Below are 57,671 nucleotides of genomic sequence, written 5' to 3' on the forward strand. Positions count from 1 at the left end.
ACAAAAGCAGCCACAAAAACAATAACTGCCGGCAAGAAAACTACAGCAAAAAAGAAGAAATAAAAGACATAACATTATAATACGCAGAACCTGATTTTTTACAGTAACTGCGAGATAATTCTTGCCGTAATTTCACCACTATAGCCAGTAACGTATACAGGCACACATGGGCAGGAAGTTAATAACCTTTACAAAAGGATGTAAAGAAACAGAGAAACATTCAATCGCCAAATATCACTCAAACTTCAGTGGGATATACAAAAAACAACCCGAAGAAAACTTGAAATACTTGAAGGTGCTGAAATTCTGATGGAAGAATTTCTCAAACCCATGAGTATTGGTCAATACAGGTTGGCTAAAGATATTAATGTACCAGCACGCAGAATCAATGAGATTGTTCAGGGAAAACGTTCTATAGCTCCAGATACAGCTTAAAGACTATCAATGTTTTTTGGCCTCTCAGAAAGGTTTTGGATAAATCTTCAGGCAAGATACGACCTTGAAGTAGAAAAAGATAAATTAAAAAATCGACTTGATAAAGATGTTTATGTTCTATTACGGAATAGATCCTTTTATCAAGGAATTTACTGCAGGTCTAACACTGCCATCAGGATTAAAAAGTGCCATATTTTTCCAAACGATATTATTCAACATTGGTCCCCAGTAAAATGCACCTGCAACTTCCGGAGCAGCTTTTGCCCAGTCTAATAAGTCATTAACAAATAATTCCTGATTATTAAGATTGAAGGAATAACCATTGGCCGGAACATTAAAAAAAGGCCCCGGAGGTTCATAAACATGAAGCCAGGGAGAATCAGCAGGAAATGGGGCCATTGCATATGACCACTCTGAAATAATAAAAGGTTTTCCGTGATTGGCATATAACATTTCAACTCTATTTTTAAATTTACTAAAAGATTCCGAACCAAACTGAAGTGGATAAAAAGAAGTAGAGATATAGTCAACAGGAACATTAAATACATCAATCATGTAGTAAAAAAAAGTTGAAGCATCTAATGGAAGTGTTGTCATATCAAACAATTTTTCACCTTCAACAGTATCATCTGGATCGTCAATAGATAAGATATAATTTTCGTATGGAGCATCAGGAGCATGTAATAAAAATTTTGAATTACTACCCATTTCTTTCCTTATTACACTATAAGACTCTTTTAAGATTCTAGACATTCTTTTGAATTTACGAATATTAATACTCATATCATCATTTATATTTTTTTCACCTGCAAGGCAATACATTACTTCATTTCCAACGGCATACATATCAAAAGAAAGTGAATTCGCTTTAAAGGTTAGCATAAGACCACTTACATATTTCTTTATGGCTCTTAATTTTTCATTGAAAGTCGGTTTATCGAAAATAGAGGGAATGGGTTTTTCACAGCAAATATTATCAGAAAATTTTTCAGAAAGAAAAACTACCAATAATGTATGCATACCAGCCAGTTTCGCAGCCTTCGCATTATCAATAGCATTTTGAAGGTTGCCTGAACTTTCATCTCCCACCCATACCCGGATGCGAGCAGCATTGACACCTTTTGATGCAAAATATTTATAGGGAAGATCATCAGGTTGAATCATGTTATTATTTTGGTCTCTAAATATAAGACTTGAGTCTGCACTATAACGATTGATATAATCATTTTCATCTATACCGTTAAGAAAAGGAAGCGCATTACCGGCAGATATTGAGTTGGTTTGAATGCTACAACACGAAATAAGAAAAATTATCAATAGATTTATCTTTATATAGATCTTTTTCATTTTTTCTCCATTTAATACGAAAAAAATAATATTATGTTTTTAGACTTTAGCTGTCGTTTTCCGTTACATCGTCTAAAATGATAAAGAGCTTGTCTTCGCAAAGATCAAGCCAAAATTATTATGAATGTATTTACCATTTCAGATAATGATATAAGTCGTTAATTTCAAACTATTTAAATGTTCTGCTGTTAAATTAATCGTATTCGAAATGTTTATACCTTTTAATTTAATCAAGAAGCATTTTCCAAAAAAATACTATTGAGTATTATTTTGATACAATATCAATACTGAGCGAGTGTGAAACACTGTAATATCTATTCTATTGAGCCTGATGCATAAACCATGGAAACAGGACAGCAAAATTGAGGTGGTACACTATTTTTGCTTAATAACATAGCTCACTAACCAGAAGTTCAAGGGGTGATTTCTCGTGTTACTTTTTCGTATGACCTGATAAGTTTTGATTTCGGAAATTCGAATGAGGTGGGCTATGGATAGTTATTTGAAAACGGAAAGGTATTTGAGGTAAAAGATGTTAAAACATTTGCTTAAAAAATATGGATTAATCTATGCAACATTGTTCTCCACCGGAATATCGATTTTCGTTTCGGTCATTATTACAGCATCGCTTATGAGTTTGTTCAAAATGCCAAATATGGATTTTTCTATAATTATTGCTATTATTTGCCCATTGGTTATTGCACCACCTGTTTCATACTTTTGGCTTCGATTATTAGGACAGGCTATTATTACTCAGCATAAACTTCAAAAATCAAATCAAAGACTTAAACTGATACTTAAAGAAGTGAAAGAGTTGAGCGGACTGTTACCTATATGTGCTTCATGTAAGAAAATCAGAGACGATAAAGGGTATTGGAATCAGATAGAATCTTATATAAAAAAACACTCGAAAGCAGAATTCAGTCACAGCGTTTGCCCAGAGTGTGTAAAAGAGCTATATCCGGAAATCTAGTAAAAATCAGAAAAAATCGAGGAGAACATATCTGGTATCATTTGCATGAATACACCATTTACGCTATTGCCGAGTGGATGCGAAAAGAAAAATAGTGGGTGAACTCCAGGGGTAACGGAATCTTCGTGTCTTTAGCCTATTCTTTGTAAATTGTCTTAATGAAAACAAATCTCCCCCTGCTTACATGTAATTTCATTACTCTACTCCATTCCCTGTTGTCGCGGGAATTACAAATTCCTCTTTAATAATGTTACCGTCTCTTATCTCCCATATGGTTTCACGCTTTGTACATTTTGCTCTTAATGAAATGTCACTTTCCAGTATTTGAGTTGGCAGTTTCAAGTCTATCGCCTGGATCGGACACGCCTTTACACATGCCCCGCACGTCCAACAGTCTCCCTGGGACCTGATCTCGGCCTTATGCCTATCATTTCTGAACAGTAAATCACCAGGGCAGATCCTTTCGCAAAGAGTTTCTTCGGCCTGGCCGCATCCATTACACACATTTTCATTTATAAATATACTCATTTTATTCTAAATATTACAGAGAGTTTCGTTTAATGCTCTTTTGATAATTTTCACCTTGTCATTTACCGGATCAAAAACGGAATTAACAAATCCCAGCCAGTTGATATCATCCCTTTCAGGATAATCCAAGCGAGTTTGAAAAATCGGCCAACGCGTCTCTTGCCTATAGATAAGATGTTCTATCAATACTTTTGCGACATCAAACTTATCAATCAGTTCCATACACGAAACAACTCCGTGATTATCCTCTGCACGAAGATTACGCAATTTATCCTCTAGTCCCTTAAGTTTATCTCTGGCAATAATCAGCTTAGTTTCTGTCAATTCATAATGCGCAGTTACGCCACCGGCATATTCGTCCATTATCTCATGAAAACTTATTTCCAATTCTTCATGAGATAATTCTTTGCTCCCATTCAAACAACATAAAATTCTCCCTTTCTCATTATTTACTGCATCTTCGTTTATATGCAGTAATTCAACATTTGTGATTTCTTCAATAGCTGTCTTTACTGCTATCTTTGCCTCAACCCAGGCACCGCTTACATATTTCTTGGGAGCGCCTCCAGCAACATCTCCCGCAGCATACAGACCATCTATAGTTGTTCTTCTTTCTATGTCAATCCAATAACCGGCCTGACAATGCCCCCCAATTACAACTGGCTCCATACCACTTATTTCCACAGGTCGTTTACTGGGACCGTATCCATCATTCGCCCATAAAAGGACGATTGCGGGATTCATGTTTAAATAAGACATCTTTAGCTTTTCTTCCGCCTCAACACTTAGGCCTCCGGTGTCCAGGTAGCATGGGCCCTTACCGGCCTTCTCTTCCTGTAAAGTTCCTAATAAGCGATAGATAGAGAGACATTTCTCTCCTCCAAGATGTTTATATCGATCTTCCAGATATTCTTCTCCCAGAGCATTCCTATGCATTATATCTGATCCCTGGGCTATTGTCCCTGTCGGGGCATTTACTCCTTTAACTCTCAAGGGGACAAATCGATTTTCAAAGCTTGTCATCTCCGCACCAATACGAATACCCATCGCATAACCTGTTCCCACGTTCCAGGGACAATACCAGGTCGTGTTACGCGCATCGCCTTTTTTTATTGGCTTGTAAATTCCCGAAGCACCACCGGTAGTTACAATTACCGCCCTGGCATGAACGACATAAAGTTTGCCGTCACGATTGCTAAATCCATATGCACCTTTTACCCGTTCGCCATCAAAAATAAAATTTGTCGCAGCGACCCTGTTTAATACACCCACTTTCGCGCGATAAACGGCTGCCGCAAGAATAGGCTTCAGTCTCTCACCAAAAATTCTTATACTCCTCCTGCCCCTGGTCACATAATCACCATTTTGATCTTTTTCAATTGGAAGACCCAGGTCTTCAACCTGTTTAACCGATTCATTAAGACCCTCCGCAATTGAATAGACCAGGTCTTCTCGAATAACACCGCAAAATTCATCACTTATATACTTAGTAAATTTCTCGGGTGTCTGACCATTATTCAGATAAGCATTTATCGCATTAAGCCCCATTGCAAGACAACCACTCCTTTCAATGTGTGCTTTTTCCATAATAATGCATCTAATATTCGGATCGGTCTTTTTAGCCTCAATTGCCGCCATACACCCGGCGGCGCCTCCTCCGATAATCAAAATATCAGTATCCAGATTTACTGTTGAGATATCTGTCATATGTTTATGTTATTCATCTATAATTTTTATTTCACACGTTACTTTCTCTTTCAGCTCTGCTACTGCAGATCCGAAGAAAAATCTTGATAAATGAGATCTTTTTCTCCTCGTAACTATTATCATGTTCACCTGTTCTTTCTCAGCAACAGATAACGCAACATCAACAAAAGTACCGCTTTTAATAATTGATTTGTAATTAATACCTTTGTTTCGAGCTGCCTCTTCAACCTCTAAAATCTTCTCTTTTCCCAGAACAGAGTATTCATCCAAAACCGCATTATAAAGATTTTTGGTTGTTTTTCCCCCTATCCATCCCTCCTCAGTCAAACTATCAAATATTTTCTGCGGTACCTCATAATCTACAATAAAAAGATTAATCAGTTTAGCGTTTTCTTTGCTCGCAATTTCAACTGCCTCTTCAACGCTCTTATCTGATTTCCTTGTAGTTGACAGTATTAATAATATTTTATCCATAATTCACAAACCTCTGGAATTCTTCTGAAAGGAGGACACCGCTTTCGCATGGTTTCCGTTTCACAACTCGAGGCCCAGGATAGGCCAGTAATAATATGCGAAAATATTGAAAAAAATCCATGAAGCAATTTTGAGTACCAATCCTCCTTTAAACGCATTGCCTGGTGTAATAAAGCCTGATGAATACGCAATGGCAACTGCTGGAGTGCCCATTGGTAGAATAAATGCCAGACCAGATGGAACAGTCACGGCCAATGTAGTAATTACTGGATCTATTGAAAAATCTATCGCTATCCCAATGGTTATTGGCATTAAAAGCGCAACTACCGCCGTATTGCTAATAGCTTCAGTTAAAAAAATTGCAAAAAGGGATATCACCATAATCAAAACAAACGGTGACTTGATTGTCTCTATATTGGATATATCTACCAACCAACCGGTAGCGCCGGTCTTACCCATCGCAGAACCAAGACAGATCGCACCCCCATACATAAGTATCAGTCCCCAATTTACATCTTCTTCTACATCCTTCCATCGCAATAATTTGAAAACAAAGGCAATCACAACAGAAGCTAAAGCAATATTAGCAAGCCCGAATTTTTCTCCAAAACATATCCACGAAAAAATTGTTGCAATCATTAGTATTCCGATAGACCGTTCTTCTTGTTTCATTTTCCCTATGCACGCAGTTCTGTTAACCAATAACATCCGTGCCCTTTTTACATCCTTTATCTCCGCAGGAAAGAGAAAAACTAATAACCAATATGTAATGGCCAGCATTGTTATAACCATTGGCAGTGTTGCAAGCGCCCATTTGACAAAACCTATTGATTCACCTGTTGTATCCCGAAGTATTCCTATGGCTAATGGGGCCCTCGCGCCACCTAAAAATGTAGCCACTCCTCCAATAACACATCCCCACGCCGTACCCAAAAACAGAGACCTGCCATAACTGCTTTCAATCGGCCTTAACTCCAGACTCAAAGCAATGGATGTAATAATAGGAAACATCATTGCTGCAACGGCATGCCCTGACATCCAAAATGAAGAAAACGCGGACAGTACAATAACTCCCAGAAGTAATATTTTAGGCGAATGGCCAAACCATTTCAGAAATATCAGCGCTATTCTATTACTTAAACCTGTCCTGGTAACGGAAGATGCAAGAATAAATGCTCCCAGGATAAAAAAAACAGCCTGATTACCAAACAAAGCATAAGTTTTTTCTGCCGGCAAAATTCCCAGCAATGGAAAAAGAATTATTGCAAGAAGACTTGTTATCATTAATGGTATTACCTGGCTAATCCAGAAAATAACACAGAGTACAAATATCGCCAATGCCTTTTTTCCATTACTTGTAAGCCCTTCCGGATTGGGCATATAGACTATCAAACCAAATAGTAACGTGGCAACCGATAAGATAATAAATCTATAGTTTTTTTTTGTATGAACAGAATCCATTTGTATTCCTGCGAATATATTACTTTGTTTAAAACTTAGTCAAGAATTGTAGAAAAAATTTTTATTTATATATGGTACATTGCTCCCGCTTTTTGTTCTCTTTCCTGAGTAACAAGATCTTTGATTGTTGTATTTTCTATACTTGCCAACATCGCATCATACATCTTTTTCCATAAATCCTTTAATACACATGCGTCTGCAATTGAACAACTTGCAGAAAGGGATGATATTCTTTCATTTACACAATCTATTGGAGCCAGGGAACCTTCAAATAGCTCTATTACTTCTCTGATACATATTTCACCCGGATCTCTGGCAAGGCAATGTCCTCCTTTTGCCCCTCTGACGCTGACGATTATGCCCCCATTTTTCAATGTTAACAGTATTCGTTCAACAAACGACTCCGGTATTGCTCTGACACTTGCTATATTCCTGCTTAAAACAAATCCTTTTCCATATCTTTGTCCTAACTCCAGGAGCGCAAGTATCGCGTATTCTGTTTTGCTGGATAGTTTCATATATGAAGCAATTTAAGTATATATAAATATTAACGTTAAGGGTTTTCCTCACATGCCTGGCAGGGGTTGCTCCTCTATCAGAATAACACTCTTGTATATCATTCTTGACTAAACCTGCAACAAAGTCAAATTGTATTGTTTAAAAAAAATATGTCAAACTAATTCTTTTAGAGTAATTATGGTCTTGAAGAAAAAATTTTTTACCATTCCATTAATTCCCCAACAATCTCTTCAACAAGGTCTTTAATCGTTACTATGCCAATCGGTTTTTTACTTTTATCAACAACTACGGCCATTCGTTGTTTTGTATTCTGCATTCTAACAAGTGCATCGTCAATCAGTGTTTCTGCGCTAATATGTTCAGCGTCTTTCAAAAACTCGTATATCTTTGAGTCTTCTGTGCAGACACTCAGAAAATCAAATAAATTTATTATTCCAATAATATTACTTTTGGGCCCTTTGTAAACAGGTATCCTTGAAAACCTTACGTTTGTTGCCAGAATTTTCATCTGTTCAAAGTTTACGTCAGATGAAACGACAGTTGCTTTACTTAAGGGTATCATAATTTTCCTTACCGGAATGCTTCCCATTTTCATAATATTTCTGGTCATCATATCCTGATAACCAGAAATAACTCCTTCTTTAGCTCCTTCTCTTATAAAAAAGCCTAATCTATATGGTGTAAAGATAGCCGTTCTTTTGCTTACATTCTTTAAAAATAATTGAGGAATTCTGTTTGCCCATTTTAAGATATAGACCAGTGGAGAAAAAATATATGAAAAAAACCTTATACCAGTTGATGCAGGGTAAAGGAATTTATCCGCATTTCTCTGGCAAATATCTTTTGGTAATACTTCCGCGAAAATCAGTATAATAGGAGCTAAAACCAGAGTAGCTACAAGTTCCGGGTTGGCGTGAAAATCTTTTTTAGAAATGATATTGGTAAATATTGCGGATGCCAGATAATTTACAATATTGTTACCAATCAATATTGTACATATTAATGCTTGTGGATCATTTAATAATTTTTTGATTGTTTTAGCACTTCCGATCCCTTTTTCTACGTTATATTGCAACCTGACATGATTGATACAATAAACGGCTATCTCAATTCCGGAAAAATATGCAGAAAATAAAATGAAGATAATTAACAGGTAATATTCAGTCATCTCCGTCCTCGTTCGACTCGTCTTTTATCTTCATTTCTTGTAGTATAGAAGTAATACGCCTCTTTCTAACCCCATCTACGGTAAAGACGAAATCTTCATATTTAACGGTATCTCCTTTTTTGGGAATGTGTTCGAGTAGAGCAATAACAAGTCCGCCAACTGTATCAACACCCATTGGTTCTACTTCTACACCAAAAGTATCGGACCAGTCACGTAAGCTGAGATTACCGGAAATGAGATATCTATTTTCACCAATTTTATTAATTGTTTCTCTTGGTTTTTCGTGTTCGTCCTGTATTTCACCAACAATTTCTTCAATAATATCTTCAAGCGTAATCAGTCCTGCCGTTCCTCCATGTTCATCAACGACAATGGCCATCTGGCTACCTTCACGCCTGAATTGACGCAATAAACCCTCAATACTCTTTGGTTCCGGAACAAACTGAACGGGTTTTATAATATCTCTCAATTTCACTTCTGGGTTAAGGAAAATGTCTTTTGCATGGACGATTCCCAGGATGTTATCCGGCGTTTCTTCATAAACTGGAAATTTAGTCTCTTTTGTCTCCCGAGCAAGCTCGATAAGCCCATTTACCGGATCTGCAATGTCGTATAGATTCATGTCTACCCGTGGAAGCATGATCTCTTTTATCTGAGCCCTTTTAAAATCCAGAATTCCATGTATCATAGAACGCTCTTCCCGATCTACAATACCCTCTTTTTCGCTAAACTCTACAAGCATCTTCAGCTCATCTATTGTAACACATTTTTCACCACCATTACCTTTATCAAAGAATTTACTAATTGAACTAGTAATTGAATTCAAAACAACGCGAAATGGTAAGAAAAATCTGTCAAAAAAATAGATTGGCATTGCTGCCCATTTTGAATACTGATCGGGAATTTTAACTGCTATGTTTTTAGGAATTACTTCTCCCATAATAATTATCGTAAGAAAACTGATAACACATACGGTTCCTGCTACCCAGATACCGCCAATCGGTCTATCAGCAGCTATTTTGTGCGCTATTCCATAGGAAGCACAATAAAAACCAATATTTGCCAACATATTTCCAAGCAAGATTGTTGTCAGTAGGTTCTTTGGTGTTTTAAGAAGTGTGTGTACCAGGCTTTCAGACTTACTATTGCTTTTGCCAAATCTGTTAACTTCTTCTCTGGTTAATGAAAAAAAGGCAGTCTCTGTAGCAGAAAAAAAGGCGGATAAGCAGAGCAGGAACAACATGAATAAGGCTTGTGGTAGGTAATTCAATAATAACGTATATAAATTATCGTCTTCCAAATATGTCACCCGTTATGGGAAATGGATGGCGTTACTTAATAAACAGTACAAAATCAAAAAATAAATTTAGAACGTCTAAATAACCGATAACGCCTGAAATATACGTAAAATTATAACCATTAACTCATAAAATTGTCAATTACAAAACATTATGGATAAATTACAAATTGACAGTTACTCGTCAATATAATAAAATGTACTATTATACTTAAACTATTTGATATTCATGAAAGAGAAATAATCAATATGACGGTATCAAACATTATAAAAAAAATCAAACCATCTGTGACATTAGCGCTAAACAGTAAAGTAAAACAACTAAAATCAGAGGGTGTAAACGTGATTGGTTTTGGCGCGGGAGAACCTGACTTCGATACACCGGAAGAGATTAAAAATTCTGCTATTGAATCGCTTAAAAGTGGTTTCACGAAGTATACACCTACTTCAGGAATTCCGGAATTAAAAGAAGCAATATGTGATAAACTTTCAAGAGAAAATAATATAAACTACTCACCTCAACAGATACTTGTTTCATGCGGTGCAAAGCAGGTAATTTTCAATTGTCTTCAAGCTATATGTAACGAAGGAGATGAAGTTTTAATTCCTTCGCCATATTGGCTTAGCTATCCGGAACAAGTTACCTTTGCAAGAGGAAAATCCGTATTTATTGAATCTTCCGATGAAAATTATTTTAAGATTACAAAAGACAATATTGAGCGCAACATAACAGAAAAAACAAAAGTACTTATAATAAATAGTCCTAACAATCCTACAGGTAGTCTTTACAAAGAAAATGAGTTATATGAGATTGTCCAGGCCGCAGTGAATGCAGGTTTATATGTTATATCAGATGAAATTTACGAAAAAATTATATATGACGGGGAAAAACATGTCAGCCCGGCTTCATTCGGTAAAGAATTTTTTGAAAAATTGATCACTGTTAATGGCTTCTCAAAAGCATTCTCAATGACTGGATGGCGAATTGGCTATGCCGCTGGACCCATAGATATCATAAACGGAGCAACACTCGTGCAGGATCATTCGACCTCTGGTCCAAATTCTTTTACACAGAAAGCTGCGATTACTGCGCTTCAAGGGGATGAAAACACTATTGTAGATATGGTAAAAGAGTTTGACAAGAGAAGAAAATATATTGTAGAACGACTTAATAATATTAACGGAATAACCTGCATGTTACCTAAAGGTGCATTTTATGCATTTCCAAATATATCCGGTCTATATAATCGTGATATCTGCGGCAAAAAAGCAAACAACTCCGTTGACATGTCAAATCTAATCTTGGAAAAAGCTAAAGTGGCATTTGTTCCCGGTCTATGTTTTGGTTCTGATATTCATCTAAGAATATCATATGCAACATCTATGGAAAATATCAAGGAGGGTATGGATCGTTTTGAAAAACTCCTGAATGAAGGTGTTACATACGGCTGTTAATATTGTATTTTTAACCCAGCAATAATTTTTACGACATCTGCGATGTCGTAAAATGTTAATTATCAATCAGATAAATATATGATAAAGTTGAGTATTTAATTGGCAGACCAGTATATCATTGAGAGGCCAGCACAGATGTGTGACTATGCCGGTGGGAGTATTCCCATTATTTTGTAAAATATAAAAAAACATCTTGACATCCTCTTTCTTTTCAGCGATACTGCTTTTATGAATTATCCAGGAGGCAAAGGAGGAGTATTCCAAAAGTTAATCAATCTTATGCCACCCCATGATGTCTACATAGAGACACATTTGGGCGGTGGCGCAGTTATGCGGAACAAACGTCCTGCCAGAAGTAATATTGGGATAGAATTAGACCAGGATGTTGTTGAAATGTGGACGAATGTTAAACCACCAGGTTTTGAATTGGTCCATGATGACGCAATTAATTATCTGAATGATTATCCTTTCACTGGCAACGAGCTGATATATTGCGACCCACCGTACCTTCGCGAGACAAGAAGGAAGAGTGGTCGGCTCTATAAATATGAATATAGCCATAAAGACCACACGGTACTTTTGGAATTATTGAAATCACTTCCCTGCATGGTGATGATATCCGGTTATGAGTCGCTTTTATACAGAGAGTCTTTGAAGGGATGGCATACACATAGTTATCAGGCGGCCTGTCACCATGGTGTGGCGACAGAGTGGCTATGGATGAACTATAATATTCCGGTGGAACTACATGAATATCGTTATCTTGGCAATAACTTTCGTGAACGAGAACGGATAAAGAGAAAAACACAAAGGTGGACGGCGAGACTTCAATCAATGCCAATATTAGAGCGCCAGGCGTTACTCTCTGCGATGGATATAGTCAGGGAACAATAGAAATATTTTAAGAGGAGATATTTTTGGGTTTTGCGGCGAGAAAAGCAGAGTCATCAGAGAACTGGAGAACTTTATTTTATGACTTTTTGGACAAGCGACTTGACAAGATTGAGCGAGAGTACCCAATGGAAGATTTAGGAGAAATCTCAAAAGCTGTTTTTCAGGAAAGATCCGAAATATTGGGTCAGATGATCCTTGGATTGATAAAGAGGAAGTTCGGTCATTTATTGAATCAGCAAAATTGTGACTGCCCCGATTGCGGCAAAAGCATGCAAAGGCACGACAAATTATCCAGGACAATCCAGACCCTTGCGGGTCAATTTGAATTGGAGAGACCTTATTTTTATTGCAGAGCGTGCAGTTTTGGAAATTATCCATTAGATGAAGCCCTTGGGTTGTCTCGATCCTCGAAACAGTATGATATACAGGATGTTGAAGCCTGGTTGTCTAGCGAAACCGCTTATGAGACGGCCAGCGAGACCTACGAGAGGATAACTGGTGTAAAGCTAAGCGAACATCATATGCATGAGGCCACGAATACCATAGGTCAGGAAGTGGGGATTTTAGATATCTGTCCGTCTAAAGAAGAGATTCACAAAAAGATAGAAAACATCTCAAAGAATAAGTTTCGTCGTCCCATTATGATGCTCGCCCTGGATGGAGCCCACGGCCCGATGCGTCCAGAGCCCAGCCCTCACCGCCGCAAAGAGAAAAGAGGAAAAGGAGAATGGAAAGAGATTAAAGGTTTTAGGCTTTATCTCATCGATGGTACAAGCATTAATCATTTAATCAGCTGGCATCAGGTCTGCGAAGATCACGAATTAGCTCAAGATCTAGTGAAGATCAAGGAGGCAGGTCTTATCCCCGAAGCGGAGATACGCTTGGGAATCATAGGAGACGGAGCTCACTGGATTTGGAACCGTTGCAAAGAGATATTTCCCTCAGCAAAAGAAATCCTCGACTACTACCATTGCTCAGAGTATGTACATGGTGTGGGTAACGCACATTATGGAAAAGAGACAAGAGAGTCTCGCCAGTGGTGCGAGGCGACTTTGACAAGAATACATTTTGGCGACCACGAAGATGTGCTTGGCGGTCTTGGAAAGATGAAAGCGCAAACTCAAGAGGTTCAGGATAAAATTGATAAGTTTTATACCTACCTTACAAATCATTGCGAAAAGATGCATTACGATACCACCAAGCGAGGAGGGTATCACATTGGTAGCGGTGCGATTGAAAGCGCTAATAAATTCATTAGCCATACAAGGCTTAAACGATCAGGAGCTTGGTGGTATGCCCAAAATGCTAATAACATGCTCAAGATCAGATGTGCGAAATATAACGGTACGTACGATAAAATTATCGAAAAATACAAAAAAGACGACCAAGAAAGAATTAAAAACAAAAAATCTAGGAAAAGTCTCCGACTCGTTAAATAAATTTACAAAAAAATGGGAATACTCCCATGCCGGTCTCCCAACTAGATCAGGTATTCATTACTTTTTCAGTATTTCTACTTTCCACTCCTCTGGTCCTGATAAAATATATTCCCATTCCATTTGACCTGTTCGCTCAGCATCCAACTGATATTTTAGAGGTTTCGGATCGTGATCGTTTATTAATATCATTTTATCTCCCGGTTGAAGAGAATCAAAAGTATCAAAGATCTTCGGGTGTCTTTCACGAGGTGGAATATTTTGTACGTCCAATGTAATAACTTTGCCTTCACTCATTATATCTAAATCCTTTCTTTATTCTTTAATTTATCGTATATTATATAATCTATAAGATTGTAGAGACTACCCTTTAGGTATAGCTGTTACTAAAGCGGTCATTTTTGTTTTTGCTTTAAGTAAACGTTTCTCGTCACTTTCAAACAGGATAAGCGTTCCTTCTTCTACACCCTGCTCTCCTCCTCCAGTAATAACAGAACCATTACCTGTATTGATTACTACTACTACCTTCTGGCCGATAGTATCTTCTAATGCTGTTTGGCCTTCCTCAAGACATATGAGGTTAACACACGCTTTTTGCGAATCGTATAAATTTTTAGATACTACATTATTATCAGAAAAACTTGCTAATTCCTCTAAGTTAAATTCACCCATCATATTCCTTTCAGCTGATATGAACTGCAATCGCAACTAATCTTTCTATACTCCTGATCCCTCTTTCAGAACCTTCAGGAACCACTACAACTTTGCCCTTTGCCAAACTTATTTCTTCCCCGTCCAGAAACATAATCCCCTTTCCTTCCAGTACATAAAAAACACCTGTACCACTTGGGTGTGCCGGTATTTCCTGGCCAGGCTCCAAGCATATCATTGGGACCTTTGCATCAGGGGAAGCACACAAAATCTGCGGACGAAATTGCTCGCTGAATTGCACTTTTTCCCTTAATTTTATTAAATCCAAACTATTCCTTTCAATAATTTTTTTTTATACAAATTCTCTATTTTAAAATGGAGAAAACCATTCACTCGGTATATCAGAAATTTCAAAAGAATAACACTTCGACTTCGCTCAGTGTGACGTCACACTGAGCGAAGTCGAAGTGTTATTCTTTTGTCACATAGCAACCTAACTAATTTTTGTTAAGATGCGGATTCAACTCCCTTAAAGGCTGCTTCAATTAATTCATTAACAAACATTTCAACGTTTGTATTGTGCATCATGCATGCCAGATTTATATCTTCGGTACCAAATGCAGGACAATCAAAGCAACTTTTACCGAAATGTTTTGAAAACACCTCTTTCGTTGCAGGATATTTTTCTGTCACCTCACCGGTTGTCATCTCTTTGGTTATATCAGGTTTTTTCGTCATAATCTTTCCATTAAATGGAGTACAAGCCTAACTATCAGAGAACTGGAATATACCATATTGTTAGTAAGCAGGTCAATGATTTAAAATTAACAACATGAAACATTAAATTTCAAGTCCTGAGTTACTTCTTGATATTTAAGAAAGGTGAAGGTATAATTTAAAGTATCTCTAAAATTGTTTTTTACCCAGACCAAAAACAAATTCAAGCGTGGTAAAAAAAATCAGCAGAATACAAAAAAGATGGATAATGTCTGGTTTATACCGCTACAATTTTCAGTAACAATTCCCATATTTGCACTTACCGGTCTGGAAATAAATATGTTCTATTAGCTCTTAAACAACAGGTATTGCATACATACAAGCTGTTAACGTAATGAATATTTAAAAAACATGAACCACTATCTATCTGCCAGCGAAAAGAAAACATGGACACTTATCCAGGATAAAATTAAGGAAAAAGTTACTCAACAACAATTTACTACTTGGTTTTCAAATCTTAACCTAATCAAACTTGATGCATATGAAATATCTATTCTTGCTCCAAATTCCCTCTGTAAAGAGTGGATAGAGAACAACTACATGGATGCTGTCACATCATCTTTAGCAGAAAACCATATATTTAATCGTGAAGTACGATTCATTGTTGAAGATAATGGCTCATCAGAACCCAAACTTCATGTTCACAACCATCATTCTTCGCCTGGCGCGCATAACTCTACCCACATAAACAAAAATTACAATTTCGATAATTTTCTGGTAGGACCATGCAATCGACTGGCACATGCGGCAGCTCTTGCTGTATCAGAGTCTCCTGGCACTGCATACAATCCTTTGTTTATCCACGGTTCTGTTGGTTTGGGCAAGACACATTTGCTTCACGCAATATTATTACAGTCACAGGAAAAAGGACACAAAGCACTATATTTACCATGCGAAAGTTTTGTAAATCACTATATATCTACTATAAAAACCGGTGATTGGGACAGTTTTAGAAATAAATATAGACAAATTGATGTTCTATTAATAGATGATGTACATTTTCTGGCAAACTCTCAGAGTTCCAGAGAAGAATTTTTCCATACATTCAACGCTCTTTACACACGTCAAAAACAGATAGTATTGTCCAGTGATTGCCCTCCGGAAGAGATACCGACAATAGAAGAACGTCTTATTTCCAGGTTCAGATGGGGGTTGATAACCAGGGTAGATCCTCCCGGCTTTGAAACCAGCGTTGCTATAATTCAAAAAAAAACCGCTTTGCTGAATATGGAAATCTCTTACGATGTAGCTCGATATTTAGCGGATAACGTTGTCTCTAGTATAAGAGAAATTGAGGGTACTATTACAAATATTCATAAATATGCGAAAATGAATGAAAGCAAGATAGACTTGAGCCTTGTAAAACAGATAATAAAAGGTTTCTCAAAACAGAGGCATGATATAGGTATCGAAAAAATACTAAACACCGTTACAAAACATTACGGTCTCCAACTTTCTCAGCTTCATTCTAAAAGAAAACTTAAATCAATTACATTACCAAGGCAGATTGCAATGCATTTGGCAAGAAAATTTACCAGCTTATCATTAGGGGAAATAGGTGGCTATATGGGTGGTCGCGATCATACAACGGTTATGCATGCAGATGATAAAATAAAAAAACTCAAGATTATCGATCGAAATATATCTTCAACATTAAGAAAGTTAGAAAATTCTCTTATTAAACAACAAGAGTACTGATTAATTGTTCATATGTTGTAAGCAAAATTCTCAATATTAAGAACCAACAAAACCAGATACGTGAAAAGTAATAGTTTTGTGTACCAATTAACGAATATTCTGACAAGTAACTTACATGAAGTTTTATAAATGTATACCATTAATAATCAAATCAAAATCTTTGTAACTTTATTTTTTATAGCTTGTTATAGAATTATTAATAATATTTTTTCTTTTAACTGTGACTGTTAATAGTAATAAGTATAATAGTTTTTAAATATAATATAATATATTATATAAAACATAGAAACATTGTGCATTAAAACCATTTAAGCTTAATAAAATATAATGAAGATAATATGTAGTAAAGAATTTATAAGAAAAGGGTTTCATGCAGTAGAAAATGTTATATCCGGTTCAAATATAAACCCAATGTTACAAAATGTTAGAATTATTGCTAATAATAACACCTTAGAATTATCAACAACAGACATGGAAGTCAGTGTCAGTTATTTAATTGATTCTGTTGAAGTGATAACACCTGGTAAAATGATTGGACCAGAAATACAGATTTCTTCAATTGTTAAAGAATGGACAGAAGAAACTATAGAAATAACTGAAGAAGACAAAAAATGTGTAATAAAAGGAAAGGATAATTTTTTTAAGATTTTCTGTTCAGACCCGGAAGGTTTTCCAACAATTCCCAAATTTATTGAAGAAGAATATATAGAGATAGATAAAAATGTTCTCCTGGATATGATAAAAAAAACAGCATTTATTATTTTAGGGGATAGAACAAAACATGGAACAAGCGGAATTTTTCTAGACATAAGTGATAATCAAATAAAAATGGTTACAAATGATGGAAGAAGGCTTAGTGAGGTAAAGAAGAAAATAAATAATCCTCATAGTATTTCAAAAAACTGCATAATACCAATAAAGGGTATATTACAAATGCAGAGAATTGCAGGAGAACAGGAAGAGGATTTAATAAAATTAAGAATAGAAGAAAAACGCATATTTATAAAAACAAAACACTCAACATTATGCTCTCAGCTGTTGGAAGGACAATATCCAAAGTATGAGGAAGTAATCCCAACTAATCTTGACAAAAAAATATACATGGATAGAAACCAATTTTCATCGGCTATTCGTAGAGTGTCTATTATGACAACTGAAGAGTATAAATTACTGAGATTTAAATTTTCAGGTGAAATACTTGAAATAAGATGTTTGTCACCGGATGTAGGAGAGTCTAAGACTGAAATTCCAATAGAATATTCAGGAGAAGATATGGAGATAGGTTTGAATCCAGAGTTTTTATTAGATTATCTTAAAAATGTAGATTGTGACAGGATTTTGTTAGAGTTAAAAGACCAGGGAACAGCCGGGAAGTTAAAGGTTGGAACTGGATGTATTTATGTAGTAATGCCTATGAGCCTCGGAGAAGAATAGTAAATATTATGAAACAGTTCAGAAGAAACAACACAGAAGCGAAGAAGCTGGGTGATATATTGAGTAACTCAGTAACGTTGGTAAAAAGAGCAGGAAAGCAAAATAAAAACCTGAGAGAAAAATGGAAAATTGTGGCTGGTGAATTAATATCAGGTCACACGGAAGTAAGCGTGGTTAAGAGCGGAGTTCTTTACGTAGAGGTTGATTCAGCAACATGGCTCCATCATTTATCTTCATTCAAAAAAGAAGAGTTGTTAACATCAATACAGAAAGAATTTAAAATAGGATATATATCAGATATAAAATTTAGAGTAGGAAATTTTTAATAAGAAGGAATTTGAGGTTTAAGTGGAATGAGTGAAATAGAAAAATATGATGCAACTTCTATAAAGGTTTTAGAAGGAATAGAAGCCGTAAGAAAAAGACCAGCTATGTACATAGGAGATATAAGCGAGAAGGGTTTGCACCATTTGATAGAGGAGGTGGTTTGCAACAGCGTAGACGAAGCCATGGGAGGGTTCTGTGATAATATTACGGTAAAGTTGAATATTGATGGAAGTGTCATGGTTCTGGATGATGGAAGAGGTATTCCCGTGGATGAACATCAGGAAATGAAGAAGCCGGCGTTGGAGGTGGTGATGACGACTTTACATGCCGGTGGAAAGTTTGAGGGTAAAAGCTATAAAGTATCCGGCGGATTACATGGAGTTGGGATATCAGTAGTAAACGCGCTGAGTGAGTGGCTGGAGGTAGAAGTACGGAGAAATGGGCATATGTATGTACAACGATATGAGCGTGGAGAGACAAAAACGGCACTCGAGGAGAGAGGAGCTACAAAGAAAAAAGGAACAAAGATTATTTTTAAACCAGACAGCTCTATATTTGAAACAGTAGAAATTAGTTACGATATTGTCAAAAAAAGAATTAGAGAACTCGCCTTTCTTAATAAAGGACTTTGTATTACCATTATAGATGAAAGAACAGATACGGAAGAGATATTTAAGTATGATGGTGGAATCAAGATATTTATAGAGGAAATGAACAAAGGGAAAGATCTGATCCACAAAGATGTGATACATTTTGAAGGTAAAGAAAAGGACATAGCAGTGGAGTGTGCAATGCAATATAACGATGGTTACAGTGAGAGCGTATTCTCTTTTGCTAATAATATAAATACAATTGAGGGCGGAACACATTTAAGTGGTTTCAGGACAGCATTGACAAGAACATTAAATATGTACGCAAAAAATGCAAAGTTATTGAAGGACGGCAAGGCGCCAACAGGTGATGATTACCGGGAGGGTCTTACTGCCATTATAAGCGTAAAAGTTCCGGAACCACAGTTTGAAGGACAGACAAAGACAAAGCTGGGAAACAGAGATGTCCAGGGATTGGTAGAGGCATTGGCAAATGAGCATTTGAGTACATATTGCGAGGAGAATCCTAAATCTGCAAGGATCATAGTAGGCAAAGTATTGGAAGCTTCAAGAGCAAGGGAGGCTGCCAGAAAGGCGAGAGAGTTAACAAGAAGAAAGGGAGCGCTTTCCGGGTCGGATTTGCCGGGAAAACTTGCGGATTGTTCCAGTGATGATGTAGAGTCTACAGAATTATTTATAGTAGAGGGTATATCCGCGGGTGGAACGGCAAAGCAAGGTAGAGATAGAAGAAATCAGGCAATATTACCGCTTAAAGGGGTGATCCTGAATGTTGAAAAAGCAAGAGTGGAAAAGATGCTGAACAATGAGGAGATTAGAACTCTTATAAGTGCTATTGGGACGGGCATAGGTATCGATGAATTTGACCCAGAAAAACTAAGGTATGGGAAAATTGTCATAATGACGGATGCGGACGTAGATGGTGCGCATATTCGAACATTGTTATTAACATTTTTCTTTAGACAAATGCCAGAGTTAATAGATAGAGGAAATATTTTTATAGCGCAACCACCACTATACAAGATAAAAAGGAAAAAAAGGCAGGAGTATGTATATGGAGATAAAGAGTTGCAAGATTCTTTGATAAACATTGGTATCGATGAAGCGGTTGTTGAGACATGTGATAAAGAATCAATAAAACTATCCGGTGATAAACTGAAAAAATTCCTTGGCCTTTTAGAAAAAATGGAAGAGTATAACTGGCACTTTATTAAAAAGAAACAACAGAGTAAAAAGAGCCTCTCTTTCAGGGAATATCTGGAAAAAAATGAAAACGGTAATTTTCCGAAGTATAGGGTCGCGTACAATGGACACGAAAAATATATTTTCTCTGATGATGAGTTGAATCGTTTAGTAAAGGAGCTGCAGGAACAGAAAGGTGACGATGTTGAAGTAAAGAGTGTTGATGAAGAAAATGATACAAACGGTAAAGATTCAATAGAAGTACAGGAGTATCATGAAAGTGGAGAAATTGCGAATACCGTAAAAATGATAGAGAAAGAGGGATTTAAAGCAGAAGACTTTTTTAAAGGACTGGAAGAAAATGCACCACCGCGAGCAAAGTTGGTTTATGACGATATAGCGTCGGATATCTACTCACTGGGAGAGCTCCTGCCAAACATAAAAGAGTTGGGGAAAAAGGGTCTTGATATTCAGAGATACAAGGGTCTTGGAGAGATGAATGCAGAGGAGCTGGCGTTAACCACAATGAACTCTTCATCAAGGACCTTATTGAGAGTGAAGATAGAAGACGCGATAAAGGCGGATGAAACATTCACTATATTGTCCGGAAAGGACGTTAAACAGAGACGGGAATATATTGAGACACATGCATTGGATGTTAAAAACCTGGATATTTAACAGGTAAATAACACAAAGATTATAAATTGTTATTATTTATCCCACTCTCCTGTAAATACAATTTCCGCAGGACCAGTCATGTAGGTTTTATTATCATCTGTCCATTCCACCATTAATTTTCCTCCTGGAAGCAGTGTGTTTACTACTCTTTCTGTAAGGTTGTTCAGGACACACGCGACACCTGTAGCGACTGCCCCAGTGCCGCACGCAAGTGTTTCTCCGGAGCCTCTTTCCCAGGTGCGCATTTTAACCTTATCAGCAGAAATCAGTTGTACAAAATGGGCATTAATTCTTTCCGGAAAAAGTTCATGGTTTTCAATAGCTTTACCTGTAACTTCTAAATCTATTGAATCAACGTTATCAACAAAGGTAATGCAGTGAGGATTACCCATGGAAACACATGTAATTTGTAAAACAGCATTATTAACCTGAAGCGGTTCATTTATAACCTGTGTATTGTCACCGAGCATCGGTATCTCATTTCTAAGTAATTTTGGGGCTCCCATTTCTACTCTAACCTGTGTAACTTCGTCATTGTCGATTGTAAGTTTTATTGTCTTCAACCCAGCAGACGTTTCAATTGTCATTCGATCACTTTTCTTTAATCCGTATTCATACATATATTTTGCCACGCACCTGATACCGTTACCGCACATCTGTGCTTCGCTACCATCCGCATTAAAAATACGCATCCTGGCGTCTGCTACTTGTGATGGCACTATCAGTATCAATCCATCACTACCGATACCAAAGTGTCTGTTGCTTACTGCGATTGACAGTTCTGCCGGATTGTCTATCTTTTCTTCAAAACAGTTGACATATACATAATCATTCCCTATTCCCTGCATTTTAGTAAATTTCAATTAGTATCTCCCTCATAATCGGTTGATCACAGTTTGCATATTTCAATTAATTATTTTACTGATTTTAGCAAAGCAGTTTTTTTTGTCAACTTATAGTAATACAAAGTAAAAAGTGCCTACCCGTCTGCCAATCAGTTCTTGCAGGGAGTTTGAAATGAACTAACGATGTAGAATTGTTTTTTTGAGGTAGTACAGTGACCGCCTGGCCACCTGCCTGTTGGGCGAATGTTACTGTTTTAAAACTCATCATACGTATGGATGCACTCCATATTTTTTATGCTTGCACTGTTTTAATAACGTAGTAGAATTACACCAAATAATTTAATTATATAGTTTTTTTGCTGAGAAAGCGACTTAACTTGAAATACAAATCAGTCAGGATAAAAATATGCGTACAATGATTACAGGTGGAGCTGGGTTCCTTGGCTCACATCTATGCGATTATCTGCTTGAAAAAGGACACGATGTAATATGTATTGATAATTTATTAACCGGCTCAGCTCAAAATATTGAACACTGTATTGGTAATCCGAACTTTAAATTTATTAAACATAATGTGAGTGAATATATTTATGTTGGAGGTGAGATAGACAACGTCCTGCATTTTGCGTCACCTGCTAGCCCTTTAGATTACTTAAAATTGCCGATACAGACCCTAAAGGTCGGTTCATTAGGAACGTTGAATGCTATTGGAGTTGCAAAACTTAAAAAAGCAAAATTTTTTCTAGCGTCTACGTCGGAAGTCTACGGTGATCCACTTGTTCATCCACAAAAGGAGGATTACTGGGGAAATGTAAATCCGGTTGGTCCAAGAGGAGTGTATGATGAAGCAAAGAGATTTGCAGAGGCTATGGTTATGGCATATCACAGGAGCCACGGAGTAGATACGAGGATTGTGAGAATATTTAACACTTATGGTCCCAGGATGAGGGTGAATGATGGAAGGGCGCTGCCCGCATTTATTTCACAGGCAATTAACGGAGAAGATTTAACGGTCTTTGGTGATGGATCACAGACACGAAGTTTTTGTTATGTCTCAGATTTAGTAGAAGGAATTTACAGATTGTTGATTACAGATATTAATGAACCGGTAAATATTGGAAACCCAACAGAGATAACTTTATTAGATTTTGCAAAAGAGATAATAAGTATGACAGGGAGTAAAAGTGAAATCACCTTCAAACCACTGCCTATCGATGATCCAAAGTGCAGGCAACCTGATATTACTAAAGCGAAGACACTTTTGAATTGGGAACCAAAGGTTTCTCGCAGCGAAGGATTGAAAAAAACCATAGACTATTTCCAGAGTGTCTTAAAAAAATAATTCATTCCTTTACATTAAGATAAGGATTTCGAGGATGGTTTGACATATTTCTGGGAATCATGAAGAAAACATAGTACTTTTAAGACACATGATTTAGACGTGCGATTTCATTTGACAGGAATGGAAGATAAAAAAAATAGATGATACTGGCTGAATGGTCTATCGTTACCAAATACATCAGACTGCTAAAAGCATGCGGGAATCCATTTTGTATATGAAAATAGTTTGTGTAAACTTGATAGTTATCATATTTAATACATGTTGCCTCAGCGAATTAGTAAGTGCAGGATATAGTCATAGCATAAACAGATCTGCCAGTAGTATTCAACAGTGAACAGCAAAAAACTTTGATCTCGTCACTTTATACAAACCAATATATCCTGAAATACCTGATTTGCTTAGTAAGGTTACTGCTCTTTATCCAGCTCGAAAGCGTTATGCACTGCATTTAAGGCTTTCTCTGCCTGGTCTTCTTCTATAACACAAGATATTTTAATCTCTGAAGTACTGATCATTTGTATGTTTATTTTTTCATCAGACAGCGTCTTGAACATTTTTTCTGCTATTCCACAGTGAGATCTCATTCCTATTCCCACAACTGAGAGTTTTGCTATTTTGTCATCAGCAACGATCTCTTTTGCTTTGATTTCTCCCTTTATTCTTTCTGTTGTCTTCAAGGCAAGTGGCAGGTCTTCTTTGCTTACAGTAAACGTTAAATCTGTTAATCCATGAGCGCTGGCATTCTGAATAATCATATCAACATTTATTTTTTCTTTTGCCAGTTCGTGAAAGATATTGGCTGCCTGTCCAGGTTCATCAGACACGCCGATTATAGTTATTTTTGCATCATTTTTTGATACGGTTGCTCCACTGACAACGATATTCTCCATTTCTTTTACCTCTTTGCATATAAGGGTTCCTGTGCCGTTATTAAAACTGGGTCTTACCCGTATCGGGACATTATATTTTTTAGCAAACTCAATCGATCGTACATGTAGAACTTGTGCACCCATGCTTGTCAGTTCCAGTATTTCATCATAAGATATTTTATTCAGCCTTCTTGCGTTGGGAACGGTTCTTGGGTCTGCTGTGCATATTCCATCAACGTCGGTATATATATCACACATGTCCGCGTTGAGTAAAGCGGCCAGTGCCACAGCGCTGGTATCAGAGCCTCCACGTCCCAGAGTCGTTATATTGTCATTTTCGTCTACTCCCTGATATCCGGCTACCACTACTATTTTATTTTCAGATAATTCTTCTTTTATTCGATCATCTTTTATATTAACGATTCTTGCTTTTGTGTGAAAACTGTCGGTTGTTATTCCAATCTGTCTTCCTGAAAAGGAGACTGCTGGCACACCTAAGGAATGGATTGCCATTGCCATAAGAGCACTTGACATCTGCTCACCCGTGGAAAGTAGCGAATCCAGTTCGCGTGTAGAAGGTTCTTTATTAATTTCATAAGCCTGCTTTAGTAATTCATCTGTCATTTTTCCCTGTGCGGAGACAACAACGACAATATTGCTGCCGGCAGCGTGTGCCTCAACGGCTCGTTTTGCCGCAGCTTTCATGCGTGCGGCATCTGCTACAGAAGTTCCACCAAATTTTTGGACAATTAATTGCATTGTTTATATAATCCTACTCCAGATTAGCGTGTCTTTTCATCATTTCAACTTCTTCTCTGTTCAGTAATCGTACGAGTGATAAAATAACAGCGTCAAGGTATACAAGACATGCCTGCTCAAATAGTGTACTGCGAAATTGTGCTGTTAGTTGAGATTGTATAACCTGGTCGGAATCACTTGCCGGTATTTCTATTGTCAGGTCTGCATACTTAGATAATTCAGAGTCAGGATGTGCTGTAATTACGACAACCAGTGCGTTCAGTCGTTTTGCAAGACCCGCAATATGACAGGTAATAGAGGTTGTACCGGAACTGCTACATGCAATAAGCATATCACCTTCATCAATATTTGGAGTTGTTGTCTCACCAACTACATGGCATGAGAACTCTATGTGAGTAAGACGCATTGCAAATGTTCTGGCAACGAGCCCCGAACGACCTTGACCGGTTACAAATATATTTTTAGAAGAATCTATGGCAGCGATAAACTTTTTAAATTCATCTTCTTTAATTCCGTCCAGAACATAGTCTATCTCATTAATTATAGTCTTTGTTGTGGATTTAATACTCGATTCGATGTTATCAGGGTCTGTTATCTTCATAATAGTTTAAGACAAATTCTATCAATTAAATATAAAAATTTCAAGAAGTAGGTGTGTGGAATATACAAAAAAAGAGTTTCTCTCCGTTTTTAATTAACGGTGATAAATTTTTTGTTGCTATGAATAGTATTAATTGTTAGTATTCGACTGCTTTAATACTAATAAAAATCCCTTAACTTTTGGATACTTTTTATGGAATTCGCTTTTATTGGTCAAATTATAGGACTTTACAAGTTGGTACTTATCGTAAGGATAGCTTTGTCGTGGATTCCTCACAATCCACATAACCCGGCAATAACATTTCTTTATAAAATAACAGAGCCGGTACTAGAACCTGTCAGGCGTGTTATTCCCGCTATTGGAGGAATAGACATCTCTCCTATTATTGTGTTTATCGGCCTCAGTTTTATTAAAGGGATTTTCACTTAATCACAAAAAGATAGTAATTCTTGATGGGATGGTACATTTCTCTCTACTACTACACTCCTAAATTTCATAGTTTTTTTGTTTAACCTGAGCGAATATAACTATTTACACAAAACAAAATTGTTGTAAAATTATATGCAAACAGGGCGCAAATCATTTTATCTAATAAATATTTCTGAATAGCAGAAAAAGGTAAGGTGTTAATTATATTGATGGTGAACAGAGTAATCGTTGTTGTTCTTGATAGTGTTGGAATCGGCCAATTGCCGGATGCTCATAAATTTGGGGATGTCGGTAGCAACACACTGGTAAATACCGCCAAAGCAGTTGGAAGACTGAATATCCCTAATATGGAACGCCTGGGCATTGGTAAGATTGAAGATATTGCTGGTGTTTCAAAGGACGTTAATGAGATGGCTTTTTACGGCAAGATGGGTGAGGCATCAGTAGCCAAAGATACAACGTCCGGTCACTGGGAGATTATGGGTGTTATAACAGACAGACCTTTTCCAACCTACCCCAGTGGATTTCCGGAAGAGGTGATTGAACAATTTTCCAAATCTATTGGCCGATCTATATTGGGTAATAAAACGGCATCGGGAACAGAAATAATAGAGGAGTTGGGCGCTGAACATATTGAAACAGGTTTTCCAATTGTATATACATCTGCTGATAGTGTTTTCCAGATAGCTGCGTGCGAGGATATCATATCGGTAGAATCTTTATATGAAATATGTAATTGTGCTCGAGACATACTAAAAGGTGAGCATAATATCGGTCGGGTTATTGCCAGGCCATTTATAGAAGAAAACGGAACTTATACACGGACAGAGAGGCGCAGAGACTTTTCATTGCCGCCTTCAGAAGATACGGTGTTGGATAAGGTCGCAATAAGCGGGTATGAAGTAGTGGGTGTTGGTAAGATCGGTGATATCTTCGCGCATAGGGGACTGACAAGGGAAATACACGCATATAACAATCAAGAGGGTATGCAGAAGACAATAGGATGTGTTAAGGAGAATTTTAAGGGTATCATTTTTACGAATTTGATAGACTTCGATATGAAATATGGCCATAGGAATGATCCGAAAGGTTATGCAGGTGCTCTGGAGGAATTTGATCAGCGTTTGCCGGAGCTTATTGATACATTAAAACCTGATGACATTCTCATTATTACCGCTGACCACGGATGTGATCCTACTATGCCAGGTACAGATCATTCTCGTGAGTATGTTCCTCTGCTGGTTTATGGAAAGAAATTAAATAAGCCTCACTCACTCGGTATTCGTACATCATTTACGGATGTTGGTGCCACTATCTCAGAGATATTACTTAAGCAGAAACTCGATAATGGAAAAAGTTTTTTTGCTGAATTGATAAACAGTTAAGTCTTATGCAGGGCCGTAGGAACCGCAAAGAGAGGCTGTATTTTTTCACCACCCCCCCTTTTTTTTGCAATAAAATTAAGTTTTAGGCCATTTTTTTCTCTGTGTTTTACTTCTACGGTTAAAAAGATTTTGTTGAGCTAAAATGAAGAAAAATTTAAAATATCATTTTGTGGGGATTGGTGGAATTGGTATGAGTGCGCTAGCGCAGATTACTAAATCGCAGGGTCATTTTGTAGGCGGTTCTGACAGAAGAAATGATAAAAAGCAGACCCCGGAAGTTTTTCATAAACTGGAATCTCAGGGCATTAAACTTTCTCCACAGGACGGAACGGGTGTTGATAATGAGACCGACTTTATTGTTATTTCCAGTGCGGTAGAAGAAGATAACCCTGATCTGCAAGTTGCGAAGCAGGAGAATATTCAAATCATCAGAAGATCTGATTTGCTTAGCAGCCTTTTCAACAATAAAAAACACGGAATTGCCATAGGAGGCAGCAATGGAAAGACTACGGTTTGCGGAATGACATCGTGGATACTTGACAGTGCCGGTCATGATCCAACAGTTGTTGGTGGAGGGTATGTAAAAAACGTTGTTACAGATAAGTTATTAGGTAACTCCAGGTTTGGCAATTCAGAAACTATTATCATTGAGGCAGATGAGAGTGACGGCAGCCTGATCAAGTATATTCCAAAGATTTCAGTTATTACAAATATATCCAAAGACCACAAGACTGTAGAAGAACTTGGGGATCTATTCAGTAAGTTTGCTGAAAACACATCTGATACCGTGATAATTAACGAAAACTGTGCTCATCAAATAAAAATTAACAATAACTCTAAAAAAGTCCTCAAGTTTGGTGAAGATAGTGTATCAGATATCATTGCTTCTGAAATTTCCTGCAACGCTTTTGGTTCAAGATTTAAGATAAAAGAGAGTGATTTTGAGATAAATATTCCGGGTCTATATAACGTTCATAACGCACTTGCCGCTATTGCCGCAGCACAGGCAGAGGGTGTCTCGGATACAGAGATAAAGCAAGCATTGAAAACGTTTAAAGGCACTAAAAGAAGAATGGACGTTGTTGGTGAGAAAAACGGAATAAAAGTCATAGATGATTATGCGCATAACCCGAAAAAAGTTCAGGCGGCAATTGATGCCGTAAGGCTAATCAGTGAACGTTTAATAATAGTGTTTCAACCGCATGGTTATGGTCCAACAGAATTTATGAAAGAAGAACTAATCGCTGCCTTTGCCGGAAAGTTATTACCGACCGATGTATTGTTTATGCCGGAAATTTTTTATGCGGGTGGAACGGCAAATAAAAAAATATCTTCGAGCGATATTATCAAAGAGTTGAAAAAAAGAGGTAAAAACGCATTTTTTGTTCCAGATAGAGAGGACATTGTAACTGAAGTTGAGAAGAGAGCAACTCAAAACAATTGCGTAATTGTTATGGGAGCAAGAGATGATTCACTCACGGACTTTTGTCACGCTATTCTTAGAGCGTTATAGGAATATAATTTAGATTATAATTGACAGTATCAGGTATGAAGCACAAAAGCGTACCTCATAAATTATTTTATTTTTACCAGATCAAAAGGAAACTCTAACTCATTTCCATCCGGAGACGTAATTAACAATTTTAATGTAGAGTTCTGGTTTATGTTTTCAACCGGAAATTTATATACACATCCAGCCACAAATGCCGGTTCTTCCGGGTAAAAGCGACTAGGCTCTGCGTAATCCGGAAAATATGAAAACATCGGATAAATCGGTTTATCTTCAGAATAGAGAATAGCATTATAGCCTTTTGCAAATTCCATGTATTCACCAAAAACGGATACGACAAAAGTCAGGCTATCTTTAAAATGTAATGCCCTTAATATCTCCCCTTCAGATAGTTCACGTTTTTCAACCGTTGCTTTCTTTGCTTTAAAAGCGACATTGTGATAAGGTGTCCACAATGTGGCCCAATCATCCTTATCATCAAGATGAACAACCCATGGCTTGGCAAAATTTGTAGGGCTCAACAGTTTATTTTTTTTCCCATATTCAATTGCTTCATTTATCTGTTCAGGTGTTAAATCAAGAGATATGCTATAGGCGGTTTTGCCAATCAGACATACCGTAGTAATAAAAGCTAATAAAAGAGTTCTTTTTAACATTAATTGTTCCTCCGTATTAAAATCCTTTTTCCTTTTTTATCTCTTCGTAGGCATTATTAATTATCTGAAACTTATCACTGGCAAGCCTGGTAAATTCATCTCCCAGGTGCGAGACTCTATCCGGATGATACTGTTTGGAGAGATGTCTGTACGATTTTTTAATATCTTCCATTGAAGAGTTTCTGGTAACATTTAGAATTCGGTAGTGTTTGTCGTTATCACTGCAAAATTCTGCTCGTATCTCGAACGCATCGTCTGCATTAATCTCTACAAAACTGATAATATCGTTTATCATCCTCTCTTCGTTTGGATGCAATACCTTATCGGCAAACGCAACCAGATAGACAATCCGCAATAAAGAGAGCCTCTCTTCATAACTGGAATACTGTTTGAATTCGTAGCTTACTGCCCGTAGATCCAAGTCTACTCGAGAAGTCTGGTTTATTAAATTTCTGATAAAACTTAGGTCTTCTCCCTGAAACCCAAAACTTACAAACGCCCTTTCAATAACATTGATTTCCTGTGTACTTACACGTCCATCCGCTTTGGCAATCGATACAAGTATTCCAACTAAATGTGTTATGAAATTTAAGGACTTTTCCTGATTGCTTGAGGGCATTCCTATGGGTGTTTGTTTTAGAGACTTATCAAAAAAATCTCCTGTCATTGTGCCGAGGATTGCCCCAAAAGGGCCGCCAAAAAGAAATCCCAGGCCCGCACCAATTGCTTTACCTTTCCATTTCAAAGTCAATGTCCTTTCAAGCTATTCAGCCGTATCTCCCATTACCTGTTTTTCTGGATATGGGTTTTTTCTAAATCTTTCTGTATCTGTTTTTCTTTAATCCTGTCCTGCGCAATTTCTATGTTAAATTTTGCTTCCAGTTTACTGGGGTCGAGCACCAGGACTTCTTCCCATTTTGCTATTGCTTTTTCAAAGTTCTCTTCTCTATATAGATGAATTGCTTTGTTCAGCAGCTCTTCGACAAGAGATGATTTACGTTGTTCTTGTGTTTCTTTTATCAGACTTTTTCTGCTTTGTTGTGTATTATTATTTTCTGTTTTAATTTTTGTGACGGTATCAACAGTGTTTTCTGTTCGTGCCACGGTCTCACTTGTTGCTTCCAGTATTTCCAGTTTTGCCTTGAGGTTGCTATTCTCTGATCCAATTTCAGCCAGACGTTTATTGATTTTTTCAAGTGAAAGTTTTGTTTTTTCCAGTTCTTTTTTTAATCGATTTCGCGTGGTGTTATTCGATACCTGTGCTTTTTCGAGAGTAGACTGTTTATCCTTTATTTGTGAGTATTCTTCATTTAACTGTTTCTTAACAGCTTCCAGCTCACTGAATTTTTTCTTTAATTCATAATTTTCCGTTGTCAGGCTTCCAAGGCTATAAGATAAAGTTGCCACTTTTTCTTCCAGCACATCCATTCTTTCCTCTTTATTTTTATTATTTCTGTTTTTGTTGCTTTCATCTTTGTCTTTTCTTAAAAAATTTTTATTTAATTGGAAACATCCTGAGTTAAATAATCCGGCAAAAATAACAAGAATTGTAAATATGTACAGGTATTTAGAGTTTTTTTTGTTCACAGCATCCCCCCTAATGATCATGTGGTTTTTATGTCCTGGAGTTTTAGAATTGCTATTTGTGAGATTGCCAGTTCTTCAATTTTTCTGGTTTGGTGTAAAATGTGCTCCCAGTCTTTTGTTGTTCCTGTTGCAAACCCCTTTTTCAACCTGCTTTCCAGCTTTTTCAGGTCGGTTTCTAATAACTTAAGCCTGCTTTTTATATCTTCCATTATTATAATGATCTAAATACAAAGGTGGGATACCGAAAAAAACTACAAGTTAATTCTACTTAACATCCAACCGATGTCAAATATTTTCTACTCTTGACTTGCTTAACCAGGAGGGATATAGTTTTGTCATGTTGCAATTAAGAAAACAGGTTGCTGGTGTTATCAGAGATTTCAATCTTTTCAATGATAAGGACAGAATCATATTAGGTGTTTCCGGTGGACCGGATTCTGTTGCGTTGTTGAGCCTTATTTATAATGTAAGGCGTGTAAATCCTCCTTATTCTACAATTTTCATCGCACATTTGAACCATTCACTCAGGGGTAGAGAATCAGATGGAGATGGACAGTTTGTAAGTTCTCTTGCGGATAAATACAAAATACAACTCATTGCAGAAAAAAGGGACGTTAGAGAAATAGCGCGGGAGCGTAAGATGTCACTGGAAGAAACTGCACGGGATGTGAGATATAAGTTCTTTGAGAATGCGGCAAAAAGTGTGGGTGCTAATGTTATTGCGGTTGGTCACAATGCCGATGACAATGCCGAAACAATTTTGCATAGAATAATCCGGGGTACCGGTATTACAGGCGTAAGTGGAATAAGACCAAAACGAAAACTTACACCCACTTCAACCATTAACCTTGTTCGTCCCCTGCTGTTTACATGCCGTAAAGATATTATTGCTTATCTGGAGGAAAAAAATATTACTTACAGGGTTGATTCGACAAATATAGAAAAAGATAAATTAAGAAATAAGATCAGACTGGAACTTATTCCGCACCTTGAAAAAAATTATAATCCAAAGATAAAAAAGTCCCTGGTTACGTTAGGTGAAACGGCAATACAAAATTGTGATTACCTGGAAAAAGAAACAAATGTTTTATTCAAAAGCGTATTAATAAATAGAGAGGCGAAAACAGAGACACATATAGATAAAATAGTATTGGATATAAATAAATTAAAAGAGTCATCTCAGATTTTGCAACAGATGATTGTTAAAGAGGTAATCATCCGGTTAAACATTCCTCTCAAGAAGATAGGCAACAAAAACTATAAAAATATTCTAAACCTTCTTAATTCTAAAAAAACAGAGATAAACCATATGATTAAGGAGTACCTGAATATCAGGAGAGAGGAAAATGAGTTGTGCTTTTCCAGAAATAAATTTTATGTGGAAGAACGACCTGTTTTAAGCGAAACTGAAATAAAAATTCCGGGAGAAACAGAGCTTGTTGATATGAATTATCAGGTAAAAACAGAGATCAGGGAGATCAAAAATAATTTCCTGGAAGAGTTCAAACAAAAGAAAACAAGCAAAGAAGAAGCTGTTGATTTTGATAAGGTCAGTATGCCGCTCACAGTCAGGACGAGAAGGCAGGGAGATAAGTTTTGGCCGTTAGGTTCTCAGGGGGTTAAGAAAATAAAAGATTTTTTTATAGATAATAAAGTTCCTGTGATGGACCGGGATGCTATCCCGTTAGTAACGATGAACGGACAGCCAGTGTGGATAGTGGGGTTTCGTATTGATGATCGTATTCGGGTTTCGGAGGAAACAACAAAATTATTAATGATGAAGTTTGAGGAGAGAACGACTCATATATAAGTGCTTATATTCGTATGGTTTTTGATAAACCCATGAACATACGCGGCATAAAGAAGAAGATCAAAACGATATCAGACGTTCTTTCTTATGGAAGCCGGATTAAGTAGTAGACCAATAGGAATTCCTTGATGATGGCATAGTTCTTAAATATTATTGGGAGAGTTCTGGTATTTTTACATAACCAGCTCCCGGATGGAGGTAAAACAAATATGAAAAAGTATTTACTATATTTCTTAATAACATCACTAGCTCTTCTTTCTGGCCGGGTGACACAAGCAGAGGAAGCAAATCCACAAAAAATAACCTTGCGTTCATCCTACATGAATTTATCTGTTTCTGAAGTACAGTCAATGCCAAATCTTTATATACGAAAATTTGATGAGTGGGGATTTTACGGACACAGCACAATCATTCACCGCTACGAGAAAAAGTCGATAAAAGGAGACAATGTGGTAATAGATCATACAACGGGGCTTATGTGGCTCCAGTCGGGTTCAAAAGAGTATATGCAGTGGGTTGCAGCAAAAGCATGGATAAGGAATTTGAATACCCGAAAGTATGGAGGCTATAACGACTGGAGATTCCCTACTATAGAGGAAGCAGCATCACTGCTTGAACCTGGCAAGACGAATGCCCTCCATATAGATCCAATCTTTGACAAGGAACAGTGGGGTATCTGGTCCGGTGATAAACGAGGCAGTAGCACCTGGAGTGTCTACTTCAGCCTTGGTAACGTACGCTGGCGCTACAAAAACCGATATGTTCGTCCGGTCCGTTCACTCAATTGATATTCAGCAGACGGTTATTCTTGATTTTGAAAAATACTTGTGTTGGCATCAGGCAAGTTGGACATGTATCAATGTATAGATTGTTGTTTATGTGTTATCTTACTATTTATAATCTCGGTTCTTCAGATTAAAAAAAGGGTAAAAGAAAAAACCCACCATTAAGGTGGGTTTTTAAATGCTCCTCGGGTAGGTATCCTACGCTCTTGACCTTCGGAGTACCTTTGGATCAACTCTTTTTTTTACTGCCAGTTCTAATTAAAGTCTTTAGTCTGTTTTTCTGCCCTTGGTAATATCTTTTGCTAAAGCAACAGAAACTAGCCTTTTATATGCAAATGCTTTTCCCGAACCAGACTTCAAATATTTTTCAAAATTTTTCGACTGTTTCTCTGTTTCGAAAGCACCATACCACACTAATTCCCAAGGCAAATGTGGCTTAGTGCTCTTCACCTTTCCTTCGTTATGTAATTTTATTCTGGCTTTTAAATTTTTTGTAGAGCCAGAATAAAAGATGTGAGACTTTAAGCTTAATAGAATATAACAATAATGCATGTTGTTTAATTTATTAGCAAAAGCCGGTACTACCGTTATTGGGAAATGTCAGCTACAGAATGGCAATAGCCACTCTGTAGCTTTAGCGAAAGATGGCTCCTCGGGTAGGATTCGAACCTACAGCCTAGTGGTTAACAGCCACCCACTCTACCATTGAGCTACCGAGGAATTTATTTGTCATTAGATTATTATAAGCAGAATATTACAACATTATAACATGAAAATCAACAATTACAATTTAACTACTGCTGTTACAATTACAATAATCCAGAATTTTTGAAATTTCCGACTTTAATCGGTCGCGTCCAGCAATTATGTCGATAAATCCATGCTTAAGCATCGATTCTGCAGATTGAAATCCTTTGGGAAGCGTTTTTCTGATCGTCTCTTTAATAACTCTTGGGCCAGCAAATCCCACAAGAGCACCGGGTTCTGCGATTATAATGTCTCCTTGCGAAGCAAAGCTTGCCATGACACCTCCTAATGTCGGATCAGTAAGCACAGAGATAAAAAGTAATCCCGCATCTTGAAGCCTGGCGATAGCGGCACATGTCTTTGCCATTTGCATAAGAGAAAATGCGCCTTCATGCATTCTTGCTCCTCCTCCGGAACCGGAGACTATGATAAGTGGCAATTTCAGTTTCAATGCCATTTCTGCTGCTCTCGCAATTTTTTCTCCTACTACTGACCCCATACTCCCCATTATAAAGCTTGAATCCGTAACACAAAAAATAACATCCTTTCCATCAATAGTGCCCTTCCCAACCGTTGCGGCTTCATTTAACATTGTTTTTTTCTGTTCACTTATAACACGATCTTTATATTTTATACGGTCCTTAAATTTCAAGGGATCAGCAGGCACCATATCATTCCAGTATTCTTCAAAACTGTCTTTATCCAGTGTGATATCTATTCGCTCTTTTGTTGTGATCCTGAAGTGATGATTACATTCCGGACAAACATTATGTTTCTCTTCCACCTTTTTTTTATAAACTACGCTTTTACACCCATCGCACCTTTGCCATAATCCGTCAGGTATATTTTTTTTCTTTCTAAAGAACAATTATTTATCTCCCACAACATTTCTATTAAAACGTTTGTATTTCCGGCTAAAGAGAGCCTCCGCTTTTCATAAACTGATAAGAGTTCTCATTTGCTTCTTTACGGAGGGCTTCTATTGCGTCTTTATAGTCATCCTTACCAAATATAGAGGTTGCAGCGGCGAAAACATTTGCACCGGCAGATGCCGCATCAGCAATAGTTTCCGGTTTTATACCGCCATCCACCTCAATATCAAGATTTTCAGGAGCAATTTCCCTCAATTTTTTAATTTTTTCACATACATATTTCTTGAATGCCTGACCTGAAAACCCCGGATATACTGTCATTACAAGAAGCATGTCTATCGCTCCAAGTAGTTTTTCAACAACCTGTCCCTGGGTATCAGGGTTAATGGCAATTCCTGCTTTTAGTCCCCTGTTTTTAATTAAATTGATAACACTCAAAGGATCATCTGTTGCCTCGATATGAAAAGTCAAGATATCATCCTTGTCTGTCTTCTGTGTAAACGACTCCACATATTTATCCGGATTCTCAATCATGAGATGGATGTCCAGGGGAACGTTGGTAATTTTTTTTATTCCTTCAACGATAAATGGCCCCATTGTAATATTTGGTACAAAATGACCATCCATAACATCTATATGAATTAAGTCAACACCAGCCTGTTCTACCCTCTTAATTTCATTACCCAGCTGAGTTGAATCGGCAGAAAGTATTGACGCAGATATTTTTATTTGCATATTAAAACATTAGTTCCTTTCGCTCGCTAATTCATGACTCTTTCTTATCTGTCAGCGCCGCTATTCCAGGCAACTCTTTGCCTTCTAATAGCTCCAGGAAGGCGCCGCCACCGGTGGATATAAATGATACTTTGTATGATTCTCCCATTCTGTGAAACGCAAGGTCCGTATCTCCTCCCCCTACAATGGTCAACGCATAAGCAGTTACAACTGCCTCCACCATTGCATACGTGCCCCTACTGAATGCGTCAATTTCAAATGCCCCCATGGGGCCATTCCATAGTATAGTCTTTGCATTTTGCATGGCTTCAGAAAAAAGCTTTGTGCTTGCAGGCCCGATATCGAGAGCAAACCAGTCATCCGGAACTTCCTGGAAAGTAACCAGCTTAGTCTCCGCATTACCGTCAAATTTTTCTGCAGCCACAAAGTCCACCGGCAAATATATTTTGACACCTCTCTCCTTGGCAAGTTGATTTATCATGAGGACCTTCACTGCGACATTTTCATCTATCGTTGCCTTGCCAACACCATATCCATGAACCGCAAGGAAAGGAAATGCCATTGCACCACCGATAATTATTTTATCAACCTTTTTTACCAGATTTTCTATTATTTTTATCTTGTCCGTAACCTTTGCTCCTCCAACTATAGCAACTACCGGCCTCGACGGAGCATTGACTGCCTTCTCAAAATAATCTATCTCTCTTTTCACAAGAAAACCTGCCGCCGACTGTGGCACTTCCTTATTCATACCAACCATTGAGGCATGCGATCTGTGACAATTTCCAAATGCATCCTGTACCATCACATCACATAAACTTGCCAATTCTTTGGCAAACTCAGGATCATTTTCCCGTTCTCCTTTATGAAAACGGAGGTTTTCAAGCAGCAAGATGTCTTCAGGCTGCATCGCATCTGCCAGCTTTCTAACATCAGGACCAATGCAATCTTTTGCCAGGGTCACTTCCTTATTGAGAAGCCTGGTAAGCCTTTTAGCGACCGGCTTTAAACTGTATTCCAGTGAGACCTTTCCTCCTGGTCTGCCAAGATGAGAAGCGAGAATTATTTTTGCTCCTTCATCAAGTAAATAATTAATGGTTGGCAAAGTGGCCCTTATCCTGGCATCATCGCTAATATTCCCCTGCTCGTCAAAGGGAACATTATAATCCACTCGTACAAATACCTTCTTGCCTTTCAGGTCAAGTTCGTTAATAAAAAGTTTGTTCATTTGACAGGATCCCCTTTAAGCCTTTGTGATAAGTTTCACAAGATCAACCATACGGTTTGAATAACCCCATTCGTTATCGTACCAGCCTATTACTTTTATCAAATTACCACCAATTACACATGTAGACATGGCATCCAGGATACATGAATGTTCATTGCCTATTATGTCAGAAGAGACAATGGGGTCTTCGCAGTATTCCAATATACCATTCAATTTGCTGTCTGCCGCTGCTTTTAAAGCGCTGTTAACCTCTTCTATACTTACATTCCTTTTCACGATTGCCACTAAATCAGTTACTGAACCATTAGCAACAGGCACCCGCATTGCCATACCGTCAAGCTTTCCCTTAAGTGTCGGAATGACCTCGCCAATGGCTTTGGCAGCGCCGGTGGTCGTTGGAATAATGTTAATGGCCGCGGCCCTCGCCCTTCTCAAATCCTTGTGCATCATATCTGCAACATTCTGGTCATTCGTATAAGCGTGGATGGTCGTCACAAGGCCTTTTTCTAATTGAAAGTTGTCATTAATTACTTTTACGAGGGGAGCAAGACAATTTGTAGTGCAAGAGGCATTGGAAACAATTTTATGTTCTGTACGAAGGTCATTTTCATTTATCCCCATAACTATCGTAGCGTCAAGCTGGTCTTTTGAGGGTGCGGATAAGATTACTTTTTTTGCTCCAGCCTCAAGATGTTTTACACAATCTGCCCTCTTTGTAAATATTCCCGTAGATTCTATCGCTATATCAACTTCTAAGCGTTTCCATGGAAGGTTGGCAGGGTCTTTCTCCTTTGTCAGTGTTACCTCTTTTCCCTTTACAACTATCGTATCTTCTTTTGCCTCAATATCACCGTTAAATTTTCCATGGACTGAATCATATTTCAAAAGCAGAGATAACGTCCTGGCGTCAGCTAAATCATTTATGGCAACCACATCAATATCTTCCCTCTCTGCAATTACTCTAAATACATTACGACCTATTCTACCAAAACCATTTATTCCTACTTTTATTGCCATTATTTAAATTCCTTTCAATCCAATATAATAGATAGTTTTACTTCATAATTCAAAGCCAATTTATTCTCTAGATTAGAAAATTCATAAAATTCCAGCAGGTTGTGGCTTTATTGAGATGCCTTATTTGAAAAGCAGTTTTACCCTGCTTTCAGAAGGGATTTTCCAATTAATGTAAAATGCTTCGACTGCTTTTTCAAAATAATAAGTATTCTATAAATTGAGGAAATACTTATGGATATGAGTACAACAAAGAGGTAAAATTCTAACACACTGCTATAATTTGTCAAGAGTTTTTACCCTATGACAAAGGCAGGAAAAACAATGGTTTATAACCAAGAACACCTATTGACTATGAGGAGTTTATAAACAACAACCTTATTGAATTGAATGCGAAATGCTTTTATAATTGGACCTTTATTATGGAAAAACTTTCAAATCTGCAAATTATTATGAAGCAATATGCGGTAGTAGTCTTCTTTCTTGTTTCAAGCTGTGCCGCAATAGAGAAGGTTTCAGAGGTTGATATTAACGAAAATTTTCCTCATGATGAGATTCAAAAAATAGCGGTAATTATGTTCCAAACAAACGTAGATCATGAAGAAAAATCCTTGTTTTTTTCAAACACCTCCATATCTCCAAATGCAGGGACGGTTCTTGCAAGCATGATTGCAAGAGAACTGGTAAAATTGGATAGATATGTTGTTGTTAATAGAAAGGCTGTGGAGGAAGACCTGGAATCAAAAAATCTTAAAATAGAAGATTTTTTACTCACGCAAAGCTATTTGGACCTGGGAAAACAATTGGGTGTTGATGCCATTGTCATTGGCAGAGTTGAGGGTTTTGGTGTTTCCTACAAGACAAAAACTTCCGGGATATTCTTATCGCCATTAGTGACAAAAGTCTCATTTACGGTAAAATGTGTGGATGTAACTACAAATGAAACAATTTGGGCTGTTAAGATTAAGGGAAGCTCTATAGACGACAATGAAAGGGTTTTGTCGTCTAGGCTTATATCAGAAACTTTTGAAACGCTTAAGATAAAATTAAACTAATAAATCCGCCAGGCTATTCTATCCGTCGAGGCCAATGTAAATTACCATTGAATTCTCTCAATAAAAAACCATACCTTCTTGTACAAAAAACTATAAACGGTTTGTCTACAACAAACTGACATTTTTCCGGCAATTTGTTTACTATATATTGTAAATATAATTAATAAACATACAAAATATTGTATTTTTTTTCTTGACAACCGACGCCACGTCTGTTAGACAATGCGAATAGATTTAAAGTAATTTGATGTAACTTGAATAGATTTAATCGATTTTACGAAAGGCAAGACATGAGTAACTGTTTACAGATATATTATAACGAAAAAAGGGACGAAAACATCAAAGAGATGATTCAGGAGTTAAGAAAAGCAGAAGACTCTCCGTATTATAGGAGAAGATCGGATAGCGAAGTCGCACTGATGGTATTGAGCAGGGCACTCAAAAGTGAAGTTAAAAAATTCAAACTATACAATAAGATGATATTGGGAGGAAAAGATAATAAAAAATAAAAAATTAGTAATTTTCCAGTACGGTATTTTTTACAGAAAAGAAACTAGATGAGTACGGGGGTAAATGTGGCCGGAGCCTTCATCTCCGTTACTTCAAGCCTCACCCTCCCGTGTGCTGTCACAGCGTAATCGGGCTTTGCCGTACTCACCTGACGGGGGTCTTACTCCTTTCCCCCTCGTCGCCCGACGGCAGAAGGGCTTTCTCGTCACAGAGATCGCCCTTTTTGCCGTCTTAAAAGTGTTGTATTTGGTGGCTTTTTCTCTTCTGATATAGGCAAAAGTTAGATACGGAATAATCAATAACAAGGGAAATTTATCTAAAACTCAAATCAGGAGGCAAAAGAAATTGGCAAAAAAACGATCAGTACACCAAAGGTAAAGCTACCTGCTAAAAAAGCCGCGGAACCAAATCTCTTCTTTTTTATTTATCCGAAAACTCTTCTCATCAGGAAGAACATTCCCCCCTTTTTCTTGTTATTGATCTTCTATTTCTGAATAAATCAGATAATATATCATGTTTTATAATATGTCAATCCTATTATCAAAATGACCAGACAAACGGTATTAATCACAGGTGCCAGTGGTTTTATTGGAACAGCATTGATTGCTCGACTGCGTAATAAATATTACATTGTTGGCCTTGACAAAAAACTATATAACAATCGAGATAGCAATGTGTTATGGTATAAAGTTGATATTTCAGACAAGAGATGTCTTGGTGAATTTTTCAATGAAATAAAAGCAAAGATTTCAGGAAAAATCGATTATGTGTTTCATCTGGCAGCATATTATGACATGTCAAACAAAGAAAACAGGCGGTATCATGAAACTAATGAAAACGGGACCAGGTACTTACTGGACAATTTAATACATTTCAATGTGAAAAACTTTATTTTTACGAGTAGCACGGTCGTGTTTAAACCTGTTATAGGTAATGAGAAACTAAATGAAGGTTCAAATTTAAGTACATTCATGCATTATGGAAATTCAAAAATTTCAGGAGAAAAAATAGTTTCTGAATACAGGGAAAAGATACAATCGACAATCTTCAGACTTTCGGGAGTATATTCTCAGGATTGCAGATCTATACCGCTTGCCAACCAAATTGTTTTTATCTGGAATAGAAGTTTTGGTTATAGAATTCTGCCGGGAAGGGGAGATGGCGGTATATCTTACGTGCATATTGAAGATGTACTCGACGCCTTTGAGAAATCGATGTTAATGGCCCAAGAAATACCTTCCGGTTCGATAATGATTTTGTCTGAAGAATACCTTCTCTCAAATAATGAGCTTTGCGACCTTATATCCCGTGAGATTTATGGAAAACATTTAAATTTAATACATCTCCCAATATGGATTGTGTGGTTTTGTATAATTATTGTTAGTAATTTTTATTTATTAACAGGAAAAAGATATTTTTTTAAACCGTGGATGTTAAAATTGACAGACAAAAAATATCAATTTAATATTGAAAAAGCCAAACAAACATTAAATTGGCAACCCAGATTTCAGATGAAGACTTATATGGCAAAAATAATTAATAATCTCAAGGGTAACCCAGACAGGTGGAACACAATTAACAAGATAAAATAAAGACCTTCTGCTGATACGTTCAACACGCCCATTTTTGTTTGCGCCATAAAATACATTGGTGTATATTTAATTTAATAGTAATTTTATCATCCTTACAAATTAAAAAGGATGCTTTCCTGATTGGAGAAATGTATATGAAGAAACTGCTTATTATAATATCTATTTTTACATTAACATTCTTTTGTTCTGTTACTGTTGGCTTTGCAGATATCTTAAAGGATATGGCAAAATTTCAACAATCTTTAGGTGACTGGGTTGGACAAATTGACGAATTGAATAACAGAATCTCTAGTCTGGAAAGTGATAAAGCTGCCAGCGAAAAACAAACAGCAGAACTTAACCAGGGTTTGGCTAATATAGAAAATCTATTAAGCGACATGGATAAGAAAGTTGACAGAGTTGCGAATATGAGTTCGCTGGAGGGGGTAAAAGAGATCGTAAAATCATTTGAAGGGACATTGAATGTTTTTAAAAAAAGGTTTTCCAACTTGGCGAAAAGATTAGAGGACCAGGAAGTTAAAACTGCTGTACTTGAAAGGATGTATAAGACGGCAAATAAACCATTAGACATGCTGGTGCAGGCTCTAGATGAACAGAAAAGAATTATTGACAACCTGGGTGAAAAGCTGAAAGATCAGGAAAATATAATCATCTCTATGAAAGAAACACTACAGAAACAAACATCACCCGATGAAACCTATTTAAAGAGTATTGAAGAGATGAATACCAGATTAAATAAACTCGAAACCGGGTATGTAGTTGTTCAAAAGAAAGAGTTAAAAACTGAAACGGGGAAACATTCTTCAGAGCCAGACACTCACCATGGAAGCACTAAGGGCGAACCCCTTGCTGACTCAAGCGACCATCATGTGGAATCAGGGGCTGATACTCATGCTGCTCCAGATACTCACCAAAAGAAACCCGGAGATGCGCATGCAGTCGCTTCAGAACCACACCATGAAATACCTAAAACGCAGAAGCATGTTTCTGCCCCAGCCGCGCATCACGAAGAACCGAAAGCACATGCAAAAAAAACAGACCTTATAGACATAGGAGAAGGACTATTTGTAAAAAATATAAAATTTGAACCATTTGGTTCCTCGTCTCAGATAAAAGGGAAAATTGTGAATAAGTCTGACAGGGACTATGGGATGATGGATGTTAAAATTCAAACTTTTGATAAAGAAAGTCTCCCTTTGGGGGAGCATCGATTTTCCGTCTATGGTTTTAATAAGGGTATAACCAAGTCTTTTGAAGAAATAATCGTTGGTGTCAACTCCGGAGCAATAAGCAAGTACTCTGTTTTTTCTGCCCGGATGCCACTCGTTTCCGAGACAGGAGAGAGTACAATTAAAATTATTAATTTAGAAACTGCAGTTGCCCGTGTTGAACCAACAGAGAGAATGCCAGATAATCTGGAAGACTTGATTTTTGATAAAAAGGCCAAACAGGCTCCTGAGAAATTGGAAGGCTTTGAAGGCACAGGCAATGGGTTTTATGTTGGCAATGTTTCATTTGAAGGCTTTGGGTCTTCAACAACAGTGAAAGGAAATATAAAGAACAATTCGGAGAACGACTTTTACAACGCTTCTTTCGTTTTGAAAGTATTTAGTAAATCTTACGGAATGCTTACCAGTCTGGATTTCTCAGTAAGAAATATTAATAAAGGAGATTCAAAAGCCTTTGAAGAGATCATTACCGGCATCCAGCCCGTTGACATAGACAGGTATGAAGTAACGTTTAAAAGTTCTTATTGAGAAACAGGAAACGACTGAGTCATAGATGAAGGTTCCAAGTCTTCATGAGTAGTATCATGACGTGTCTCGCCAGATGCTTCGTGACTGTGATGAGTATCTGATTCATGTCCATGTTCTTCTAATAAAGAAGCTCCGTGGTCCTGTTCTTTGTCTGTTTGATGATAAGGAGCGGAATCACGGTGTTTCAAAGGCTTTTCGTGTTCTTCTTTTCCATGTCCACCGTCATGGCCTCCTCCGTGTCCCCCCCGGTCTCTCAATACCTCAGGCAAGTCATCCGACAGTTTGAGTGACCCCGGTGAATCTTCAAGTTCCAATATGATCGGCAAGTCTCTCTCTACACCTGCCCCTAATTTAATAATCATTTCGTCTACATTAAGAAGATCCATGTCCTGAGTCGACACTACTACATTGTCCAGATTTATATTCCTGGCCGCCTCGAGCGCAACGATTAAATCTCCGCCCAGGCCCGTCATCGCCACCCTCCTTAGCCTTTCACCCTCAGCCTTTGCCCTGTCAACCAGCAGTTCTCCTGCCGCATGTCTCACATGCATGTAATGGTCTCCCTCCGCCTTCTGTTCTATCATGAACTTGTTCGCGCTGGAAACGATCTCGGTAACCTTTACATCCATTTGCGCTTTCAGGGTTACTATTTGACCATCCTTATCTGATTGAATTTTCTGTGCGAGCGCTTCGGTAGTTGCATCGATTGATTGAGTAATACCTCTCTTTTCAACAGCCCTTTCTTTCGCTATATTCAACAACTCATCTAACTCAGCAAGCTTAACATTTTTAATCTTTCTCTCTAGTTGTGCATCAAATCTCATGTCGAGTATAAGCCAATCAATAACCTTGACGTGACGTGATTCAAGCTGGCTTGAAAGTAGGATCTTCGCTTCTTCAGCCCTTCTACGCTTCTCATCGGGGTTATAGAGGTTCTTTTCCGTCATCTTTCCTAAAACACTTCTGGCAACATCTTTTGCTTCATTTTCTACAAATATTTTGTATCTGTCACCCGGGCCTATTTCCTGACGAATCTTGTTTGCCCTACCTTTCATTATTTGATATTTCACTATTATATCAACAGTAACGTCATAGTCATCTGCAGTTCGTATACGTATTTCCCTCGATTCCATCTGGCCTTTCGCATTACGTGCTTCCCGTGTCAGATTAAGTGTCTGTACAGTACCATCATATAGATCCCATGATTCAATCTGCCGGATAAACTTATGCCAACCCGGCTTGAAGTCCTTCTGTACAACACCCCTCCTGATACCCCATATTGTTGTTTTTACCCCTATCTGATCAATCTGTACTCTGATTATCATAAACCTTACACCAACAACAATGATTATGATAGCCATGATGATTACTATGGGTACGAAAAATTTTGCAAAAAATTTGGCCAGAAACTTTATCATTAATTCATTCTCCTGATACTATTATATTCTATCTATTACAAAAAACCCCGATAAACACAAAATATAATTACTCAAAACTGGATATATTATATTGTTAGTGCCCGTGTCCTGAAGGCTTGCCTTGTCCACCATGACCACCTGAAGAGGCTTCGTGTTCTGATGGCTTACCATGTGGCGCCGTATTTTTTTTATTGCCAGAAGGCGTACTTTCTTTCTTTACCTCAGGATTCCGCACGTCGCCAGATTGCCATAGTTGTTTTTCCCTTATAAGTTGAGGTATTTCTTCAGACGCCTTTAAAACCGGTGTTCCTATTATCGTCGCCTTGCGCAATCTTCTGGCATACTCCATTTTAACGAGATTGCGGCCGCCAGCACCCTCGAGTGCCTTTTTAAGGGCGTAAATACCCTCAGCTTCTGCCTTCTTCACCGCAAGTATTGATGCCGCTTCTTTTTCCAGTCTATCATAATCCGCATCCGCATCAAGAAACGCCTTGATAAGGTATGCTCTGCCGGCATCCTTTATTTTGTCCGCCTCAGCTCTCGCGTCTATTTCCATCTGATGCAGTGTACCCCTGAACCTTGATATTGCCACATCGAGTTTCTTGGTTTCTTCAGTAACGACCCTGTCCTGGTTCTTTTCGGCAGCAGATGCTCTCTGTACCTGCTCTTCTACTTCTTTGTCTGCAAGCCTTCTTTCGTGGATCTTCTCCGCGTATTCCCTGTAATATCGATAATCGATAAAAGTCAAAGAAGTTACAAATATTCCATGCGGATTCAATAATTTGTTAAGTTCTTTTTCAGATGTCTTTATCTTTTCCATTCTCTTTACTGAATCGGGAAATTCACTTATAGACAGTTCTCCAAATTCATACCTACAAATAGTTCTTGCATAATCCCATATCCACTTCTCTTTAAATTCCTCACCAATACCGGTATCTTGAACAATCTTATTTGCCAGATTCGAAAGTAATTTATACTGTATAATCAAGTCAATACTTACGTCACCACCATCACGTGTCTTAAGTATAATAGGGTTACCCTGAGGGAAATCTTCAGATATATTCGATGAAGTCATAGGCTCTTTCTGCTCTTGTTTATCAAGAATATAGAGATCCTGAATAAATGGATAGTAGATTACAGCGCCGGCGCGATCTATAGCTTTAATATGGCCGGTAATGTTATTGATAATCACTGCAACTTCGTCAGCCTGTATCTCCTTCCATGTCAACTTTCTGCCACCTACAACCAGTAAAACGACCAATGCAATAGGCACAATAACGAAAAATATCATTTTCTTAGAAACAATCGGCGTCTTTTTTTTAACTCCTTTTGGGTTAAAGCTTTTTTCCATTTCGAATCTCTATGATTATAAAATTTTATACTTAATATAATTATAAGTTGTTTTTATACATACGCTAACGACCCATATAGGGAGGTATGGTTATGCCAAGCACCTTAATCGCAAATTTTTTATTCTTCAAGCCAAATTGTACTTTTCCTTTTCCTGTAATAAGGGAGACAACGGTAATGAAAGGTAGCACAACGGGAAGTAATATGAAGAGTATACATAAAGATAGCAACGTTATCGGTAAAACAATTGAAATCAAAGGAAAGGCAATCAGCACAACTACTGTTACTATTAAAAGCCCGAATACTATGGCAGGGGGCAAAAGAAAAATGGAAAAGATAGCTGTTAAAAACTTCTTAAACTTGCTTTCGATCTTTTGCCCAAAAATGAAAACTCCGGAAGATATAACTTCTCCTTTCTCAAGAGTTTCCCCTGTTCCAACACTAACTTCTTCTTCCTTTTCTGCAGGCGGAACCTCTTCCGCTGCTTTTTCTTCTGGAGGTGTAGTTTTTTCAGCTACCGCATCATCCTTATTTTCTTCTATCACAGGCGAAGCATCTTCTGTCGCTACGCTAACCGCCAGTTCTCCTTCTGAAGAGGATGGTTCTTCGGTTGTGGCTTCAACTATCTCTTCCTCTTTTAAAGCGGGGGTTTCTTCCGCCGTTTCAACTACCTGTTGTTTTTTCTTTTTCCTCTTCCACATTCTTAAGATAATCTAATATATATATTTAAGCAAGTATCTTACCTTGACATTGGGATTATTAACCGATATTATTTACTTGTCCGACTAAAAGATAGGCGGAGTCAAGCAGTTAATTTTATGTTAAAAAAACTTAAAGTCAAGCGAAATTTACAAGTTATGAAAACACAATATTACCCGATATTCAGTGAATTCAAGGATCTGTCTAAGAAAGGGAATGTAATACCTGTATACCGCCAACTGTTTGCGGATACCCTGACTCCTGTGTCCGCATTTCAGAAGGTTTCAGATGCAGATTACGCATTTCTTCTGGAAAGTGCGGATGGTGGAGAAAAAATAGCAAGATATTCACTAATAGGCAGTAATCCATTTTCAGGGTTCAAATGTAAAGGCGTTAACGTAGAAATATTTAACAATAAAGAGATTACGCGTATAGAAACCAAAGATCCATTTAAGGTGCTGGAACAACAGATTAGTAAGTTCTTTCCTGTACACATAAACGGATTACCGGACTTTTTTGGTGGCGCAGTAGGATACGCTTCCTATGACTCTGTACGCTATATTGAAAATCTGCCTGATACAACAACCGACGACTTAGATCTGCCGGATATGTACTTTATGTTCTATGATGTAATTATTGTATTTGACCACTTAAATAAAACGATAAAAGTAGTTTGTGCGGCTTATCTCGACGAAAGAGACCTTAAAGATGTTTATCAAGAGGCAGTTGACAAAATAGATAGTGTTATTGATAAACTCCGTACTCCTGTAATGACTTTGAGCGATGATATTAGAGAAAAAGGTGATCTTAACTTAAAATTTTCATCGAATATTACGAAACCTGATTTTCTCCAGGCCGTTGAAACCTGTAAAGAGTATATTTGTGCGGGAGATATAATACAGGCGGTCCTTTCTCAACGCCTTCAAACGCAGATTAGTGCTAATCCTGTTAATATTTATCGCACATTAAGGGTAATCAATCCCTCTCCATATATGTTTTATGTAAAGATGAAAGATTTAGAGTTAATTGGTTCCTCTCCAGAAGTCATGGTAAAAGTGGAAGACGGAAGTATTAATGTAAGGCCAATAGCGGGGACTAGAAGACGCGGGCGTACAGAAGAAGAAGATGGGCTGTTAGCCAGGGAATTATTATCAGACCCTAAAGAGCTTGCCGAACACATCATGCTTCTTGATTTAGGGAGGAATGATGTTGGAAGCGTTTCAAAATACGATAGCGTTTCTATTGACGAAAAAATGGTAATAGAGAAATACTCGCACGTAATGCATATCACATCTAGTGTCAGAGGTAAATTAAGGAATGATAAAAACGCCTTTGACGGTTTAAGGGCCTGTCTGCCAGCAGGTACCTTATCAGGAGCCCCGAAAGTGAGGGCGATGGAGATAATAGATGAATTAGAACAAACTCGACGTGGCCCATACGGCGGCGCTGTAGGCTATATAACCTTTTCCGGAGATATAAACACATGTATTACCATAAGGACCATTGTCTTGAAAAACAGTAAAGATGCGTATATACAAGCCGGTGCGGGTATCGTCGCGGACTCGGTCCCTGAGATGGAATATCAGGAAACTCTTAATAAGGCAAGGGGATTACTAAGGGCAATAGAAGTCGCTGAGAGTATTTGAGAACATTCACAATAATTAACTAAATATCTGTAAAGAATCAGAAAGGTGGTTAAAAATGATAGCGAGGACAGCAAATCCGGCTTTAAACAAAAATACTTTTTCTCAAGTTAGAGGCTTTTCGCTGAAAGATAATTTGATGACGCTTCAAGGAACAGTTAACAAGACTGGTATATTGCTGTTTCTTGCATTGTTGTCCGCGATGTGGGTATGGCGTCAATTTTTCATTTACGAAGCACCTCAAATTTCATTGTATATAATGGGAGGAGCAATTGGAGGTTTCATTGCCGCAATGGTAGCGATCTTCAAACCAACGACAGCACCAATAGTAGCGCCGATTTATGCTTTATTGGAAGGATTATTTTTAGGCGGAATTTCTTCTTTTATGGAAGCACGTTTCCCGGGAATAGTGCTCCAGGCTGTAGGGCTTACTTTTGGAACTTTATTTGCACTTTTGTTTGCTTATAAATCCGGATTAATTAGGGCAACTGAAAATTTTAAGCTTGGCGTCACGGCAGCAACGGGTGGAATTTTCCTGATGTACATGATGAGCTTTATCCTTGGTTTTTTTGGAATGAGTGTCCCATTCCTTCATGGCAACGGTATTATTGGAATTGGTGTTAGTGGTTTCATTGTTGTTATTGCGGCCCTTAATCTGGTCCTTGATTTTGACTTTATTGAACATGGAGTGGAGCAGGGGGCCCCCAAATTTATGGAATGGAGGGCTGCACTGGGACTTATGATCACTCTTGTCTGGCTATACATTGAAATCCTCCATCTCCTATCCAAGTTGAGAAGCCGGGAGTAGGGAGAGCATTGCCCACCTACCGCTAAAAAGCTGTAGCACAAATCTCTCAATTTATATTAGAAAGGAAACGAGTTGGTGTTAATTGCAAGATTTTTGCAACTCTTAGGCATGCTCTTATTGGTAGAAGGCCTTTATCTTGGCATTGTTAAGCATTCCATGAACCTGGAAATTATGTGTGTTGGGCTTGGTATTGGATCCTTCTATGCGGGAAGATGGTTACAGGGGAGAGGAAATTAAAATCCCTCCTAAACCCATTTAATGTCCGAATGACTTTGGCCGGGTAGGGAACGTGAGCCATATACAACTATATGGTCTGTAGCTCAAACATTTAGAACAGTGCTACTTAAAACAGTCTAAGCACAATATTATCAACGGCTAATAGATAGAAGCCCCAATTTAAGGTAACATACTGTTATGCGTAAACAGACGTACGAAGATATATCCAAAGAACAGGTGGAAAACTGGGACAAAAAGTACCTGTGGCATCCTTTTACACAGATGAGGGATTTTGCCAGGGAAGAACCGTTAATTATCGTGGATGGTAAAGGGGTTATTTTAAGAGATATTAACGGCAAAGAGTATATAGACGGCATATCTTCCATGTGGTGTAACATACATGGCCATAGACGGGAAGAGATTGACAATGCTATAAAAGACCAGCTTGATAAAGTCGCTCATACAACATTGCTGGGTATGTCAAATATACCTTCGGTAAAATTGGCAAAACGGCTGGTGGAGATAACACCGGAAGGGTTAAACAAAGTATTTTATTCTGATAATGGCTCCAACGCGATTGAAATAGCAATAAAAATGGCATTTCAATATTGGCAGTACAAAGGTTATAAAGAGAAGATAAACTATGCAACTTTGCAATATGGATATCACGGTGATTCCCTTGGTGCGGTAGGTGTTAGTGGTATAGATATATTTCATTCCGTCTTCAAACCTCTTTTGCTTAAATCATTCATCGCGCCATCACCGTATTGTTACAGGTGTCCATATGGTAAAGACAAAACGTCATGCTCGCTTGAATGTTTAGAGAAACTGGAAGAGGTATTATCACAAAATTCAGATACATTGGCAGCAATGGTTATGGAACCGCTTGTGCAAGGTGCTGGAGGCATGATTGTCCACCCGGATGGCTATCTGTCCGGTGTGAAAGATTTATGTAAAAGGTATAATACTCTTCTTATTGCGGATGAGGTACTGGTCGGTTTTGGGCGTACAGGAAAAATGTTCGCGTGTGAACATGAAGAGGTGACACCCGATATATTAACTGTCTCCAAAGGTTTAAATGGTGGCTATATGCCTCTGGCTGCCACTCTGACTACAGACGAAATTTATAATGCGTTTCTCGGTAAACATAGTGAACAGAAAACTTTTTTCCATGGCCATACATATACCGGTAACCCGTTAGCATGTGCAGCCGCTCTTGCGAATATTAATATATTTGAAAAAGAAAATGTCTTAGGTGGGCTTGTTCCAAAGATAAGAGGTTTACAGGAAAAGCTTGAACAATTGAAGCAAGTCAAGTCCGTAGGCGACGTGCGGCAATGTGGGCTGATTGCCGGTGTCGAATTGGTTAAAAACAGGGAGACAAAGGAGCCATATTCGTGGGAAGAGAAAACAGGTATTAAGGTCTGCCTTGAAGCAAGGAAACGAGGTTTAATTATCAGGCCATTAAACAATGTCCTGGTAATTATGCCTCCATTAAGTATTAACATTTCCCAATTGAATAACATGATGGAAATCATATACGAATCGTTGGTGTGTGCGACAGGGTGATTACACCTATTAATTCATGGAGGATATTACTTATCAAAAAAACATTTTTATTTAGTTTACTCTGTATTTTTCTGTTTTGCATTAGTAGCATTGCGGAGGAACAGGAAAGCCCCGAAGGCAATAAACCCCCGCAGTTGATGTGGGACCCGCTTTTTTACAAAGTAAACAGAAAACTTGCCAGGATCGAGAGTGCCTTAAAAATAGAGAAAGATCTACAGCAGGAATTCAATAGTAAAATCATTGACGACCTGAAAAAAATTACCAAAACCATGAATGAAAGGATAGATAAGGTAGAAAAAATCGGATCAATCCAGGAGACAGATAATTTAGCAAAGTCGTTTAAAGGGACAATAGATGTATTAAATAAGAAAACATCAGACATGGAGAAGAAATTTGAGGATATGGAAGTCAGTGTCTCTACCATTGAAAAGATATATCATGTTTCTCAAAAACCGTTAGAAACCTTGATGCAGCTAATAGAAAAACAGGCGGCAGTTATCAATAAAATCAATGAGAGGTTGAAAAGACAGGAAGAGATGCTATCAGCAATGGAAAAAGCGGCCGAGGGAGAGGACCCACACGGTAAGGTGAACAGGGAGCGGGTGACAGCGGCAACCGGCCAGGAAGAAAAGGTAATAACATTAAATGAGACAGAAAGCAGAACGGAAAAACCGGCTATTGAAAGGAGTGACACCCCTAAGCGTTCAGAAAAACATCCTGGGCAAGAGAGCGGTATTTTTATAGAAAATATCCATTTGGATTATACCGGTCCAACCACAATGATAAGCGGTAAAATAATAAACAGATCTGACAGTGATTACACGGTTGCCATCTTTAAGATACAACTTTATGATGAAAATGATAACTTGTTAAAAAGCATTGACAGTATTACAACAAATTTGAATATTGGATGTACAAATGAATTTGCCGAATTTATCATTGGAGTTGATAGCAAACGCATTGCACGACATGTCATTTTATTTAACGATATGGAGCTCACTACTTATAGAGAAGAAAAAGAGGTGCAGAATGAAGAAAAAAAAATGACAAAAGGGACAGACACCAATGTTAAAGAAGAGCGTAACCTGCCAGCCGAACAAAAAACAGTTGAAATGGCAGAGACCGCTCCGGAGCAAGATAAAGGGTTTGAGGCGATCGGCAATGATTTTTATTTAAGAAATGTTACATTTACCGCATTCGGCTCTTCAACTTCCATTAAGGGTGAGATACAGAATAATTCAAGGAAAGATTTCTCGAGCGCTCTATTTGTTCTGAAAGTTATAGGAGAGGAGAGTGGTATAATACTTGAAACAGAATTTTCGATCGTCAGTATAGGCAGTGGTGAAATAATGCCTTTCGATCAAATAATTATAGGCATTCATCCATCTCTAATAACAGATTATGTAATTACATTCAAAGACCAGTGAGAGAAACAATTTCGCTTGTTTAAAAAAATAGTGGTGCTATGATAACACTTGCAAAGTATTACTGTCATTAATTACAAATTTATATGAAATTTTCCAAGTCCATAATCGGAAAGCCTGATAAAGGAGAAACAGATAATTCAATAACTTTTCGCGGAAGGTTTAATAAGGTGATGGTGTATGTCTGTATCGCTTTTTTTGTAACGACAGTTGTGCTTGTCGGCATCACATTCAGGGGGAATTCACAAGCCGGGCTTATTGAGGTCGGTAGTGCTGCGTTATTATTTGTCATTTTTCTGCAGATTCTGAAAATCGTCATACCGGAATCTTCCGGTAAAATTATTACAATACTATCCATATTAATAGCCATTATGCTTATCTTTGCAAACTTCAGTTTACAAAGAGGCAAACATAAGGAATACACCTTCAAAGAGCTTCTTGTCGGTGATTTACTGGTAAAAAAACTGATTGGTGAAGACAAGAATATTCCGGAGAAACTCTTGGCAGAAAGGCTGAAACATGTGATGCCCGGTGAATTTGCTAAATCAAAAACAGAGAATGATACCATTGAATCATCATTTGAAATGCCGGAGCGGGTTTTGTTGGGACGCCCTATTACTCTACCGATAAACAAGCGAAGCTCTATCGCTACACCCGTGCGGAAAGGGGAAATGCACTCTTTTTACATTCCGGAGGAAACCGAGAATTATAAATTGGAGATTGCAGATAGTGAAGGATTAAAAATAGACAGGGCCGGGATAGCTACGTCCCGTTTTGTGGTACAATTGAACAAATCTAACGGAGAGGTCGCTATGCCAAATATTCCGGAGCCTTTCCAACATCCGTCAGAAGCGGAAATTGACTATAGTATACTTAATCGAATTATCAACAGTAAACCGGAACTACCGGCAACTATCTCTGAACCAGAGATAAGTACTGCCCTGCCGGAGAAGCATGTTGATGAGGACGCCGGTAAACAGATTGAAGAAAAGTTGTAAATTAAATAAATAAGCGAATCAAAAACAACATGGACAGGAGAAAATATATGCCCAGGATGAAACACCTTTTTCTCATAATAATTTCTATTTTGATTATAAATCACGCTAATTTTGTGTCAGCAACGGAAGAGGCAACAAGTGATTTAAGCAGATCAATTGATGAATTGAAAAAGGTATTAGAAAAAGAGCCATCAAATATTGAGGCCCATTATTTTCTTGGATTAGCCTATCATGATAAGGGAATGGAATCTGAGGCGATAGACGCGTTCAGCAAAACCATGGAACTTGATCAGAGCTATAAAAATGCATATTTTTATCTGGGCACTATCTATACCAGCCAGGGGAATATTGATAATGCAATTGATATATTCAAAAAGCTACTTAAGGTTGACAAAACCAACGCCAGGGCAGAATACAATCTGGGTTTTCTTTATAACAAAAAAGAGTTAACAGATGACGCAATTGCCGCGTATAAAAGGGCGATTGAAATCAGGCCGGATTATCATCAGGCGCTAAATAATCTGGGAATGATTTATAGCAAAAAGGGACAACCGGACAATGCTATCACAAGTTATGCAAAAGCTATTGAGATAAATCCTGACCACGCGGAAACATATTACAACCTTGGGACCGTCTATCTTGAACAAAGCAGATTTGATGATGCTATCGCTAAACTTGAGAAGGCAATAGCTCTGACGCCAGGTTTTCTGGAAGCACATTATAACCTGGGAATTGCTTATAGAAAGAAGGGAATGCTGGATAGTGCGGAATCTGCATTTAATAAAGCATTGGAAATTGACCCGGAAGACATCAAGGTATTAAACAGCCTGGCATTAACACTTCATGAAAAAGGTGATTATGAGAATGCTATAATTACGTATGAGAATATAGGGGCCATTAATCCGAAGGACGTAAACGTACGTTACAACCTTGGCATCGCTTATTATAAGGCAGGAATGCTAAATGAGGCGATTACCGCACTGCAAAAAGTATTTGCATTAAAGCCGGACCATATAAAAGCCCGTTATAACCTTGGCATTATCTATATGGAAAAAAACAAATTCAGCCAATCCATTGAGGAGTTCCAGGAGGTATTAAAAATTGATCCTCTTCACGCGAAAGCATACGTTAACCTGGGAGTGGCCCAATACAGGAATGGACTACCCGATGAAGCACTTGCGGCTTACAATAAAGCGATAGAGATAAAGCCGGATTATGCTGAAGCATATTATAATTCAGGCTTTACGTTTCTGAAAAAGGGCCTTATCGAAGATGCCATAAATGTATTGAAAAAAGGTATAGAACGCTGCTCTGACAGCGCTATTCTTTGCTTCCTTCTGGGCAATGCGTATAGTGAAAAGGGATTATTGGATGACGCGATAGTCGCTTGGAAAAAGGCGATAGAAGTAAATCCAAAACATTATAAGGCACATAATAATCTTGGAGTTGCGTATTATTTAAAAGGGCTGGCTGATATGGCGATAATCTCCCTTAAACAGGCGACTAAAATAAAAGATGACTATGCTGATGCGCACTACCACCTGGGATCAATTTATATTGAAAAGGATATGCCTGAGGAAGCGGTCGCAGAACTTGCCAGAACGATTGAGCTAAATCCCAATCATAAAAAAGCCCACTATAATTTAGGCCTCATTTATCGCCATCTGGGTGATCTGGATAGCGCTATTGCGGAGTGGAAGACTGCTGTCAAGCTGGACCCAACATACTCAAAGGCGTATAACAATCTTGGTATTGCGTATGATTTTAAGAATAAGATCGACGAAGCTATCTATCAGTACAAACACGCGATTGAAATGAAATCCGATTACGGTATCGCGCACTATAATCTTGGCATAGCTTACGCGAAAAAAGGTGACATGGAAAATGCTATCTACAAACTGAGGAAGGCAATAGAAATAAATCCGGATAATCCGGATGCCCACTTTGCCCTTGGTATAATCTATCGAGCGAAGTGGAAGATAAAAGAATCGGAAAGAGAAATTTCAGTCTATAACCGTCTAAAAGCAGTACCTGAATAAATTTCAGTTTGAGATTCTGCCCATATCTACTCGTCTTCCATGGGAACTTTTACTTCATTTATGAAATAAGTGGTATTACTTTTTTTCTGTCTTCTTTCCTCAAGCTTTGCAAATGCCTCGTCCTTTTCAGAGTAAGGGAAGCAGGCGACTTCCTTATAGTTCGCATCGAAAATCTTCCAGACTACTTTTTCCCGTTTTACAATAGATTTAGCAGCTTTTTTGGTTGTCGTTGCTGCTTTTTTCTTCTTCTTTTCCTCTTTCTGCTCTTCACCGGCAGCAGCCTCATCTGCCATCTGCTGAAGCCTCTCTTTACTGGTCAGTCTCACCATAAGTTATTCTCTCTTTCGTAATGGTAAATCTACATAACTAAAACAATAATAAGGTATTATACAGATAATTGCCGAAACAGCAACAATAAAGACTGTTTTGGTGTTATAATGATGAAATTGAAGGACGGAATAACGGTACATTTTCCTGAGAAAAGTGTACCATAGCTCACATAATAATGCTTTCTGATTTTGCATTCCCGGAGAACCTGTCAATACATGATATACTGCCCACACCTGACCGAGTCCGGAAAGGTTTATAGTGGGTGGTCTTTTATATTGCAAAACAAACCAGTCCTTTTATAATATCTTGAAAAAACAGTAGTTACAAAATGCTTTTACCACATTTAAATCTAAATTGAGCGATTTATTTTCTAAATAATAGCCGCAGGCTTTAGCCCGCGTTTATCATCATCCGATGGGTATCTGTGGATTCTCGTAAGTTACACAACCTTAAGGATGCGGCTACACAAATCACTCAATTTAGATTTAAATATATGAAAGAAAATGCCTGAACCTATTCTTAATATACTTAAACGCGCGATAGATATGTCTGAAGGGACTTACTACCGACTTATACTGCTTGTTGGAGAGTCAGGCAGTGGCAAGACAAAAGCACTTAATGATTTGAGCATAGAAATTGGAGTTGAGGTAATAAATCTCAATCTTTTGCTATCCAAGCAGCTTCTAGAGATGACTCCAAAACAAAGGTCTCTGCAACTGGCGAAGATAATAGAGGATACAATCAGAGGAGAAGGTGATACTATTATCCTCGACAATATCGAATTACTGTTTGATATCAGCCTCAAACAAGATCCATTGAGGCTTCTGCAAATGCTTTCACGTAGCAAAACAATAATTTCATCATGGAGTGGAAAACAAGATCGATCAAAGCTTCTGTATGCTGAGGCTGGTCACCCGGAATATAGAACTTATGATGTCACAGATTTTTTAATCATCAACATGGACGGTAACAGCAATTTGAACCTGCAACTAAACCAGGAGAGGTAGGCAGAGCATGAAATATAAAGATTTAATTCAATTTGACCCTATTGAAACAGTTGTTCAGTTACGTGACGCAGACCGGTCGCCAGCAGCGCACCAACTGGTAAATACGTATGTGATTTCAGAAGAGATGGCAGATCGCCTGACAAATCTTGTATTTCCTCAACTCCAGTTTAAATCGCCAGTTGACAACAAGGGACTTTTAGTAGTTGGTAATTATGGTACCGGTAAATCACATCTGATGTCTGTCATATCCAGTATTGCTGAAGACGAATCACTCCTTTCCGCCCTTAATCATCAAGATGTTGCCGAATCAGCCAAACAGATTGCCGGACACTTTAAGGTAATTAGAACTGAAATTGGCGCCACAACCATGTCACTCAGAGACCTTCTTGTTGGTGAACTGGAAGAGCATCTGGATAAGCTGGGCGTTGCTTATCTGTTTCCGGATGCCGGATCAATTTCCGGCCATAAAAGGGCTTTTGAGGAAATGGAATCCAAATTTCTTGAGAAATATCCTGACCATGGCCTGTTACTGGTAGTCGATGAGCTTCTTGATTATCTGAGAACCCGAAAAGACCAGGAATTAATATTAGATCTAAATTTCCTTCGTGAAATTGGAGAGTATACGAAGAGTTCACGTTTTCGCTTTGTGGCTGGTGTCCAGGAGGCTATTTTTGACAGTCCACGTTTTTCCTTTGTTGCTGATAGTATAAGAAGGGTTAAAGATCGCTTCGAGCAAATACTGATTGCACGTAACGATATTAAGTTTGTCGTCTCAGAGAGATTGTTGAAAAAGACGGTGGAACAACAAGTTAAGATTCGGGAATATCTTACTCCATTTGCAAAATATTACGGTAATATGAATGAACGTATGGAAGAGTTCGTTCGACTCTTTCCTGTACACCCTGACTACATTGATACCTTTGAGAGGGTGACGGTCGCTGAAAAGCGTGAAGTGCTTAAAACCCTGTCTATGGGGATGAAGGAAGTTCTTGAGAAGGATGTTCCAGATGATCTGCCCGGTATAATAGCCTAT

Annotated in this window: 56 protein-coding genes, 1 tRNA gene and 1 pseudogene (2 of these 58 cut by a window edge); 29 read left to right on the forward strand and 29 right to left on the reverse strand. The window is 37.8% G+C overall.

The window, feature by feature from the left end; translation table 11 throughout:
- Both SCALIN_RS13695 and SCALIN_RS24085 read left to right on the forward strand, forming a co-directional pair.
- On the forward strand, positions 1-63 hold the end of the coding sequence (locus SCALIN_RS13695; RefSeq protein ID WP_133111916.1) for a hypothetical protein. It extends 291 nt beyond the left edge of the window; only the last 63 of its 354 coding nucleotides appear in the window; its start codon lies beyond the left edge, outside the window; its stop codon occupies positions 61-63.
- Between the two features lie 246 nt (positions 64-309).
- Positions 310-549, forward strand: a pseudogene (locus SCALIN_RS24085) (HigA family addiction module antitoxin); the annotation flags it as partial.
- Between the two features lie 6 nt (positions 550-555).
- On the opposite strand, the gene SCALIN_RS13705 reads toward SCALIN_RS24085, so the two are convergent.
- Positions 556-1,782, reverse strand: coding sequence for a glycosyl hydrolase 53 family protein (locus SCALIN_RS13705; protein ID WP_096895033.1), 1,227 nt, complete (start codon positions 1,780-1,782; stop codon positions 556-558).
- Between the two features lie 532 nt (positions 1,783-2,314).
- Here SCALIN_RS13705 and SCALIN_RS22820 point away from each other — a divergent pair.
- Positions 2,315-2,755, forward strand: coding sequence for a hypothetical protein (locus tag SCALIN_RS22820; RefSeq protein ID WP_203415502.1), 441 nt, complete (start codon positions 2,315-2,317; stop codon positions 2,753-2,755).
- A gap of 195 nt (positions 2,756-2,950) precedes the next feature.
- On the opposite strand, the gene SCALIN_RS13715 is transcribed toward SCALIN_RS22820, so the two are convergent.
- The 7 genes from SCALIN_RS13715 to SCALIN_RS13745 form a co-directional block, all read right to left on the reverse strand.
- On the reverse strand, positions 2,951-3,283 hold the full coding sequence (locus SCALIN_RS13715; RefSeq protein WP_096895034.1) for a 4Fe-4S dicluster domain-containing protein: 333 nt from the start codon (positions 3,281-3,283) through the stop codon (positions 2,951-2,953).
- A gap of 6 nt (positions 3,284-3,289) precedes the next feature.
- The gene (locus SCALIN_RS13720; protein ID WP_096895035.1) at positions 3,290-4,990 is read right to left on the reverse strand and encodes an adenylyl-sulfate reductase subunit alpha; all 1,701 of its coding nucleotides are present in this window, start codon (positions 4,988-4,990) and stop codon (positions 3,290-3,292) included.
- Between the two features lie 9 nt (positions 4,991-4,999).
- On the reverse strand, positions 5,000-5,464 hold the full coding sequence (locus tag SCALIN_RS13725; RefSeq protein ID WP_096895036.1) for a universal stress protein: 465 nt from the start codon (positions 5,462-5,464) through the stop codon (positions 5,000-5,002).
- 60 nt (positions 5,465-5,524) lie between these two features.
- Positions 5,525-6,925, reverse strand: a complete 1,401-nt coding sequence (locus tag SCALIN_RS13730; protein ID WP_096895037.1) for an SLC13 family permease — start codon at positions 6,923-6,925, stop codon at positions 5,525-5,527.
- Positions 6,926-6,990: 65 nt separating this feature from the next.
- Entirely contained in the window at positions 6,991-7,443 is a 453-nt protein-coding gene (locus tag SCALIN_RS13735; protein WP_096895038.1) for an RrF2 family transcriptional regulator, read from the reverse strand.
- A 200-nt stretch (positions 7,444-7,643) separates the two neighbouring features.
- Complete coding sequence (locus SCALIN_RS13740) at positions 7,644-8,612, reverse strand: CNNM domain-containing protein (protein WP_096895039.1); 969 nt, start codon at positions 8,610-8,612, stop codon at positions 7,644-7,646.
- The gene (locus SCALIN_RS13745; protein ID WP_133111917.1) at positions 8,605-9,912 is read right to left on the reverse strand and encodes a hemolysin family protein; all 1,308 of its coding nucleotides are present in this window, start codon (positions 9,910-9,912) and stop codon (positions 8,605-8,607) included. Before SCALIN_RS13745 ends, SCALIN_RS13740 begins: the two co-directional genes overlap by 8 nt.
- A gap of 246 nt (positions 9,913-10,158) precedes the next feature.
- Here SCALIN_RS13745 and SCALIN_RS13750 point away from each other — a divergent pair, with 246 nt between their 5' ends.
- The 3 genes from SCALIN_RS13750 (at position 10,159) to SCALIN_RS13760 (ending at position 13,697) form a co-directional block, all read left to right on the forward strand.
- Entirely contained in the window at positions 10,159-11,364 is a 1,206-nt protein-coding gene (locus SCALIN_RS13750; RefSeq protein ID WP_096895041.1) for a pyridoxal phosphate-dependent aminotransferase, read from the forward strand.
- A gap of 228 nt (positions 11,365-11,592) precedes the next feature.
- Positions 11,593-12,258: a DNA adenine methylase gene (locus tag SCALIN_RS13755; RefSeq protein ID WP_096894421.1), complete on the forward strand. Its 666-nt coding sequence runs from the start codon at positions 11,593-11,595 to the stop codon at positions 12,256-12,258.
- Positions 12,259-12,383: 125 nt separating this feature from the next.
- Positions 12,384-13,697 (forward strand): ISKra4 family transposase, encoded by a 1,314-nt coding sequence (locus SCALIN_RS13760; protein WP_096894570.1) that lies wholly within the window; start codon positions 12,384-12,386, stop codon positions 13,695-13,697.
- 57 nt (positions 13,698-13,754) lie between these two features.
- On the opposite strand, the gene SCALIN_RS13765 is transcribed toward SCALIN_RS13760, so the two are convergent.
- From SCALIN_RS13765 to SCALIN_RS13780, 4 genes are all read right to left on the reverse strand, one after another.
- Entirely contained in the window at positions 13,755-13,991 is a 237-nt protein-coding gene (locus tag SCALIN_RS13765; RefSeq protein ID WP_203415503.1) for a DUF2249 domain-containing protein, read from the reverse strand.
- A 66-nt stretch (positions 13,992-14,057) separates the two neighbouring features.
- Positions 14,058-14,369, reverse strand: coding sequence for a hypothetical protein (locus SCALIN_RS13770; protein ID WP_133111918.1), 312 nt, complete (start codon positions 14,367-14,369; stop codon positions 14,058-14,060).
- A 7-nt stretch (positions 14,370-14,376) separates the two neighbouring features.
- Complete coding sequence (locus SCALIN_RS13775; RefSeq protein ID WP_096895043.1) at positions 14,377-14,673, reverse strand: cupin domain-containing protein; 297 nt, start codon at positions 14,671-14,673, stop codon at positions 14,377-14,379.
- A gap of 179 nt (positions 14,674-14,852) precedes the next feature.
- Positions 14,853-15,083 (reverse strand): DUF1858 domain-containing protein, encoded by a 231-nt coding sequence (locus SCALIN_RS13780; RefSeq protein WP_096895044.1) that lies wholly within the window; start codon positions 15,081-15,083, stop codon positions 14,853-14,855.
- 390 nt (positions 15,084-15,473) lie between these two features.
- Between SCALIN_RS13780 and dnaA the strand changes: the two genes are divergently transcribed.
- The 4 genes from dnaA (at position 15,474) to gyrB (ending at position 21,049) form a co-directional block, all read left to right on the forward strand.
- Positions 15,474-16,820, forward strand: a complete 1,347-nt coding sequence (gene dnaA / locus SCALIN_RS13785; RefSeq protein WP_096895045.1) for a chromosomal replication initiator protein DnaA — start codon at positions 15,474-15,476, stop codon at positions 16,818-16,820.
- Positions 16,821-17,147: 327 nt separating this feature from the next.
- Positions 17,148-18,254 (forward strand): DNA polymerase III subunit beta, encoded by a 1,107-nt coding sequence (gene dnaN / locus SCALIN_RS13790; RefSeq protein WP_096895046.1) that lies wholly within the window; start codon positions 17,148-17,150, stop codon positions 18,252-18,254.
- 8 nt (positions 18,255-18,262) lie between these two features.
- Complete coding sequence (locus tag SCALIN_RS13795) at positions 18,263-18,580, forward strand: DciA family protein (protein WP_162532322.1); 318 nt, start codon at positions 18,263-18,265, stop codon at positions 18,578-18,580.
- 27 nt (positions 18,581-18,607) lie between these two features.
- On the forward strand, positions 18,608-21,049 hold the full coding sequence (gene gyrB, locus SCALIN_RS13800) for a DNA topoisomerase (ATP-hydrolyzing) subunit B (RefSeq protein WP_096895048.1): 2,442 nt from the start codon (positions 18,608-18,610) through the stop codon (positions 21,047-21,049).
- 32 nt (positions 21,050-21,081) lie between these two features.
- On the opposite strand, the gene dapF is transcribed toward gyrB, so the two are convergent.
- Complete coding sequence (dapF, locus tag SCALIN_RS13805) at positions 21,082-21,912, reverse strand: diaminopimelate epimerase (RefSeq protein WP_096895049.1); 831 nt, start codon at positions 21,910-21,912, stop codon at positions 21,082-21,084.
- A 388-nt stretch (positions 21,913-22,300) separates the two neighbouring features.
- Between dapF and SCALIN_RS13810 the strand changes: the two genes are divergently transcribed.
- Positions 22,301-23,236, forward strand: a complete 936-nt coding sequence (locus SCALIN_RS13810; RefSeq protein ID WP_096895050.1) for a UDP-glucuronic acid decarboxylase family protein — start codon at positions 22,301-22,303, stop codon at positions 23,234-23,236.
- A 407-nt stretch (positions 23,237-23,643) separates the two neighbouring features.
- Here the strand turns inward: SCALIN_RS13810 and SCALIN_RS13815 are convergent, their stop codons facing one another.
- Together SCALIN_RS13815 and hxlB are read right to left on the reverse strand one after the other, a co-directional pair.
- Positions 23,644-24,864 carry an aspartate kinase gene (locus tag SCALIN_RS13815; protein ID WP_096895051.1) on the reverse strand — a complete coding sequence of 407 codons (1,221 nt, stop codon included), beginning with the start codon at positions 24,862-24,864 and terminating at the stop codon, positions 23,644-23,646.
- 13 nt (positions 24,865-24,877) lie between these two features.
- Positions 24,878-25,465, reverse strand: a complete 588-nt coding sequence (gene hxlB / locus SCALIN_RS13820) for a 6-phospho-3-hexuloisomerase (RefSeq protein WP_096895052.1) — start codon at positions 25,463-25,465, stop codon at positions 24,878-24,880.
- A gap of 192 nt (positions 25,466-25,657) precedes the next feature.
- On the opposite strand from hxlB, the gene SCALIN_RS13825 reads away from it, so the two are divergent.
- From SCALIN_RS13825 to murC, 3 genes are all read left to right on the forward strand, one after another.
- Complete coding sequence (locus tag SCALIN_RS13825; RefSeq protein ID WP_096895053.1) at positions 25,658-25,894, forward strand: YggT family protein; 237 nt, start codon at positions 25,658-25,660, stop codon at positions 25,892-25,894.
- A gap of 209 nt (positions 25,895-26,103) precedes the next feature.
- A complete protein-coding gene (locus SCALIN_RS13830) occupies positions 26,104-27,279 on the forward strand; it encodes a phosphopentomutase (protein ID WP_096895054.1) in 1,176 nt (391 codons plus the stop codon).
- A gap of 142 nt (positions 27,280-27,421) precedes the next feature.
- Complete coding sequence (gene murC / locus SCALIN_RS13835) at positions 27,422-28,792, forward strand: UDP-N-acetylmuramate--L-alanine ligase (protein ID WP_096895055.1); 1,371 nt, start codon at positions 27,422-27,424, stop codon at positions 28,790-28,792.
- Between the two features lie 62 nt (positions 28,793-28,854).
- Here murC and SCALIN_RS13840 read toward each other — a convergent pair whose 3' ends face one another.
- The 4 genes from SCALIN_RS13840 to SCALIN_RS13855 are packed head-to-tail and all read right to left on the reverse strand — an operon-like array spanning position 28,855 to position 31,241.
- A complete protein-coding gene (locus SCALIN_RS13840; RefSeq protein ID WP_096895056.1) occupies positions 28,855-29,445 on the reverse strand; it encodes a hypothetical protein in 591 nt (196 codons plus the stop codon).
- Positions 29,446-29,461: 16 nt separating this feature from the next.
- The gene (locus tag SCALIN_RS13845) at positions 29,462-30,190 is read right to left on the reverse strand and encodes a TerB family tellurite resistance protein (RefSeq protein ID WP_096895057.1); all 729 of its coding nucleotides are present in this window, start codon (positions 30,188-30,190) and stop codon (positions 29,462-29,464) included.
- A gap of 38 nt (positions 30,191-30,228) precedes the next feature.
- Positions 30,229-31,032 carry a coiled-coil domain-containing protein gene (locus tag SCALIN_RS13850; protein ID WP_133111920.1) on the reverse strand — a complete coding sequence of 268 codons (804 nt, stop codon included), beginning with the start codon at positions 31,030-31,032 and terminating at the stop codon, positions 30,229-30,231.
- A gap of 17 nt (positions 31,033-31,049) precedes the next feature.
- A complete protein-coding gene (locus SCALIN_RS13855) occupies positions 31,050-31,241 on the reverse strand; it encodes a hypothetical protein (protein WP_096895059.1) in 192 nt (63 codons plus the stop codon).
- A 128-nt stretch (positions 31,242-31,369) separates the two neighbouring features.
- Here SCALIN_RS13855 and tilS point away from each other — a divergent pair, with 128 nt between their 5' ends.
- Together tilS and SCALIN_RS13865 are read left to right on the forward strand one after the other, a co-directional pair.
- Positions 31,370-32,842 (forward strand): tRNA lysidine(34) synthetase TilS, encoded by a 1,473-nt coding sequence (tilS, locus tag SCALIN_RS13860; RefSeq protein WP_096895060.1) that lies wholly within the window; start codon positions 31,370-31,372, stop codon positions 32,840-32,842.
- Positions 32,843-33,051: 209 nt separating this feature from the next.
- Positions 33,052-33,630: an Lcl C-terminal domain-containing protein gene (locus tag SCALIN_RS13865; protein WP_096895061.1), complete on the forward strand. Its 579-nt coding sequence runs from the start codon at positions 33,052-33,054 to the stop codon at positions 33,628-33,630.
- Positions 33,631-33,894: 264 nt separating this feature from the next.
- On the opposite strand, the gene SCALIN_RS13870 is transcribed toward SCALIN_RS13865, so the two are convergent.
- The 6 genes from SCALIN_RS13870 to gap form a co-directional block, all read right to left on the reverse strand.
- Entirely contained in the window at positions 33,895-34,179 is a 285-nt protein-coding gene (locus SCALIN_RS13870) for a GIY-YIG nuclease family protein (RefSeq protein ID WP_096895062.1), read from the reverse strand.
- A gap of 93 nt (positions 34,180-34,272) precedes the next feature.
- Positions 34,273-34,347 (reverse strand) — tRNA-Asn (locus tag SCALIN_RS13875).
- A gap of 70 nt (positions 34,348-34,417) precedes the next feature.
- Positions 34,418-35,242 carry an acetyl-CoA carboxylase, carboxyltransferase subunit beta gene (accD, locus tag SCALIN_RS13880; protein WP_096895063.1) on the reverse strand — a complete coding sequence of 275 codons (825 nt, stop codon included), beginning with the start codon at positions 35,240-35,242 and terminating at the stop codon, positions 34,418-34,420.
- 46 nt (positions 35,243-35,288) lie between these two features.
- Positions 35,289-35,981 (reverse strand): ribulose-phosphate 3-epimerase, encoded by a 693-nt coding sequence (gene rpe / locus SCALIN_RS13885; RefSeq protein ID WP_096895064.1) that lies wholly within the window; start codon positions 35,979-35,981, stop codon positions 35,289-35,291.
- A gap of 31 nt (positions 35,982-36,012) precedes the next feature.
- Positions 36,013-37,209 (reverse strand): phosphoglycerate kinase, encoded by a 1,197-nt coding sequence (locus SCALIN_RS13890; RefSeq protein ID WP_096895065.1) that lies wholly within the window; start codon positions 37,207-37,209, stop codon positions 36,013-36,015.
- 15 nt (positions 37,210-37,224) lie between these two features.
- Positions 37,225-38,226, reverse strand: a complete 1,002-nt coding sequence (gene gap / locus SCALIN_RS13895) for a type I glyceraldehyde-3-phosphate dehydrogenase (protein WP_096895066.1) — start codon at positions 38,224-38,226, stop codon at positions 37,225-37,227.
- A 419-nt stretch (positions 38,227-38,645) separates the two neighbouring features.
- Here gap and SCALIN_RS13900 point away from each other — a divergent pair, with 419 nt between their 5' ends.
- From SCALIN_RS13900 to SCALIN_RS13915, 4 genes are all read left to right on the forward strand, one after another.
- Positions 38,646-39,278 (forward strand): CsgG/HfaB family protein, encoded by a 633-nt coding sequence (locus SCALIN_RS13900; RefSeq protein WP_096895067.1) that lies wholly within the window; start codon positions 38,646-38,648, stop codon positions 39,276-39,278.
- Between the two features lie 290 nt (positions 39,279-39,568).
- Positions 39,569-39,787: a hypothetical protein gene (locus SCALIN_RS13905; RefSeq protein ID WP_096895068.1), complete on the forward strand. Its 219-nt coding sequence runs from the start codon at positions 39,569-39,571 to the stop codon at positions 39,785-39,787.
- Positions 39,788-40,333: 546 nt separating this feature from the next.
- Entirely contained in the window at positions 40,334-41,380 is a 1,047-nt protein-coding gene (locus SCALIN_RS13910; RefSeq protein WP_096895069.1) for an NAD-dependent epimerase/dehydratase family protein, read from the forward strand.
- Positions 41,381-41,514: 134 nt separating this feature from the next.
- Positions 41,515-43,137, forward strand: coding sequence for a hypothetical protein (locus tag SCALIN_RS13915; RefSeq protein WP_096895070.1), 1,623 nt, complete (start codon positions 41,515-41,517; stop codon positions 43,135-43,137).
- Here the strand turns inward: SCALIN_RS13915 and SCALIN_RS13920 are convergent.
- The 3 genes from SCALIN_RS13920 to SCALIN_RS13930 all read right to left on the reverse strand — a co-directional run bounded on the left by SCALIN_RS13920 (position 43,131) and on the right by SCALIN_RS13930 (position 46,606).
- Entirely contained in the window at positions 43,131-44,555 is a 1,425-nt protein-coding gene (locus SCALIN_RS13920; protein WP_096895071.1) for an SPFH domain-containing protein, read from the reverse strand. The two genes, SCALIN_RS13915 and SCALIN_RS13920, sit on opposite strands and share 7 nt — an antisense overlap.
- Positions 44,556-44,649: 94 nt before the next feature.
- A complete protein-coding gene (locus SCALIN_RS13925; RefSeq protein WP_096895072.1) occupies positions 44,650-45,906 on the reverse strand; it encodes an SPFH domain-containing protein in 1,257 nt (418 codons plus the stop codon).
- 64 nt (positions 45,907-45,970) lie between these two features.
- Positions 45,971-46,606 (reverse strand): hypothetical protein, encoded by a 636-nt coding sequence (locus tag SCALIN_RS13930; protein ID WP_096895073.1) that lies wholly within the window; start codon positions 46,604-46,606, stop codon positions 45,971-45,973.
- 117 nt (positions 46,607-46,723) lie between these two features.
- Here SCALIN_RS13930 and trpE point away from each other — a divergent pair, with 117 nt between their 5' ends.
- From trpE to SCALIN_RS13960, 7 genes are all read left to right on the forward strand, one after another.
- On the forward strand, positions 46,724-48,250 hold the full coding sequence (gene trpE / locus SCALIN_RS13935) for an anthranilate synthase component I (RefSeq protein ID WP_230406627.1): 1,527 nt from the start codon (positions 46,724-46,726) through the stop codon (positions 48,248-48,250).
- A gap of 55 nt (positions 48,251-48,305) precedes the next feature.
- Positions 48,306-49,055: a Bax inhibitor-1/YccA family protein gene (locus SCALIN_RS13940; RefSeq protein ID WP_096895074.1), complete on the forward strand. Its 750-nt coding sequence runs from the start codon at positions 48,306-48,308 to the stop codon at positions 49,053-49,055.
- 75 nt (positions 49,056-49,130) lie between these two features.
- Positions 49,131-49,292 carry a hypothetical protein gene (locus SCALIN_RS22295; protein ID WP_162532323.1) on the forward strand — a complete coding sequence of 54 codons (162 nt, stop codon included), beginning with the start codon at positions 49,131-49,133 and terminating at the stop codon, positions 49,290-49,292.
- 177 nt (positions 49,293-49,469) lie between these two features.
- Positions 49,470-50,840 carry an adenosylmethionine--8-amino-7-oxononanoate transaminase gene (gene bioA / locus SCALIN_RS13945; RefSeq protein ID WP_096895075.1) on the forward strand — a complete coding sequence of 457 codons (1,371 nt, stop codon included), beginning with the start codon at positions 49,470-49,472 and terminating at the stop codon, positions 50,838-50,840.
- A complete protein-coding gene (locus SCALIN_RS13950) occupies positions 50,837-52,267 on the forward strand; it encodes a hypothetical protein (protein WP_096895076.1) in 1,431 nt (476 codons plus the stop codon). Before bioA ends, SCALIN_RS13950 begins: the two co-directional genes overlap by 4 nt.
- 83 nt (positions 52,268-52,350) lie before the next feature.
- Complete coding sequence (locus SCALIN_RS13955; protein WP_096895077.1) at positions 52,351-53,262, forward strand: hypothetical protein; 912 nt, start codon at positions 52,351-52,353, stop codon at positions 53,260-53,262.
- Between the two features lie 47 nt (positions 53,263-53,309).
- Positions 53,310-55,301, forward strand: a complete 1,992-nt coding sequence (locus SCALIN_RS13960; protein ID WP_162532324.1) for a tetratricopeptide repeat protein — start codon at positions 53,310-53,312, stop codon at positions 55,299-55,301.
- Between the two features lie 26 nt (positions 55,302-55,327).
- On the opposite strand, the gene SCALIN_RS13965 is transcribed toward SCALIN_RS13960, so the two are convergent.
- Positions 55,328-55,630 (reverse strand): hypothetical protein, encoded by a 303-nt coding sequence (locus SCALIN_RS13965; protein WP_096895079.1) that lies wholly within the window; start codon positions 55,628-55,630, stop codon positions 55,328-55,330.
- Positions 55,631-56,134: 504 nt separating this feature from the next.
- Between SCALIN_RS13965 and brxF the strand changes: the two genes are divergently transcribed.
- Positions 56,135-56,638 carry a BREX-3 system P-loop-containing protein BrxF gene (gene brxF / locus SCALIN_RS13970; protein WP_096895080.1) on the forward strand — a complete coding sequence of 168 codons (504 nt, stop codon included), beginning with the start codon at positions 56,135-56,137 and terminating at the stop codon, positions 56,636-56,638.
- Between the two features lie 7 nt (positions 56,639-56,645).
- A protein-coding gene (locus tag SCALIN_RS13975; RefSeq protein ID WP_096895081.1) for a DUF6079 family protein crosses the window boundary here: on the forward strand, positions 56,646-57,671 show its start. Its footprint extends 2,721 nt past the window's final position; 1,026 of the gene's 3,747 nt are visible here — the first part of the coding sequence; it begins with the start codon at positions 56,646-56,648; its stop codon lies beyond the right edge, outside the window.

The organism is Candidatus Scalindua japonica, assembly GCF_002443295.1.
GTDB lineage: Bacteria > Planctomycetota > Brocadiia > Brocadiales > Scalinduaceae > Scalindua > Scalindua japonica.

Bases quoted from the DNA above. Each gene is read 5' to 3' on its own strand.
- rpe (WP_096895064.1), bottom strand. From the start codon at position 35,981: ATGCAAATAAAAATATCTGCGTCAATACTTTCTGCCGATTCAACTCAG.
- trpE (WP_230406627.1), top strand. From the start codon at position 46,724: ATGTTAAAAAAACTTAAAGTCAAGCGAAATTTACAAGTTATGAAAACA.
- SCALIN_RS13760 (WP_096894570.1), top strand. From the start codon at position 12,384: ATGGAAGATTTAGGAGAAATCTCAAAAGCTGTTTTTCAGGAAAGATCC.
- SCALIN_RS13855 (WP_096895059.1), bottom strand. From the start codon at position 31,241: ATGGAAGATATAAAAAGCAGGCTTAAGTTATTAGAAACCGACCTGAAA.
- SCALIN_RS13815 (WP_096895051.1), bottom strand. From the start codon at position 24,864: ATGCAATTAATTGTCCAAAAATTTGGTGGAACTTCTGTAGCAGATGCC.
- SCALIN_RS13735 (WP_096895038.1), bottom strand. From the start codon at position 7,443: ATGAAACTATCCAGCAAAACAGAATACGCGATACTTGCGCTCCTGGAG.
- SCALIN_RS13830 (WP_096895054.1), top strand. From the start codon at position 26,104: ATGGTGAACAGAGTAATCGTTGTTGTTCTTGATAGTGTTGGAATCGGC.
- SCALIN_RS13825 (WP_096895053.1), top strand. From the start codon at position 25,658: ATGGAATTCGCTTTTATTGGTCAAATTATAGGACTTTACAAGTTGGTA.
- SCALIN_RS13925 (WP_096895072.1), bottom strand. From the start codon at position 45,906: ATGGAAAAAAGCTTTAACCCAAAAGGAGTTAAAAAAAAGACGCCGATT.
- SCALIN_RS13955 (WP_096895077.1), top strand. From the start codon at position 52,351: ATGAAATTTTCCAAGTCCATAATCGGAAAGCCTGATAAAGGAGAAACA.
- SCALIN_RS13865 (WP_096895061.1), top strand. From the start codon at position 33,052: ATGAAAAAGTATTTACTATATTTCTTAATAACATCACTAGCTCTTCTT.
- bioA (WP_096895075.1), top strand. From the start codon at position 49,470: ATGCGTAAACAGACGTACGAAGATATATCCAAAGAACAGGTGGAAAAC.
- SCALIN_RS13720 (WP_096895035.1), bottom strand. From the start codon at position 4,990: ATGACAGATATCTCAACAGTAAATCTGGATACTGATATTTTGATTATC.
- SCALIN_RS13965 (WP_096895079.1), bottom strand. From the start codon at position 55,630: ATGGTGAGACTGACCAGTAAAGAGAGGCTTCAGCAGATGGCAGATGAG.
- SCALIN_RS13840 (WP_096895056.1), bottom strand. From the start codon at position 29,445: ATGTTAAAAAGAACTCTTTTATTAGCTTTTATTACTACGGTATGTCTG.
- SCALIN_RS13930 (WP_096895073.1), bottom strand. From the start codon at position 46,606: ATGTGGAAGAGGAAAAAGAAAAAACAACAGGTAGTTGAAACGGCGGAA.
- gyrB (WP_096895048.1), top strand. From the start codon at position 18,608: ATGAGTGAAATAGAAAAATATGATGCAACTTCTATAAAGGTTTTAGAA.
- hxlB (WP_096895052.1), bottom strand. From the start codon at position 25,465: ATGAAGATAACAGACCCTGATAACATCGAATCGAGTATTAAATCCACA.
- brxF (WP_096895080.1), top strand. From the start codon at position 56,135: ATGCCTGAACCTATTCTTAATATACTTAAACGCGCGATAGATATGTCT.
- SCALIN_RS13755 (WP_096894421.1), top strand. From the start codon at position 11,593: ATGAATTATCCAGGAGGCAAAGGAGGAGTATTCCAAAAGTTAATCAAT.
- SCALIN_RS13810 (WP_096895050.1), top strand. From the start codon at position 22,301: ATGCGTACAATGATTACAGGTGGAGCTGGGTTCCTTGGCTCACATCTA.
- SCALIN_RS13870 (WP_096895062.1), bottom strand. From the start codon at position 34,179: ATGCATTATTGTTATATTCTATTAAGCTTAAAGTCTCACATCTTTTAT.
- SCALIN_RS13910 (WP_096895069.1), top strand. From the start codon at position 40,334: ATGACCAGACAAACGGTATTAATCACAGGTGCCAGTGGTTTTATTGGA.
- dnaA (WP_096895045.1), top strand. From the start codon at position 15,474: ATGAACCACTATCTATCTGCCAGCGAAAAGAAAACATGGACACTTATC.
- SCALIN_RS13730 (WP_096895037.1), bottom strand. From the start codon at position 6,925: ATGGATTCTGTTCATACAAAAAAAAACTATAGATTTATTATCTTATCG.
- SCALIN_RS13770 (WP_133111918.1), bottom strand. From the start codon at position 14,369: ATGATGGGTGAATTTAACTTAGAGGAATTAGCAAGTTTTTCTGATAAT.
- SCALIN_RS13740 (WP_096895039.1), bottom strand. From the start codon at position 8,612: ATGACTGAATATTACCTGTTAATTATCTTCATTTTATTTTCTGCATAT.
- SCALIN_RS13940 (WP_096895074.1), top strand. From the start codon at position 48,306: ATGATAGCGAGGACAGCAAATCCGGCTTTAAACAAAAATACTTTTTCT.
- SCALIN_RS13890 (WP_096895065.1), bottom strand. From the start codon at position 37,209: ATGAACAAACTTTTTATTAACGAACTTGACCTGAAAGGCAAGAAGGTA.
- gap (WP_096895066.1), bottom strand. From the start codon at position 38,226: ATGGCAATAAAAGTAGGAATAAATGGTTTTGGTAGAATAGGTCGTAAT.
- SCALIN_RS13905 (WP_096895068.1), top strand. From the start codon at position 39,569: ATGAGTAACTGTTTACAGATATATTATAACGAAAAAAGGGACGAAAAC.
- murC (WP_096895055.1), top strand. From the start codon at position 27,422: ATGAAGAAAAATTTAAAATATCATTTTGTGGGGATTGGTGGAATTGGT.
- SCALIN_RS13920 (WP_096895071.1), bottom strand. From the start codon at position 44,555: ATGATAAAGTTTCTGGCCAAATTTTTTGCAAAATTTTTCGTACCCATA.
- SCALIN_RS13795 (WP_162532322.1), top strand. From the start codon at position 18,263: ATGAAACAGTTCAGAAGAAACAACACAGAAGCGAAGAAGCTGGGTGAT.
- SCALIN_RS13705 (WP_096895033.1), bottom strand. From the start codon at position 1,782: ATGAAAAAGATCTATATAAAGATAAATCTATTGATAATTTTTCTTATT.
- SCALIN_RS13900 (WP_096895067.1), top strand. From the start codon at position 38,646: ATGGAAAAACTTTCAAATCTGCAAATTATTATGAAGCAATATGCGGTA.
- SCALIN_RS22820 (WP_203415502.1), top strand. From the start codon at position 2,315: ATGTTAAAACATTTGCTTAAAAAATATGGATTAATCTATGCAACATTG.
- SCALIN_RS13750 (WP_096895041.1), top strand. From the start codon at position 10,159: ATGACGGTATCAAACATTATAAAAAAAATCAAACCATCTGTGACATTA.
- SCALIN_RS13915 (WP_096895070.1), top strand. From the start codon at position 41,515: ATGAAGAAACTGCTTATTATAATATCTATTTTTACATTAACATTCTTT.
- SCALIN_RS13725 (WP_096895036.1), bottom strand. From the start codon at position 5,464: ATGGATAAAATATTATTAATACTGTCAACTACAAGGAAATCAGATAAG.
- SCALIN_RS13960 (WP_162532324.1), top strand. From the start codon at position 53,310: ATGCCCAGGATGAAACACCTTTTTCTCATAATAATTTCTATTTTGATT.
- SCALIN_RS13780 (WP_096895044.1), bottom strand. From the start codon at position 15,083: ATGACGAAAAAACCTGATATAACCAAAGAGATGACAACCGGTGAGGTG.
- tilS (WP_096895060.1), top strand. From the start codon at position 31,370: ATGTTGCAATTAAGAAAACAGGTTGCTGGTGTTATCAGAGATTTCAAT.
- SCALIN_RS13715 (WP_096895034.1), bottom strand. From the start codon at position 3,283: ATGAGTATATTTATAAATGAAAATGTGTGTAATGGATGCGGCCAGGCC.
- dnaN (WP_096895046.1), top strand. From the start codon at position 17,148: ATGAAGATAATATGTAGTAAAGAATTTATAAGAAAAGGGTTTCATGCA.
- SCALIN_RS13765 (WP_203415503.1), bottom strand. From the start codon at position 13,991: ATGAGTGAAGGCAAAGTTATTACATTGGACGTACAAAATATTCCACCT.